Annotated in this window: 58 protein-coding genes (2 of these 58 running past the window's edge); 23 read left to right on the forward strand and 35 right to left on the reverse strand. The window is 69.9% G+C overall.

The window, feature by feature from the left end; genetic code table 11:
- Positions 1-653 carry the 3' portion of a LacI family DNA-binding transcriptional regulator gene (locus ACF1AJ_RS10355; RefSeq protein WP_309856391.1) on the forward strand. 382 nt of this gene lie to the left of the window's left edge, so the window shows 653 of its 1,035 coding nt (coding positions 383-1,035); the start codon falls outside the window, past its left edge; the stop codon is at positions 651-653.
- Positions 654-679: 26 nt separating this feature from the next.
- Positions 680-2,626, forward strand: a complete 1,947-nt coding sequence (locus ACF1AJ_RS10360) for a potassium transporter Kup (protein WP_391507233.1) — start codon at positions 680-682, stop codon at positions 2,624-2,626.
- 71 nt (positions 2,627-2,697) lie between these two features.
- On the opposite strand, the gene ACF1AJ_RS10365 is transcribed toward ACF1AJ_RS10360, so the two are convergent.
- Positions 2,698-3,567, reverse strand: a complete 870-nt coding sequence (locus ACF1AJ_RS10365) for an SDR family oxidoreductase (RefSeq protein WP_391507234.1) — start codon at positions 3,565-3,567, stop codon at positions 2,698-2,700.
- A 94-nt stretch (positions 3,568-3,661) separates the two neighbouring features.
- Here ACF1AJ_RS10365 and ACF1AJ_RS10370 point away from each other — a divergent pair, with 94 nt between their 5' ends.
- On the forward strand, positions 3,662-4,057 hold the full coding sequence (locus ACF1AJ_RS10370) for a helix-turn-helix domain-containing protein (RefSeq protein ID WP_089880576.1): 396 nt from the start codon (positions 3,662-3,664) through the stop codon (positions 4,055-4,057).
- Positions 4,058-4,078: 21 nt separating this feature from the next.
- Here the strand turns inward: ACF1AJ_RS10370 and ACF1AJ_RS10375 are convergent, their stop codons facing one another.
- On the reverse strand, positions 4,079-4,981 hold the full coding sequence (locus ACF1AJ_RS10375) for an alpha/beta hydrolase (protein WP_391507235.1): 903 nt from the start codon (positions 4,979-4,981) through the stop codon (positions 4,079-4,081).
- A 56-nt stretch (positions 4,982-5,037) separates the two neighbouring features.
- On the opposite strand from ACF1AJ_RS10375, the gene ACF1AJ_RS10380 reads away from it, so the two are divergent.
- From ACF1AJ_RS10380 to ACF1AJ_RS10395, 4 genes are all read left to right on the forward strand, one after another.
- Positions 5,038-5,508 (forward strand): MarR family winged helix-turn-helix transcriptional regulator, encoded by a 471-nt coding sequence (locus ACF1AJ_RS10380; protein WP_391507236.1) that lies wholly within the window; start codon positions 5,038-5,040, stop codon positions 5,506-5,508.
- Positions 5,509-5,537: 29 nt separating this feature from the next.
- The gene (locus ACF1AJ_RS10385) at positions 5,538-6,407 is read left to right on the forward strand and encodes a LysR family transcriptional regulator (protein WP_391507237.1); all 870 of its coding nucleotides are present in this window, start codon (positions 5,538-5,540) and stop codon (positions 6,405-6,407) included.
- Positions 6,408-6,498: 91 nt separating this feature from the next.
- Positions 6,499-7,200, forward strand: a complete 702-nt coding sequence (locus ACF1AJ_RS10390; RefSeq protein ID WP_391507238.1) for a type 1 glutamine amidotransferase domain-containing protein — start codon at positions 6,499-6,501, stop codon at positions 7,198-7,200.
- A gap of 101 nt (positions 7,201-7,301) precedes the next feature.
- Positions 7,302-8,288, forward strand: coding sequence for an aldo/keto reductase (locus ACF1AJ_RS10395; RefSeq protein ID WP_391507239.1), 987 nt, complete (start codon positions 7,302-7,304; stop codon positions 8,286-8,288).
- 58 nt (positions 8,289-8,346) lie between these two features.
- Here ACF1AJ_RS10395 and ACF1AJ_RS10400 read toward each other — a convergent pair whose 3' ends face one another.
- From ACF1AJ_RS10400 to ACF1AJ_RS10425, 6 genes are all read right to left on the reverse strand, one after another.
- Positions 8,347-8,730, reverse strand: coding sequence for a hypothetical protein (locus ACF1AJ_RS10400; RefSeq protein WP_391507240.1), 384 nt, complete (start codon positions 8,728-8,730; stop codon positions 8,347-8,349).
- A 4-nt stretch (positions 8,731-8,734) separates the two neighbouring features.
- Complete coding sequence (locus tag ACF1AJ_RS10405) at positions 8,735-9,394, reverse strand: hypothetical protein (protein WP_391507241.1); 660 nt, start codon at positions 9,392-9,394, stop codon at positions 8,735-8,737.
- Between the two features lie 62 nt (positions 9,395-9,456).
- Complete coding sequence (locus ACF1AJ_RS10410) at positions 9,457-9,849, reverse strand: hypothetical protein (RefSeq protein ID WP_391507242.1); 393 nt, start codon at positions 9,847-9,849, stop codon at positions 9,457-9,459.
- A gap of 133 nt (positions 9,850-9,982) precedes the next feature.
- On the reverse strand, positions 9,983-11,053 hold the full coding sequence (locus ACF1AJ_RS10415) for a LacI family DNA-binding transcriptional regulator (RefSeq protein ID WP_391507243.1): 1,071 nt from the start codon (positions 11,051-11,053) through the stop codon (positions 9,983-9,985).
- A gap of 83 nt (positions 11,054-11,136) precedes the next feature.
- On the reverse strand, positions 11,137-12,765 hold the full coding sequence (locus tag ACF1AJ_RS10420) for an amidohydrolase (RefSeq protein WP_391507244.1): 1,629 nt from the start codon (positions 12,763-12,765) through the stop codon (positions 11,137-11,139).
- Positions 12,762-14,192, reverse strand: a complete 1,431-nt coding sequence (locus ACF1AJ_RS10425; RefSeq protein ID WP_391507245.1) for a purine-cytosine permease family protein — start codon at positions 14,190-14,192, stop codon at positions 12,762-12,764. The genes ACF1AJ_RS10420 and ACF1AJ_RS10425 overlap by 4 nt, the downstream gene beginning before the upstream one ends.
- Before the next feature lie 85 nt (positions 14,193-14,277).
- On the opposite strand from ACF1AJ_RS10425, the gene ACF1AJ_RS10430 reads away from it, so the two are divergent.
- Positions 14,278-14,907 (forward strand): TetR/AcrR family transcriptional regulator, encoded by a 630-nt coding sequence (locus tag ACF1AJ_RS10430; protein WP_391507246.1) that lies wholly within the window; start codon positions 14,278-14,280, stop codon positions 14,905-14,907.
- A gap of 1 nt (position 14,908) precedes the next feature.
- On the opposite strand, the gene ACF1AJ_RS10435 is transcribed toward ACF1AJ_RS10430, so the two are convergent.
- The 7 genes from ACF1AJ_RS10435 to ACF1AJ_RS10465 form a co-directional block, all read right to left on the reverse strand.
- On the reverse strand, positions 14,909-16,906 hold the full coding sequence (locus ACF1AJ_RS10435; RefSeq protein WP_391507247.1) for a beta-galactosidase: 1,998 nt from the start codon (positions 16,904-16,906) through the stop codon (positions 14,909-14,911).
- Positions 16,903-17,844 (reverse strand): carbohydrate ABC transporter permease, encoded by a 942-nt coding sequence (locus ACF1AJ_RS10440; RefSeq protein ID WP_391507248.1) that lies wholly within the window; start codon positions 17,842-17,844, stop codon positions 16,903-16,905. Before ACF1AJ_RS10440 ends, ACF1AJ_RS10435 begins: the two co-directional genes overlap by 4 nt.
- Positions 17,837-18,787 carry a carbohydrate ABC transporter permease gene (locus ACF1AJ_RS10445; RefSeq protein WP_391507249.1) on the reverse strand — a complete coding sequence of 317 codons (951 nt, stop codon included), beginning with the start codon at positions 18,785-18,787 and terminating at the stop codon, positions 17,837-17,839. The genes ACF1AJ_RS10440 and ACF1AJ_RS10445 overlap by 8 nt, the downstream gene beginning before the upstream one ends.
- Before the next feature lie 70 nt (positions 18,788-18,857).
- A complete protein-coding gene (locus tag ACF1AJ_RS10450; protein WP_391507250.1) occupies positions 18,858-20,216 on the reverse strand; it encodes an ABC transporter substrate-binding protein in 1,359 nt (452 codons plus the stop codon).
- Between the two features lie 28 nt (positions 20,217-20,244).
- Positions 20,245-22,347, reverse strand: coding sequence for a beta-galactosidase (locus ACF1AJ_RS10455; RefSeq protein WP_391507251.1), 2,103 nt, complete (start codon positions 22,345-22,347; stop codon positions 20,245-20,247).
- A gap of 130 nt (positions 22,348-22,477) precedes the next feature.
- On the reverse strand, positions 22,478-23,476 hold the full coding sequence (locus tag ACF1AJ_RS10460) for a LacI family DNA-binding transcriptional regulator (protein ID WP_391507252.1): 999 nt from the start codon (positions 23,474-23,476) through the stop codon (positions 22,478-22,480).
- A 40-nt stretch (positions 23,477-23,516) separates the two neighbouring features.
- Positions 23,517-24,200 (reverse strand): SDR family NAD(P)-dependent oxidoreductase, encoded by a 684-nt coding sequence (locus ACF1AJ_RS10465; RefSeq protein WP_391507253.1) that lies wholly within the window; start codon positions 24,198-24,200, stop codon positions 23,517-23,519.
- Positions 24,201-24,302: 102 nt separating this feature from the next.
- Here ACF1AJ_RS10465 and ACF1AJ_RS10470 point away from each other — a divergent pair, with 102 nt between their 5' ends.
- Positions 24,303-25,142 carry a helix-turn-helix domain-containing protein gene (locus tag ACF1AJ_RS10470; protein ID WP_391507254.1) on the forward strand — a complete coding sequence of 280 codons (840 nt, stop codon included), beginning with the start codon at positions 24,303-24,305 and terminating at the stop codon, positions 25,140-25,142.
- Positions 25,143-25,342: 200 nt separating this feature from the next.
- Here ACF1AJ_RS10470 and ACF1AJ_RS10475 read toward each other — a convergent pair whose 3' ends face one another.
- The 10 genes from ACF1AJ_RS10475 to ACF1AJ_RS10520 all read right to left on the reverse strand — a co-directional run bounded on the left by ACF1AJ_RS10475 (position 25,343) and on the right by ACF1AJ_RS10520 (position 36,415).
- Entirely contained in the window at positions 25,343-26,098 is a 756-nt protein-coding gene (locus ACF1AJ_RS10475) for a phosphotransferase (RefSeq protein ID WP_391507255.1), read from the reverse strand.
- Positions 26,099-26,165: 67 nt separating this feature from the next.
- Entirely contained in the window at positions 26,166-26,615 is a 450-nt protein-coding gene (locus ACF1AJ_RS10480; RefSeq protein WP_391507256.1) for a hypothetical protein, read from the reverse strand.
- A 147-nt stretch (positions 26,616-26,762) separates the two neighbouring features.
- The gene (locus tag ACF1AJ_RS10485) at positions 26,763-28,700 is read right to left on the reverse strand and encodes a glycoside hydrolase family 127 protein (RefSeq protein ID WP_391507257.1); all 1,938 of its coding nucleotides are present in this window, start codon (positions 28,698-28,700) and stop codon (positions 26,763-26,765) included.
- The gene (locus ACF1AJ_RS10490; RefSeq protein WP_391507258.1) at positions 28,697-30,412 is read right to left on the reverse strand and encodes an amylo-alpha-1,6-glucosidase; all 1,716 of its coding nucleotides are present in this window, start codon (positions 30,410-30,412) and stop codon (positions 28,697-28,699) included. Before ACF1AJ_RS10490 ends, ACF1AJ_RS10485 begins: the two co-directional genes overlap by 4 nt.
- A gap of 2 nt (positions 30,413-30,414) precedes the next feature.
- A complete protein-coding gene (locus ACF1AJ_RS10495) occupies positions 30,415-31,233 on the reverse strand; it encodes a carbohydrate ABC transporter permease (protein ID WP_309856274.1) in 819 nt (272 codons plus the stop codon).
- A complete protein-coding gene (locus ACF1AJ_RS10500; protein ID WP_309856272.1) occupies positions 31,230-32,201 on the reverse strand; it encodes a sugar ABC transporter permease in 972 nt (323 codons plus the stop codon). Before ACF1AJ_RS10500 ends, ACF1AJ_RS10495 begins: the two co-directional genes overlap by 4 nt.
- 37 nt (positions 32,202-32,238) lie before the next feature.
- The gene (locus ACF1AJ_RS10505; RefSeq protein ID WP_391507259.1) at positions 32,239-33,489 is read right to left on the reverse strand and encodes an extracellular solute-binding protein; all 1,251 of its coding nucleotides are present in this window, start codon (positions 33,487-33,489) and stop codon (positions 32,239-32,241) included.
- 70 nt (positions 33,490-33,559) lie between these two features.
- The gene (locus tag ACF1AJ_RS10510) at positions 33,560-34,567 is read right to left on the reverse strand and encodes a LacI family DNA-binding transcriptional regulator (protein WP_018189608.1); all 1,008 of its coding nucleotides are present in this window, start codon (positions 34,565-34,567) and stop codon (positions 33,560-33,562) included.
- Between the two features lie 316 nt (positions 34,568-34,883).
- The gene (locus tag ACF1AJ_RS10515; RefSeq protein ID WP_391507260.1) at positions 34,884-35,897 is read right to left on the reverse strand and encodes a LacI family DNA-binding transcriptional regulator; all 1,014 of its coding nucleotides are present in this window, start codon (positions 35,895-35,897) and stop codon (positions 34,884-34,886) included.
- A gap of 77 nt (positions 35,898-35,974) precedes the next feature.
- Complete coding sequence (locus ACF1AJ_RS10520) at positions 35,975-36,415, reverse strand: MSMEG_6728 family protein (RefSeq protein WP_391507261.1); 441 nt, start codon at positions 36,413-36,415, stop codon at positions 35,975-35,977.
- Between the two features lie 126 nt (positions 36,416-36,541).
- Here ACF1AJ_RS10520 and ACF1AJ_RS10525 point away from each other — a divergent pair, with 126 nt between their 5' ends.
- Positions 36,542-37,366, forward strand: coding sequence for an alpha/beta hydrolase (locus tag ACF1AJ_RS10525; protein ID WP_309856260.1), 825 nt, complete (start codon positions 36,542-36,544; stop codon positions 37,364-37,366).
- A 55-nt stretch (positions 37,367-37,421) separates the two neighbouring features.
- Here the strand turns inward: ACF1AJ_RS10525 and ACF1AJ_RS10530 are convergent, their stop codons facing one another.
- Positions 37,422-38,165 (reverse strand): alpha/beta hydrolase, encoded by a 744-nt coding sequence (locus ACF1AJ_RS10530; protein ID WP_391507262.1) that lies wholly within the window; start codon positions 38,163-38,165, stop codon positions 37,422-37,424.
- 289 nt (positions 38,166-38,454) lie between these two features.
- Here ACF1AJ_RS10530 and ACF1AJ_RS10535 point away from each other — a divergent pair, with 289 nt between their 5' ends.
- Together ACF1AJ_RS10535 and ACF1AJ_RS10540 are read left to right on the forward strand one after the other, a co-directional pair.
- Positions 38,455-39,030, forward strand: coding sequence for a TetR/AcrR family transcriptional regulator (locus ACF1AJ_RS10535; protein ID WP_391507263.1), 576 nt, complete (start codon positions 38,455-38,457; stop codon positions 39,028-39,030).
- A gap of 72 nt (positions 39,031-39,102) precedes the next feature.
- Positions 39,103-40,038: an NADP-dependent oxidoreductase gene (locus tag ACF1AJ_RS10540; protein ID WP_391507264.1), complete on the forward strand. Its 936-nt coding sequence runs from the start codon at positions 39,103-39,105 to the stop codon at positions 40,036-40,038.
- A gap of 196 nt (positions 40,039-40,234) precedes the next feature.
- Here the strand turns inward: ACF1AJ_RS10540 and ACF1AJ_RS10545 are convergent, their stop codons facing one another.
- Positions 40,235-40,513 carry a helix-turn-helix domain-containing protein gene (locus tag ACF1AJ_RS10545; protein ID WP_391507466.1) on the reverse strand — a complete coding sequence of 93 codons (279 nt, stop codon included), beginning with the start codon at positions 40,511-40,513 and terminating at the stop codon, positions 40,235-40,237.
- 100 nt (positions 40,514-40,613) lie between these two features.
- On the opposite strand from ACF1AJ_RS10545, the gene ACF1AJ_RS10550 reads away from it, so the two are divergent.
- Positions 40,614-40,874: a hypothetical protein gene (locus ACF1AJ_RS10550; protein ID WP_391507265.1), complete on the forward strand. Its 261-nt coding sequence runs from the start codon at positions 40,614-40,616 to the stop codon at positions 40,872-40,874.
- Positions 40,875-40,897: 23 nt separating this feature from the next.
- On the opposite strand, the gene ACF1AJ_RS10555 is transcribed toward ACF1AJ_RS10550, so the two are convergent.
- From ACF1AJ_RS10555 to ACF1AJ_RS10575, 5 genes are all read right to left on the reverse strand, one after another.
- Entirely contained in the window at positions 40,898-41,278 is a 381-nt protein-coding gene (locus ACF1AJ_RS10555) for a VOC family protein (RefSeq protein WP_391507266.1), read from the reverse strand.
- A gap of 84 nt (positions 41,279-41,362) precedes the next feature.
- The gene (locus ACF1AJ_RS10560) at positions 41,363-42,058 is read right to left on the reverse strand and encodes a helix-turn-helix transcriptional regulator (protein ID WP_391507267.1); all 696 of its coding nucleotides are present in this window, start codon (positions 42,056-42,058) and stop codon (positions 41,363-41,365) included.
- Between the two features lie 112 nt (positions 42,059-42,170).
- Positions 42,171-42,683, reverse strand: coding sequence for a hypothetical protein (locus ACF1AJ_RS10565; protein WP_391507268.1), 513 nt, complete (start codon positions 42,681-42,683; stop codon positions 42,171-42,173).
- Positions 42,684-42,781: 98 nt separating this feature from the next.
- The gene (locus tag ACF1AJ_RS10570) at positions 42,782-43,579 is read right to left on the reverse strand and encodes a thioesterase family protein (RefSeq protein ID WP_391507269.1); all 798 of its coding nucleotides are present in this window, start codon (positions 43,577-43,579) and stop codon (positions 42,782-42,784) included.
- Positions 43,580-43,586: 7 nt separating this feature from the next.
- On the reverse strand, positions 43,587-44,174 hold the full coding sequence (locus ACF1AJ_RS10575; protein WP_391507270.1) for a TetR/AcrR family transcriptional regulator: 588 nt from the start codon (positions 44,172-44,174) through the stop codon (positions 43,587-43,589).
- Between the two features lie 84 nt (positions 44,175-44,258).
- Between ACF1AJ_RS10575 and ACF1AJ_RS10580 the strand changes: the two genes are divergently transcribed.
- The 3 genes from ACF1AJ_RS10580 (at position 44,259) to ACF1AJ_RS10590 (ending at position 46,793) form a co-directional block, all read left to right on the forward strand.
- Positions 44,259-45,218, forward strand: a complete 960-nt coding sequence (locus ACF1AJ_RS10580) for a zinc-binding dehydrogenase (RefSeq protein ID WP_391507271.1) — start codon at positions 44,259-44,261, stop codon at positions 45,216-45,218.
- A gap of 135 nt (positions 45,219-45,353) precedes the next feature.
- Positions 45,354-45,650: a DUF2277 domain-containing protein gene (locus ACF1AJ_RS10585; protein WP_018189579.1), complete on the forward strand. Its 297-nt coding sequence runs from the start codon at positions 45,354-45,356 to the stop codon at positions 45,648-45,650.
- A gap of 51 nt (positions 45,651-45,701) precedes the next feature.
- The gene (locus tag ACF1AJ_RS10590) at positions 45,702-46,793 is read left to right on the forward strand and encodes an epoxide hydrolase family protein (protein WP_391507272.1); all 1,092 of its coding nucleotides are present in this window, start codon (positions 45,702-45,704) and stop codon (positions 46,791-46,793) included.
- A gap of 7 nt (positions 46,794-46,800) precedes the next feature.
- Here the strand turns inward: ACF1AJ_RS10590 and ACF1AJ_RS10595 are convergent, their stop codons facing one another.
- Positions 46,801-47,667, reverse strand: coding sequence for a GyrI-like domain-containing protein (locus ACF1AJ_RS10595; RefSeq protein WP_391507273.1), 867 nt, complete (start codon positions 47,665-47,667; stop codon positions 46,801-46,803).
- Between the two features lie 160 nt (positions 47,668-47,827).
- Between ACF1AJ_RS10595 and ACF1AJ_RS10600 the strand changes: the two genes are divergently transcribed.
- From ACF1AJ_RS10600 to ACF1AJ_RS10615, 4 genes are read left to right on the forward strand one after another with little or no spacing between them, the layout of a single operon-like run.
- Positions 47,828-48,574 (forward strand): hypothetical protein, encoded by a 747-nt coding sequence (locus ACF1AJ_RS10600; protein ID WP_391507274.1) that lies wholly within the window; start codon positions 47,828-47,830, stop codon positions 48,572-48,574.
- A gap of 42 nt (positions 48,575-48,616) precedes the next feature.
- Positions 48,617-48,964: an ArsR/SmtB family transcription factor gene (locus ACF1AJ_RS10605; RefSeq protein ID WP_391507275.1), complete on the forward strand. Its 348-nt coding sequence runs from the start codon at positions 48,617-48,619 to the stop codon at positions 48,962-48,964.
- Between the two features lies 1 nt (position 48,965).
- Positions 48,966-49,610 (forward strand): dihydrofolate reductase family protein, encoded by a 645-nt coding sequence (locus ACF1AJ_RS10610; protein ID WP_391507276.1) that lies wholly within the window; start codon positions 48,966-48,968, stop codon positions 49,608-49,610.
- Between the two features lie 9 nt (positions 49,611-49,619).
- On the forward strand, positions 49,620-50,093 hold the full coding sequence (locus ACF1AJ_RS10615; RefSeq protein WP_391507277.1) for an SRPBCC domain-containing protein: 474 nt from the start codon (positions 49,620-49,622) through the stop codon (positions 50,091-50,093).
- Here the strand turns inward: ACF1AJ_RS10615 and ACF1AJ_RS10620 are convergent.
- Positions 50,090-51,601, reverse strand: coding sequence for a DHA2 family efflux MFS transporter permease subunit (locus tag ACF1AJ_RS10620; RefSeq protein WP_391507278.1), 1,512 nt, complete (start codon positions 51,599-51,601; stop codon positions 50,090-50,092). The two genes, ACF1AJ_RS10615 and ACF1AJ_RS10620, sit on opposite strands and share 4 nt — an antisense overlap.
- A gap of 63 nt (positions 51,602-51,664) precedes the next feature.
- On the opposite strand from ACF1AJ_RS10620, the gene ACF1AJ_RS10625 reads away from it, so the two are divergent.
- On the forward strand, positions 51,665-52,333 hold the full coding sequence (locus tag ACF1AJ_RS10625; RefSeq protein ID WP_391507279.1) for a winged helix-turn-helix transcriptional regulator: 669 nt from the start codon (positions 51,665-51,667) through the stop codon (positions 52,331-52,333).
- Here the strand turns inward: ACF1AJ_RS10625 and ACF1AJ_RS10630 are convergent.
- Positions 52,330-53,586 (reverse strand): ice-binding family protein, encoded by a 1,257-nt coding sequence (locus ACF1AJ_RS10630; protein WP_391507280.1) that lies wholly within the window; start codon positions 53,584-53,586, stop codon positions 52,330-52,332. The genes ACF1AJ_RS10625 and ACF1AJ_RS10630 overlap by 4 nt on opposite strands.
- Positions 53,587-53,792: 206 nt before the next feature.
- On the opposite strand from ACF1AJ_RS10630, the gene ACF1AJ_RS10635 reads away from it, so the two are divergent.
- Both ACF1AJ_RS10635 and ACF1AJ_RS10640 read left to right on the forward strand, forming a co-directional pair.
- Entirely contained in the window at positions 53,793-55,052 is a 1,260-nt protein-coding gene (locus tag ACF1AJ_RS10635; RefSeq protein WP_309856197.1) for an extracellular solute-binding protein, read from the forward strand.
- Positions 55,053-55,108: 56 nt separating this feature from the next.
- On the forward strand, positions 55,109-55,243 hold the 5' portion of the coding sequence (locus tag ACF1AJ_RS10640; RefSeq protein WP_391507281.1) for a carbohydrate ABC transporter permease. 816 nt of this gene lie beyond the right edge of the window; 135 of the gene's 951 nt are visible here — the first part of the coding sequence; the start codon lies at positions 55,109-55,111; its stop codon lies beyond the right edge, outside the window.

A 55,243-nucleotide genomic window follows, 5' to 3' on the forward strand; every position in this document is an offset into this window, starting at 1 on the left:
ATGGCGTGGTCGTGATCGCGCCGCAGCAGCGCGCCCACGAGGCTCTGCAGCGGGTGGCAGTGCGCGTGCCGTTCGTGAGCATGCACTGGAAGGACGACAGCGACGGCCGGGTGGCGGCCTTCGACCAGGAAGCCGGCGCGCGTCTGGCTACACGGCACCTGATCGAACTCGGGCACACGCGCATCCGGCACCTCGCGGGCCCGCAGGACTGGAACGAGGCGGAGGATCGCATGAACGGCTTCCTCGCCGAGCTCTCCGACCACGATCTGCCGGCGACCGCGCCGGTCCTGGGCGACTGGACGGCCGACCTGGGCTATGAGGTCGGTCTCAAGCTGCTCGACCATCCCGACTTCACCGCGGTGTTCGCCTCCAACGACCAGATGGCGCTCGGCCTCATGCACGCCGCCGCCGACCTCGGGCTCTCCATCCCGGGCGACCTCAGCATCGTCGGTTTCGACGACATCCCGGAGGCGAAGCACTTCGCGCCGCCGTTGACCACGATCCGGCAGGACTTCGCCTGGCTCGGGGCGCACGCGATCGACGTGTTGATCACCCAGCTCGAAGGAGGGGACCCGACGGCGATCGCGGCGGAGTACCCGATCCCCCAACTGGTGGTCCGGCAAAGCACCGCGCCGCCCCGCGTGCCCGGCTGACGCGGAATCGGCGTAGCGTAGCGGGAGTGCGAGAGTTCGTAGCGCCGCCGACGGCGCAGGCGGGTGCGCCCGCAGGTGCGCCCAATCATCCGCGCGCGCTGGCCGCCGCAGCGCTGGCGGCTCTGGGCGTCGTGTTCGGCGACATCGGCACCAGCCCGCTGTACGCATTGAAGACGGTGTTCCTCCTCGACGGAGGTGCCGTACGGCCGAATCAGGATGACGTCTTCGGCGTGATCTCGCTGATGTTCTGGAGCATCACGATCATCGTCTCGATCAAGTACCTGGGCATCCTGATGCGCGCCGACAACGACGGCGAAGGCGGCGTGATGGCACTGGCCGCCTTGGCGCAGCGGCTCTACGCGAGCCGGGCGGGCAAAGCCGGGATCCTGCTCGTGATCGGCATCGTCGGGGTCTCGCTGTTCTACGGCGACTCGATCATCACGCCGGCGATCTCGGTGCTGTCGGCCGTTGAAGGTCTGCACGTCACCATCCCCGCGATCTCGCACCTGGTCATCCCGATCGCCGCGGTGATCATCGTCGTGCTGTTCGCGGTGCAGCGGTACGGGACCGGCAAGGTCGGCGTGCTGTTCGGGCCGGTCATGGTGCTCTGGTTCATCGTGATGGCGGTGGCCGGCGTCGTGATGGTGGTGCAGTATCCGGCCGTCCTCCTCGGGCTGTCGCCCACCTACGCCGTCGTCTTCATCGTCTCCCACCCGACCATCTCGTTCATCGCCCTGGGGGCGGTGGTGCTCGTGATCACCGGCGCGGAAGCCCTCTACGCCGACATGGGCCATTTCGGCCGCTCCCCCATCCGCCGGGCCTGGTTCGTGCTCGTCTTCCCCGCGCTGACGCTCAACTACCTGGGACAGGCCGCGCTGATCCTGCACGACCCCGCCGCGCGAAGCAACCCGTTCTTCCTGCTCTTCCCCGAGTGGAGCAGGCTGCCCGTCGTCATCCTGGCCACGGCCGCCACCGTGATCGCGAGCCAGGCCGTCATCTCGGGCGCCTACTCGCTGTCGCGGCAGGCCGTCCAGCTCGGACTGCTGCCGCCGCTCACGATCCGGCAGACGTCGGAGCGCGAAGGCGGGCAGATCTACCTGCCGGCGGTCAACATCCTGCTGTTCCTCGGCGTGATGGCGGTCATGCTCGCCTTCGGGTCGTCCGACCGGCTGTCCACCGCGTACGGCATCTCGGTGACTGGAGCCCTGGTCGTCGACACCCTGCTGCTGCTCTTGGTCGCCCGGCCGTTGTGGAACTGGGCGCCCTGGAAGATCGTGCTCGCCGCCGTCGCGTTCGGCGGTCTCGAGCTCGCGTTCCTCGCCGGCAACCTCTCGAAGATCATCAACGGCGGGTGGGTGCCGCTGCTCATCGCGGCGGCCGTCATCCTGGTCATGACGACGTGGCGTCGCGGACGCCAGCTGGTGCAGCAGGACCGCAAGCGCAAGGAGGGGTCGCTCTCCGAGTTCATCGACAACCTGCGGGAGCAGAACCTGCCCCGGGTTCCCGGCGTCGCCGTCTTCCCGCACCCCAACAAGGACACGACCCCGCTTGCTCTGCGGGCGAACGTCAAGCACAACCACGTCCTGCATGAGCACGTGATCATCGTCTCGATCAGCACCGCGCAGGTGCCGCACGTGCCGACCTCGGAGGCGTTCACGTACGACGACCTCGGGTACGCCGACGACGGCATCGAGCACCTCAGCATCCGGTTCGGCTTCTCGGACAAGCCGGACATCCCCCGCGCGCTGCGTGCCGCCTGCCGGGCGGGGGCACTGCCCCTCGATCCCTCCGACTTCCCGCGTGCGTCGTACTTCATCTCGCGCGGCGCCATCCGCACCACGCGGACGAAGGGCATGGTGCCGTGGCGGCGGTCGCTGTTCGTGGCGCTGGCGCACAACGCCGCCGATCCTGCCGCCCGTTTCGGCCTGCCGCCGCTCCGGACGGTGACGATGGGCAGCGACGTCGAGATCTGAGCCGCGATTCGTGCCGAATGTGCGCTTCGCGCCCGCGAAAGCGCACATTCGGCAGGAATGTGCGGGCGGTGTTACGCCGCGGCCACGGAACGCGACTCGGCGAGACCCTGCGCCAGCGGCGTGGTCGGGTGGCCGATCAGGTCGGCCAGCGTGCTGCGGGCGTCGGCGAGCTCGCCGTCGCGGATGTTGCCGTCGAGCGCGACGACGAAGCCGGCCGTGCCCTCGTCGAGTCCCGCCTCCGTGAGGATGCGCGTGTGCTCCTCCGGCGAGACCGACCGGTAGACGACGTCGCGGCCCACCAGCTCACCGAGGACGGATGCCAGCTCGTTGAACGTCCACGCGGTGTCGCCGCTCAGCTCGTAGACCGCATCCTCGTGGCCGGGGGTCGTCAGCACGACGGCGGCGGCCTCGGCGTAGTCCTTGCGGGAGGCACTTGCCACCCGTCCGTCGCCGGCGCTGCCGACGATCTCTCCGGTCGCGGCCGCCTGGTCGATGAGGCCGGTGTAGTTCTCGGTGTACCAGTTGTTGCGGAGGATCGTCACGGGCAGCGACGACGCGGTGAGGAGCTCCTCGGTCACCTTGTGCTCCGGCGCCAGCACGAGCGCTCCATCCGTCGCGTGCGGTGCGCTCGTGTAGACGAGTCGGCCGACACCCGCGGCCTCGGCGGCCTCGATGGCGTTGCGGTGCTGCTGCACCCGCTTGCCCACCTCGGAACCGGAGACCAACAGGACGGCGTCCGCTCCGGCGAAGGCTTCCGTGAGCGTCTCGGGCTTCTCGAAGTCGATGACGGCGGTCTGGACGCCCAGCGCGGCGAGCGGAGCGAGCCGCTCGGCGGAACGGCCGGCCGCGCGGATGGCGGAGGCGGTGACGCCGCGGGCGAGGAGGGAGTCGACGGTGAGACGGCCGAGGTGGCCGGTGGCGCCGGTGACGACGATGGTCATGATGGGGTTCCTTTCGATCGGACATCGGAGGCAACCCCTCCCCTCGCCCATTACTTCCCTGTCGCAGGTACCCACTTTTTGGTAAGTTACTGACGTGGACACCAGTCTTGCGTCACTCAACGGCTTCGGCTTCACCGACGGGGTGCTCCCGTCGGCGTGCCCGACCCGGATCGTCCTCAACCACGTCACCAGCACCTGGGGTGTGCTGGTGCTCGTGGCGCTCTCGCAGAGCGACCTCCGCTGGGGCGAGCTGCGCCGCACGGTCCAGGGCATCAGCGAGAAGATGCTGGCGCAGACGCTCCGCACCCTGGAGGCCGACGGCTTCGTGCTCCGTACGGCTCAGCCGACCATCCCGCCGCGGGTGGACTACAGCCTCACCGCCCGCGGGCACGAGCTGACCGAGCACCTGCTGCCCCTGATGTCGTGGATCGCGGCGAACGCCGACGACATCCTCGCCGACGAGGAAGCCGAGCAGCCACAGCAGGCCTGATCCCGGCCGCTCTCGGTACCGTCAGCGGGCGCGCAGCCGCTGCGTGATGAACAACGCTGCCCGGTCGACGGCTTCGTCCGCCTCATCGAGCATCCCCACGAAGGCCGGGAACACGTGGGGGACGTCCGCGACCACATCGAGGATCACGTCGACGTCCGCCTCCCGCGCCCGGTCGGCGAGCCGCACGGAGTCGTCGAGCAGCAGCTCGTTGGTGCCGACCTGCAGCAGCATCGGCGGGAACCCGCTCAGGTCGCCGAGGACCGCCGGGGCGAGCAGCGGCTGATGCGGATCCTGACCGTCGAGGTAGAGCTCGCCGGTGCGACTCATCCCTTCGGCGGTGAAGAAGGGATCGGTCCCCTCCTTCGTCGTCATCGACTCGCCGGAGCGCGTGTGGTCGAGCCCTGGCGAGAAGGCGACGATGCCCGCGGGGACCGGGAGACCCGCATCCCGCGCCGCGAGGGTCGTCGTGACCGCCAGCCCTCCGCCCGCAGAGTCGCCGGCGAGCACGATCGACGCGGCGTCGGTGCCGTCGTCCAGCAGGGCCCGGTAGGCGGCCAGACAGTCGTCGATCGCGGCGGGGAAGGGGTGTTCGGGTGCGAGCCGGTAGTCGAGCGAGAGCGCCCGCACCCCGGTCCGCTCGACCAGATGCGCCGTCAGAGCCATCGCCGTCTCGGGCGAACCGAGCGAGAACGAGCCTCCGTGGAAGTAGAGGATCGTGCCGGGGCGCCGGTCGGTGGACGGCTCCACGAGAACCGCCGGTCGGCCGGCCACCTCGGTAGGGGTCTGGCGGACGGAGGAGGGGATGGGGAACTGGCTCATCAGCCGGGCGAAGCCCTCTCGCATGCTCTTGACCGAGACCGGTCCGTCCGGCTGCGGCGCCTCGCGCAGCTGCCGGTCGAGTGCTCGTCGCTGTTCCCTGCTCATGTTCTCTCCTCGTCTCCGATTACTTGCCGCGGCAAGTATCTCGTAGACTGTATGCCGTGGCAACTAAAAGTGCAACCGACGGCCTCGTCCGGCTGTTCGACGACCTGGTCCGGTGCGAGACGCGGCTGTACAACGCGATCGGCGAGACACTGCGCCGAGAGCACGGCATCGCCACCTCGCAATACGAGTTCCTCCGCTACTTCCGCGACCACCCCGGCTCCCGCATCGCGGATGTCGCCACGAACTTCGCCGCGGGGATCGGCGCGATCAGCAAAGGTGTCGACCGGCTCGAAGCCCGCGGCTGGGTCACCCGCCATCCGAATCCCGCAGACGGCCGCTCCTCCCTGGTCAGCCTCACACCCGCGGGCGCGGACCTCGTCGCCGAAGCCGAGAGCACGTTCCGCGAGCGCCTCGCCGAACTCGTGTCCCCCGTGGTGACGCCGTCGGACATCGATGCGATGGGCCCGCCCCTCGCGCGGCTGCGCACCGCGCTGGAGAGCAGCCGAGCCGGACTGCCCGTCGGCTAGGCGGCCCCGTCTCCCGCTAGGGTGACCCCGTGACCAGCCAGAGCCTCGACCACCTGCGCACGTTCGTGACGGTGTGGCGGACCGGCTCGCTGACGGGCGCCGCCGACCTGCTGGGCATTTCGCAGCCGACCGTCTCCGCGCACATCCATGCGCTGGAGCGGTCACTCGGGTACGCCGTGTTCACCCGAGGGCCGGCCGGCGTCTCGGCCACGCCCAAAGGCACCGAGTTGGCCCGCGAGGTGGCCGCGCATCTCGATGCGATCGAGGATGCCACCGCCGGTCCGGGCGCGCCCGCTCCGCTGCGCCGATCGGTGCACATCGGCGGCGCTGCCGACATCCTCTCGCTCCTCGTCCTGCCGCGCATCGCCGAGGCTCGGGACGAGGTTGATGCGACCCTGCGGTTCGTGTTCGGCCTCGCCGACGACCTGCTCGACCAGCTGGCCGCCCGATCCCTCGACATCGTCGTGAGCGCGGTGCCCCCGCGCCGCCGCGGCATCACCAGCGTTCCCGTGTACGACGAGGAGTTCGTGCTCGTGGCCGCGCCGCGCTGGACGGGCGCGATCCTCGACGAGGTGCCCGTGGTCGCCTACGCCGAGAACCTGCCGATCATCCGGCGCTACTGGCGCAGCGAGTTCGGGAAGCGGCCGGAACCCGCGACGATCGCGGCGATCATCCCGGATCTCCGTGGCATCCGCTCGGCCGTGCTCGCCGGCGCCGGCCTCTCCGTCCTCCCCCGCTACCTCGTGGAGGGCGATCTGGCCGAGGGCGCGCTGGTCGCCCTCCACTCCCCCGAGGTACCGCCGCTCAACACGCTGTACCTGGCGACGCGCGGTCGCGAATGGGAGCGGGATGCGCAGCTGGGCGCCGCGGCGGAGTTCCTCCGCCGCTGTCTGCGCTGACCGTCCCAAGATTTCCGATGCCCGGGTGCGGTCGCACCGATCGGGAGGGACCGCGGCGGGCCGCCACAATCGGGGAGTCGAAAGGACCCCCATGTCGAACATCCTGATGGTCGTGACCGCGGCCGACTCCCTGACCCTCGCGGACGGCTCCGCGCATGCCACCGGTTTCTGGGCCGAAGAGCTCGTCGTCGCACACCGCGACCTGACGGCTGCGGGGCACACGATCACCATCGCGACGCCCGGCGGCCGCATCCCGACCGTCGACCCCGGTTCGCTCACGGTCGAGATCGTCGGCGACGAGGCGAAGGTCGACGACTTCCGCGCCTACCTCTCCCGGATCGCCGACGACCTGGCGCATCCTCTCGCGCTCGACTCGGCGGTCGCCGCCGACTACGACGCGGTCGTGCTGCCGGGCGGCCACGGCCCGATGGCCGACTTGGCGTTCGATGCCGCGCTCGGCTCCCTGCTGACCGAGGCGGACGCGCGCGGGACGGTGATCGCGCCCTTCTGCCACGGACCCGCCGGCCTGCTCAGCGCCGTCGACGCCTCCGGCGCGTTCACCTTCGCCGGCCGTCGGCTGACGGTCTTCACGGACGAGGAGGAGCGCACCGGCGGTCTGGGCGAGAATACGCCCTGGTTCGTCGCGTCGACCCTGCGCGAGCGCGGTGTGCTCGTCGAGGACGGCGACGCGTGGACCTCGCACGTCGTGCGGGACGGCAATCTGATCAGCGGCCAGAACCCGCAGTCGAGCGAGGCGGTCGCGAAGGCGCTGGTGGAGGCGCTCGCCTCCTGACACGCGCATACGGACACGCGCATCCTGACGGCGCGGTACCGCGGGTGCAGCGCATCCGCGGTAGCGTTGCTCCGCACCCCCGCCGATCAGGAGCCTGCCGCATGACCTTCGTCGCCGATCCCGCCCGCTACGACTCGATGCCCTACCGGCGTGCCGGCCGCAGCGGGCTGCTGCTGCCCCCGCTGTCGCTGGGGCTCTGGCAGAACTTCGGGAGCACCCGATCCTTCGAGACGCAGCGCGCGATCGTGCTCCGGGCCTTCGATGCCGGGATCACGCACTTCGACCTGGCGAACAACTACGGCCCTCCCCCCGGCGCCGCCGAGGAGGTGTTCGGCCGCATCCTCGCCACCGATCTGAAGGCCCACCGGGACGAGATCGTCGTCTCCACCAAAGCCGGTTACCTGATGTGGCCCGGCCCGTACGGCGACCACGGATCGCGCAAGTACCTCCTGTCTTCCCTCGACCAGAGCCTCGCGCGCCTCGGCCTCGACTATGTGGACGTCTTCTACCACCACCGGCCCGACCTCGAGACGCCGCTCGAGGAGTCGATGGGCGCCCTCACCACTGCCGTCGAGCGGGGCAAAGCGCTCTACCCCGCGATCTCGAACTACGGCGCAGAACGCACCACGGATGCGGCCGCCCTGCTGGCCGGCTCCGGCACGCCGCTGCTGCTGCACCAGCCGCGCTACTCCCTCTTCGACCGCTCGCCCGAAGACGGCGTGCTGCATGCGGTGGAGCAGGCGGGCGCCGCGGCCATCGTGTTCTCGCCGCTCGCCCAGGGCTTGCTGACCGACCGCTACCTGGGCGGAGTGCCGGAGGGATCGCGCGCGGTCACCAGTGCGTTCCTCCACGAGTCCGACCTCACCGAGGACGTGCTCACCCGGGTGCGGGCCCTCAACGACATCGCCGCCGGGCGCGGCCAGACGCTCGCCCAGCTCGCGCTGCAGTGGGTGCTCCGCAACCCGGTCGTCGTCTCGGCGATCATCGGTGCGAGCAGCGTCCAGCAGCTGGAGCAGAACCTCGGCGCGCTCGACGGGCCGGAGTTGACCGAGGACGTGCTCGCCGCGATCGACGCGGCGCTGGGCTGAGGAAGCGGCGGCCGAGCAACCGGTCTGACCTGAGCGAGAAGGCGCCGAGCGCAACAGACTAGTCGGCTGGGAGATCCGAGAGCATGGCAGAAAACCACTCGGTTGTCATCGAGATTTCTTCATCATCGCCGTTCGGCTCAAGTACGCAGAGCCAGGCCCTCACGAGTCGACCCTCGCGGGTTGTCACATCCGTGCCGGGAGGATACTTCTTGAGAAACGACCAGGCGAGCTCCTTGGCCGCCATCAGCTGAGCGGGGTCGCCACCTGGCCCATACCAGTATCGGTGGGCCACCTCCCGGACGGGGACGACTTCTGCGGGTACCGGAAGCTGTTCGAGTCGGGCAGTGAGCACCCGCATCAACCCGATCCACAGGGACGAATGGTGTCGTGACGCAATGGTGTGCGCTTCCGCGACCAAGTCCTCGGGTTCCACTTCGCCCACTGTCCTACTCAAGCGGATTCGGCACCCGTCGTAGCCGCATTCCGGTCGTGAGCCCGTCTTCGGGAATGGAGGGATCAGCCCACTGGGCGCCCGCGTTCAGCCACCGTGCCCGAAAGCGCAGCACGCCCTCCGCCGTCGCGTCTTGGTAGCCATACTCCACGCCACAGCACGGACAGGATTCCCACAACGGATCCACGCCGCTGTCGCCCCAGGGAGGTTCTGGGGGTTCGTATCCACAGACTCGACAATAAGCATTCTCGTTCTCTTCGCCCGGCTGCCACGAGCCGAGGAGCGAGCGAAGGGCGAAGCCGAGCGTGCGGGCCTGAACGCGCATCTCGCCCCAGTCGCCCTCGAGGTCATAATGCTCACCCGAGCGTGTCAGGGAATCGATATTGCCATAGTCGATTTCACCCGCTGCATCCACGGCTGGAGGTCTCATCGCACTCCATTCGACGCCGCTGACATCCCCGAAGGTGAGGGTGGCTGGTCGATAGCAGTGCGCCTCCCCCGGCTCCGGTGGGCGGTATTCGGGGTGGTGGCGCAGAAGAACTGCCTCCAGCTGGAACTCAACCCGTTCTGGCGTGACTTCGATGGAAAGCACCCAGCTGTCTTCGAGGTAGATCGCCTCCAGTCCAGGAAGCCTGCTGTACGGTTCGTTGTTCATGGCAAATCCCATTCGATCGGCACGTGGTTTCCGGCTTGCGATGGACAAACACCCTCCGAAACCTATGCGATGTCCCCACGCGGCCACTCCTCTTTGCCCGGCTGCCACGATTCGAGGAGCGAGCGAAGGCTGTCGGCTGCGCGTGACGCATTTCTTCTCACGTGGCGCCATTCCGGCGCCACGACGAGTGAATACGCGGTCCAGAGCCCTCGCTTGCCTGGAGAGCTCATCCGATTCAGGAGATCGTCTATCTCGTGCAACTGAGCCGCCAAGGAATCCGGGTAGAGGGGGAAGTTCGCGGTGGCTGGAGCAAAGGCTGCATCGAAGTCCAGGGCGAGCTCGTCGACCGAGACGTCGCCGAGTTGCTTGAGCCGACGACGTTGCTGACGCGCCGATCCGGACAGATGCTCCAGCTCCTCGAGAAGCCGCCGCCCGCGACGCAATTGGTGTTCCATCGAATCGTCCCCCCGCATCACCATTCTGACCTACGGCGCGCCTGCTATCGCCGGCTGCTCGCTCGCGCGGGCTGCACTCTCAGCGGGAAAGCCAGCAAGCTGACGGCAGTGAGCAGCACGGCCGACTATTTACTCACGCCTCGGCGGGCACCGGCGCCTCGTCGGGAGCAGCAGCGTCCGCGAAGGTCGGCGCCGGCGGCGTCGACTCGCGCTGGATGACGCGGAACGGCACCGCGATCTCCTCCGGCTCCAGGGTGTCCGCGTCCTCCTCGATCCGCCGGATGAGCAGGTCGACAGCGCGGCGCGCGATGTCGTCGCGTCCGGGGTCGATGGTGGAGAGGGTCGGCATCGAGTAGTGCGTCTCGTCGATGTCGTCGAAGCCGATCAGGGCGACGTCCTCCGGCACGCGATAGCCCGCCTCCTGCAGCACGCGGAGGGCACCGAGCGCGAGGGTGTCGTTGAAGGCGACCACGGCGTCGAATTCCAGGCCCGTCTCCAGGAAGGCGCGCATGGCGCGCGCGCCGTCGGCACGGTGCCAGGTGCCGGCGGGCACGACGAAGCGCTCGTCGTACGCGACGCCCGCGGCCTCCAACGCCTCGCGGTAGCCCGCGAGCCGCAGCCCGGCGGAGCCGATCACCTCGCCGGGGTGCGCACCGAGCGCGAGCACCCGGCGGCGGCCGCCGGCCAGGACGAGCTCGGTGGCGGCGCGGGAGCCCTCGACGTTCTGCATCGTCACGTGGTCTTTGGGACCGTTGAAGATCCGTTCGCCCAGGAGCACCATGGGCGTGCTGACTTCGGCGATGGCCTCCCGGTCCGACTCGTCCAGACCGAGCACGCTGTAGAGGATGCCGTCGACCATGCGGCCGCTGCGGTTGCGCAGCACGGACAGCTCGCTGGCGCGGTCATTGCCGAACTGCTCGATCAGCACCGACAGCCCGCGCTCGCGTGCCGCCCGCATCACCGAGTCCGCGAGCTCGGCGAAGTACGCGTTCCGCAGCTCCGGGATGATGAGGCTGATGACGTTGGTGCGACCGGACCGCAGACTGCGTGCCGACAGGTTGGGCGTGTAGTCGAGCTCCGCGATGGCCGCGAGGACGCGCTGGCGCGTGCTGTCCCGCACGTACGGATAGTCGTTGATCACGTTCGAGACCGTCTTGATCGACACCCCGGCGAGCCGGCTCACGTCGTGCAGCGTCGCTGCCATTCGTCCTCCTGGTGGGCTATCGTCCCACTCTACAACGTTGGATATCCGGAGGGCGATGGCCTCGGCGGCCTCGGTTCGAGGGCCTAGCCCGAGTACACGGTCCGTCCGGCGACGAAGGTCTGGACGACCCGGGCGCTCAGCAGCGACGAGGGGTCCTCCGCGAACACATCCGCGTCGAGCACGATGACGTCCGCTGCGTGGCCCGGCGCGATCCGCCCGCGCCAGGAGCCGTCTCCGACGGAGGCGGCGGCATCCCGCGTGGCGTGCGCGATGGCTCGCCCGAGAGGCAGGGCGTACTGCGGCTGCACCGCGGTCACCGAGGGCACCAGGGCGGACGCGCGCGTCGCGGCGACGTACATGTTGGCCAGCGCGTCATGAGGGGCCGTCGGCGAGTCCGTCGAGAACGCGAGAAGCGCTCCGGCATCTTCGTATTCCGGCCACGGGAAGGCGCGTTCGACCCGGTCGTCGCCGAGCATCTGCATCCAGTTGTCGAAAATCGCCGGGTCGGCATGGACCGGCTGCATCGACGCCGTGACGCCGAGGCGCGCCATCCGCTCGGCCGTCCCAGGTGCGGCGTACTCGAGGTGCTCGATGCGGTGACGCCGCGGCAGCTCGCCGTTCTCGGCGACGGCGCGCTCCAACGCGTCCAGGGCGATCTGGCTCGCGTAGTCGCCGATCGCGTGCTGCGCGATCTGCAGACCGGCAGCATCGGCGGCGACCACGACGGGCGTCAGTCGCTCCAGCGGCCAGATCGGATCGGCGTTCGAGCCGTTCGCGTACGGCTGGCGCATCGCCGCGGTGCAGGCGTCGATCACGCCGTCCAGGATGAGCTTGATCCCGATCACACGCAGCCAGGGAGTGGATGGTTCGGCAGCCAGGCGCGCGGCCTCCTCCACCTGAGCGAGGTTCTGCTCGCCGTCGCCCGTGTTCGTCACCAGCCAATGCGCGGAGATGCGGATCGGCAGCTCCCCTCCGCGGCGGTCCTGCGCACGCCGGAGGGCCTCCAGCCCGTAGGCGTCCATCGCCATGTCGACGGCGCCGGTCACCCCGGCGGCGGCGTAGGCGGCGAGGGTCCGCTCCACCTGGGCGTCCCGGTCGGCGTCGGTGGCCGCGGCGTCCCGCTGCGCCCAGGCGTACTGGGTCGCGGCGGTCTCGAGCAGCAGCCCGGTCGGCTCGCCGTCGGCGTCGCGCACGATTTCGCCGCCGATCGGATCGGGCGACTCGCGTGTGATGCCGAGTTCGGCCAGCGCCGCCGTGTTGAGCCAGCAGGAGTGGTAGTCGTTGGCATCCAGGTAGACCGGGATGTCGGACACCGCCTCGTCGATCATGGCGGCGGTGGGAGCTCCGCCGGGCACCGCGTCGAACAGCCAGCCGCGTCCGCGGAGCACCGTCGCGCCGGGGTCAGCCGCCCGCGCCTCGCGCAGCAGCGATTGGATGCCGTCGAGGTCGCGGGCCCCGGTCAGGTACACCTGGGCGAGGGCGGCGCCCATCATCAGCAGGTGGGTGTGCGCATCCGTGAACCCGGGCAGGACGAGCCGGCCGCCGAGGTCGACGACACGGTCGGCCGGCGGGGTGGCGTCGCCATCATTCCCGACCCAGGCGATCCGGTCGCCGGTGACGGTGAAGGCGTCCGCCCAAGCGGCGCGCGGGTCCGCGTCCGCGGTGAAGACGCGGGCGTTGCGGTACAGGATGGTCTCGGCGGGGCCGGTCACAGCCGTCCCTCCTTCCCGAGCCGGGTGCGGCTCAACAGGGCGTACACGGTGGCGGCGACGATCATTCCGAGCGGCACCGAGAGGTCGATGGAGCCGATCGACGCGGCGATCGGGCCGGTCCACACGTCGGTGGACAGGCAGATGGCGGTGACGAAGCCGCCGAGGACGAGGGCGGCGACACCGGGGATGCTCCACCCGCCCGTGAACCAGAACGGCGCACCGCGGCGGGTGTCGAACAGGTCGACGCTGTCATACACGTAGCGGCGCCGAAGCACGTCGACGACGAAGATCGCCATGGCGGGGCCGGACACGATGACGAGGAACTGCAGCATGAGGTTGGCGGCCTGGAGCAGGCTCGACGAGAGCACCAGGTAGATGGTCAGTGCCGTCCCGACCACGCCGACGATGATGGCGGCCGGGATGCGCTTGAGCCGGAATCCGATGGCCTGCAGGGCCATGCTCGAGGTGTAGGTGGTCATCGCGTTCAGCGCGATCGTGTTGAGGACCACCCCGATGACGAGCACCGGCCCGAGCCACTCCGGCAGCAGGTCGAAGAGGGCGACGTCGATGCCGGCGTCGAACGCGCTCGCCTTCAGCCCGGTGGCGAGCAGCACTCCGACGCTGGTGAACACGATGAACGGCAGCGCGCCGCCCAGCGCGGTCGCGGCAGCGATGTTCGCGGGCCGGGTCGCGCGCGGCAGGTAGCGCGCGATGTCGGGGCTGTTGATGAACGACAGCGGGGTGGACGCGAGGATCGTGAAGCCGATCGAGACGGCCGACCACAGTTCCACTCCCCCGAGCGGCTCGGGCGCGGTGTACTGCCAGTCGACGGTCGGGAGGATGAAGCCCGACACCGCGATGAAGATGACGAACAGCACGATCGCGAGGATCGGGTAGATCCGGAGGATCAGCCCGTGACCGAAGATCGCTACCAGGATGGTCACCGCCGACACCACGATCGTGACGCCGATCGGCACCCACACGGGGTCGTCCAGTCCGACCCGGCGGAGCAGGTCAGCACCCATGAAGGAGGACGCGAGCCAGGTCAGCGAGAGGAACACGGCGCCGATGAACCAGCCGACGAAGGCGACGAAGAGCTTGTTGCCGAGGATGCCGTACATCGCGCGCGTCACGACCGAACCGGACGTTCCGGCGGCCGGCCCGCTCGCCGCGATGAGGCCGGGGAAGACCCAGAGCAGGGACGCGGCGACGATGACCGCGATCGCCTGCCAGATCTCGAGCCCGAGCAGGATGAGGGTCGCGCCGATGGTGAAGTTCAGGATGCTGACGCCGGGGGCGGCCCACACGAAGAAGAGGTCCCGTGCCCGGCCGTGCCGCTCGGCGTCGCCGATGACCTCGATGCCGCGCGTCTCGGGTTGCGTGGAGGCGTCGACGAACTGCTCCTCGCGGGCTTGCGTTCCGGACATGGGTGCCTCTTTCCTGACCGAGCATCGTTGCTGTTGGTCATGTGCCCAATAAGCTGTTGGTCAGTCATTCAATAGCATGGGACCCATGGAGTCAAGCGCATCCCCTCCCCGCTCCCGGAAAGCGCCGGAGGAGCGTCGGGAGGAGATCCTGTCCGAGGCGGCATCCATCGCCCTCGACGAGGGACTGGAGCGCATCACCCTGCGTGCCGTCGCCACCCGCCTCGGCGTCCGTCCCGGCCTCATCTCCCACTACTTCCCGGCGGCGGAGGACCTCGTCGACGAGGCGTTCGTGCGGGCGGCGACGATCGAACGCGAGCGGTTCTTCCCCGACGCCGGATCGCCGCTGGAACGGCTGGCGCACTTCGTCCACCACATCGAGACGGGCGCCTCCCTGCCCCTCGCCCGCCTGTGGCTCAACGCCCGCCACCTGTCGCGCTTCGTCCCGAGCCTCGAGACCACCCTGCAACAGCAGGACGCGCTCGACCGCGCCCGCCTGCGCGCGATCATCGAGGACGGCATCGCGTCCGGCGACTTCGCCGCCGTCGACCCGGAAGCGGCGAGCATCCGCATCCTCATCGCGGTCGACGGCGGCGGCTCGTACGTGAACAGCACCGACGACCTCACCCACCCGGCGCACGTGCACTTCGTCGCCGACGTGACCGAGTGGACGCTCGGCCTCGCCCCGGGAACGCTCGGAGCCGTCACGAAGAGCTGACTCACTCCCCTCGGATGAGCGCCACCCCCTGCGGCTCCAGTCGCAGACCGGCCGCCGACCCTCCCGTGAGGATGTCCGTGCCGGGCAGGTCGAGCGCCACCGGCTCCTGACCGTGATTGATCGCGGCGAGGAACGCCCCGCGGCGGACGAGCTCCACGCCGGGGATGCGCGGGAGCCGCTCCACCCCGGCCTCGGTGAGCATCGACTCGAGCAGCAGTCCGAGCGGTTCGGCGTCGAGCCGGGTGGCGACGTACCAGGCCTGCCCGGAACCGCGGGCGTGGCGGGTCAGCGCCGGATGGCCGTCCAGCGCTCCGCCGTCGAAGACCGCCTCCACATCGGCCGATTCGACGCGCACGTACTCCGACCAGAGCGACGCAGAAGCCCGGCCGCCGATGCGGTCGCCCCGGACACCGACGGCGGGCGGCTCGCCACCGCCCAGCGCGGCGAGGTCCGGCGCGGCGGGCGGGGCGAACTCCTCCACCCAGAGCCCGAGCGTCTCGCGCAGCGCTCCGAGGTATCCGCCGGTGCGCACGTGGAGGTCGGGGTCGAGGATGCCGGTGAGGTAACCGACGACGAGGGATCCGCCGCCCGCCGCGTACGCGTCGAGCGTCTCCAGCTGGGCGTCGCTCGCGACGAACAGCGACGGGACGACGACCATCCGATATCCGGACAGGTCACCCGCGGCCTGGACGAAGTCCACCGTCACGCCCGCCGTCGACAGGGCGATGTGCCAGCCCAGGACGTCGGCGAGGTACGAGATCGCGGTCGGCGACGCCTTCTGCTCGATCGCCCACCAGGAGTCCCAGTCGAAGACGATCGCGACCGGGGCGGGGACGGGTCGCCCGAGCAGGCCGTCGACCGACGACAGTGTCGCCAGTTCGGCACCGAGCTGCTCGACCTCGCGGAAGACGCGGGTGTCCGTGCCGCCGTGGGGCAGCATCCCGGCGTGGAACTTCTCCGCGCCCGCGACCGCCTGCCGCCACTGGAAGAACAGGATGCCGTCGGCCCCGCGCGCGATGCTCTGGTACGACCAGGCGCGCATCTGCCCGGGCAGCTTCGCGGCGTTCCGCTCGCGCCAGTTCACCGCGCCCGGCGACTGCTCCATCAGCAGCCAGGGCGCGCCACCGCCGAGGGAGCGCATCAGGTCGCGCTGCATCGCGCCGTAGGCCGGGGCGAGCGGATCGGCGGGGTCGGGGTACGAGTCGTCGGAGACGATGTCGACCTCCCGCGCCCACGTCCAGTAATCGGCTGGCTTGAAGAAGCCCATGAAGTTGGTCGTGATCGGCACGTCCGACCGGGCGCGGATGATGGCCGCCTCGGCCCGGAAGCAGGCCAGCAGCTCGTCCGAGCTGAAACGGTCGAAGTCGAGCACCTGGGTCGGGTTCTTGAAGGTCGGTGCGGCGCGCGGCGGGAGGATCTCGTCGAAGCCGGCGTAGTGCTGCGACCAGAAGGCCGTTCCCCACGCGTCGTTGAGCGCCTCGATCGTGCCGTACTTCTCCTCCAGCCAGACCCGGAACGCCGCGGCCGACGCGTCGCAGTAGCAGTGACTGACGTGGCAGCCGTACTCGTTGTTGACGTGCCACAGCGAGAGCGCGGGATGGTCGGCGTAGCGTTCGACGATCCGCTCCACCAGCCGCGCGGCGTAGCGGCGGTACACCGGCGAGCTCGGGCAGTACGCCTGCCTGCTCCCCGACGAGAGCGTGACGCCGTCGACGGTCACCGGCAGCATCTCGGGATGCTTCAGCGCCAACCACGGCGGAGGCGACGCCGTGGCCGTGGCCAGGTCGACACGCACTCCGCCCGCGTGCAGCAGGTCGAGCACCTCATCCAGCCAGGCGAAGTCGAACTCGCCGTCCCTCGGTTCGATGCGCGCCCACGAGAAGATGCCGACCGACGCGAGGTTCACGCCCGCCCGGTTCATCAGGCGCACGTCCTCGCGCCACACCTCCTCCGGCCACTGCTCGGGGTTGTAATCGCCGCCGTACCAGAATCCACTCACTCTTTGACACTCCCGCTCGCTAGTCCGGTCGTCCAGTATCGCTGCAGGAACAGGAACGCGATGACCAGAGGGATGATCGACACGAGCGAACCCGTGATGACGACGGAGAACAGCGCCTGCGATCCCCCGCCCGCCGCGCTCGTCGCCTGCTGCTGGGCGAGCCCCACCGTCAACGGGTAGAGCTCGGAGCTGTTCAGCATGATCAGCGGCAGGAAGTAGTTGTTCCAGGTGCCGACCAGCGCGAACAGGAACACCGTGACGATGCCCGGTCCGAGGAGGCGGAGACCGACCTGCCAGAAGATGCGGAACTCGCCCGCGCCATCCACCCGGCCGGCCTCGATCATGGAGTCGGGGATGGCGTCCGCCGCGTACACCCGCATGAGGAACACGCCGAACGGGCTGACCAGCGACGGCACGATGACCGCGGCCGGGGTGTTCGTGATGCCGATCTGGCTGAACATCAGGTAGGTCGGGAGGGCCAGAGCGGTCAGCGGGATCATGATCGCGCCGAGCACAACGCTGAACATCAGCACGGATCCTGGGAAACGGTACTTCGCGAAGGCGTACCCGGCCATCGTCGCGAGCAGCGAGGCGCCGACCGCGCTCACCAGCGCGTAGACGAGCGTGTTGATCGCCCAGTGCAGGTAGATGCCGTTCTGCGCCGTGAACACCGCGCCGATATTGGTGAACAGCTCGAAGGTGCGCCCGAAGGCGAAGCCGAACGTGGTGAACAGGTCGGCGTTGCTCTTCGTCGATGCAATGAACAACCAGACGATCGGGAGCACGAAGTACAAAGCGCAGATCCAGAGCATCACGGTGAGCAGGGTGCTGCGCTGCGTCTCCCGGTTGTAGGCCCGTGCGCCGCGGCGCGCGGTCCGGCGACGCGGCGACGCATCGTCGACGGTGGGCAGCGGGCTGCCGGTGGCGGTCTCAGTCATTGCGGGCCTCCTTCCGCTGCGTCGAGAGCTGGACGACGTACGACACGACCGCGATCACCAGACCGAGCAGGAAGGCGATGGCGGCGGCGTAGTTGACGTCCTGGTTCGTGAACGCCAGGTTGTACGCGTAGTAGTTGGGCGTGTAGCCGTTGTCGATGACATTCGGCGCGAGCGCGTGCAGCAGGCTCGGCTCGTTGAACAGCTGGAACGTTCCGATGATCGAGAAGATCACCGTCAGGATGATCGCGGGCCGGATGCCGGGGATCTTGATGCTCCACGCCACCCGCCACTGGCTGGCGCCGTCGATCTCCGCCGCCTCGAACAGCTCCGTCGGGATCGAGCGGAGCGCCGCGTACATGATGATCATGTTGTAGCCGACGAAGGCCCACGTGACGATGTTCATCATCGAGCCGAGCATGTTCTGATCGCTCAGCAGGTCGGGGGCACCGAGGCCGACCGCACGGAACAGCTGGGCGATCGGGCCGAAGTCGTTGCCGTACAGGTAGCCCCACATCAGCGTCGCGACCACGCCGGGGACGGCGAACGGCAGGAAGATCAGGAGCCGGAGGGCGACCGATCCGCGCACGCGTCCGCTGTCGAGTGCAAGGGCGAAGAATAGCGACAGCGCCAGCATGATCGGCACCTGGATGACGAGGAAGAGCGCCATGCGCCCGACACCCGCGAGGAAGTCCGGGTCGGTGAACGCCCGGACGTAGTTGGCGAAGCCGGCGAAGGTCTGACCGCCGATCAGCTGCGTCGTGAAGAGGCTGAGGTAGCCGGAGTAGAACAGCGGCAGCAGCAGCATGACGATGAAGACGATCATGAAGGGCGCCACGAACAGGTAGGCGGCGATGTTCAGCCGCCGCTGGTTCGCGTTCCTCCGCGGACGCTTCTCCGTGTGCTCGCGCGTGCGCACCCGGCCGGGTGCGACGGACTGGGTCATGGTGAACTCCCTTGTTCGAGCCGAGGGTGCGGGCCGGCGGTGGATGCGCATCCACCGCCGGCCCGGAGCCCTACTTGTTGACGGAGAAGCCCTGCTGGGTCCCGTAGCTGACGAGCGCCTTCTGCCAGGCGTCGAGCCCGGCGGAGAGATCGCCCTTCGCGGCGAGCGCTTTGCCCATCGTCTCGGTGTAGCTCGAGTAGGCGTAGTCCATGTAGGGCAGCCAGTCGAACTTGGTGTCGACGGTGGTGGAGATGTTCGCGAACAGCTTGTTGACCTCCTGGCCGCCGTAGAACTCGGCCTTCTGGTCGACGAACGCCGGATCCTTCAGCGTGGAGTTCAGCGTCGGGAACAGGAACTGCTTGTTGGCGAACATCAGCGTCGACTCCGGGTCGTTGTTGATGAACTTGGCCAGCTCGTACGCCGCGATCGGGTTCTTCGTGGTCTTCAGGACCGCGTCGGAGGATCCGCCCCAGTTGCCCGAGGCCGGCTTCGCTCCCGGCGTCTGCGGCAGCTCGGCGGCACGCCACAACCCGGAGGTCTTGGCCGCCGTCCCCTGGAGGAACACCGGAGCCCACGCCGCGGTCAGCCAGCCGGCGTACTTGCCGTTGGCGAGACCCTGGTACCAGCTGTCGGTGAAGTCGGGATCGGTGGAGACATATCCCTTCTGGATGAGGTCCTGCCAATACGAGGCCACCTTCTTGGCCTCGTCGCTGTTGACGTCGACCGTGACGCCCTTCTTCCCGTCGTAGCCGAACGGCTTCACGCCGGCCTGCCAGAGGAGGCCGAGCATCTGACCGGCCTGGCTGGACGCGAGGTTCGACATGTAGACGCCGGTCTTCTCCTTCACGGCCGCGGCGTCGGTCGCGTACTGCTCCCATGTGGTCGGCGGCGTCGTGACGCCGGCCTTGTCGAGGATGTCCTTGCGGTACAGGTTGCCCATCGGGCCCGAGTCCTGCGGCACGGCGTAGACGCCGTTGTTCTGCTTCACCTGGTTCCACACCCACGGCACGTACTGGTCGCCGAGGTCGTTCGCGCCGTACGGCGCGAGGTTCAGGAGGCTGTCGGTGACGGTGAACGACGAGATGTACTGGAATTCGATCTGCGCGACGTCCGGGGCGCCCTTGCCCGCCTTCAGTGCGGTGCGCAGCTTCTGGTAGTGCGGCGCTCCCTGGCCGACGTTCTCGACCTTGACCTTGATCGCGGGGTACTTCTTCTCGAAGAGCGCGACCTCGTTCTTGATGTCGGGCACCCACGTCCAGAAGGTGAGCGTGGTCGGCGTCTTCATCGCCTTGTCGATGTCGGACTGCGAGACCGGCTTGGTGGTGTCGGCCGTCCCGCCCCCACCCCCGGTGCAGCCGGTCAGCGCGAGGGCGACGGCCAGAAGGCCGGTGCCCAGCGCCACTGCTGTTCTCGGTGCTTTCTTCCTCATGAGCGTTCTCTTTCTCTTGGTGTTCCGGTCACGCCTGTGAACCGGCGACCTCGAACACGGCGACGCCGCGCGGTTCGAGGGTGAAACGGGAGCCGGCGGCGAACCGCTCCCCGGTGTCCAGGTGGATGCTGTCCGCCGGCATGGTGACGACGTGCTCGGCGGCGGACCAGTTGTGCACGAAGGCGATGTCGTGGTCGCCGGCGCGCCCGGTGTTGACGGTGACCGGCGAAGCGGTCTGCCAGCGCGCGGCGGCGGTCTCGGGCACGAGCCAGCGGGCGAGGCTGCGCGCAAGCTCCCGGTTGGGGACCGTTCCGACATAGGTCACGCGGCCCGCGCCGAACGGCGTGGTCGTGATGGCGGCGTCCGCCCCGAGGTCGGTGGGCTCGTACGACACGAGCGTGGTGGCCGCCTCCACGGTGAGCACGTCGACCCAGGCCGTCCCCTGCGCGCCCGGCTCGAGGTCGAACCCCTCATCGGCAGGGGTGACCGCCAGCGGCTCGGTGAGGTTGCTGTACTCGTCGTACCAGACGCCGGCTGCGTCGTGCAGCCGGTCGGGTGCGACGGCCCGCCGGGCGCGGGCGAGCTCGTCGCCGTATCCGGTCCGGATGCCCAGCACGAGGTGGCCGCCCGCTTCGGCATAGGCGCGGAGCGCATCCAGGGTCGCGTCGTCGGCGACGTACTCGGCTGCCGCGACGAGGATCGGATGCTCGGCGACGAGTTCGGCCGCGGACCGCTGCACGAACTGCCGCGTGTGCTGCACCCGCACCTGCGCGCCGACCTCACTGAAGCCGCGGTAGAAGGCGTCGGCGATGCGGCCGTAGGAGGCGCTGTCCGGTCCTCCGTCGTCCGTCGCGAGCGGCGGATACGTCTCGAACGACCACTTGGTGTCGGTGGAGTGCAGCATGAGCACGTCCGCATCCGGGATGAAGCCGTCGAGGGAATCGCCCAGCCGCCCCAGGCTCGCACCCAGGTCTGCCACCTCGCGGTAGATGCGGCCGGGAACCTGGCTGTGCGGGAGGACCCCGCCCCAGTACGTCTCCACCCCGAAGTGCAGGGTGTGCCAGTGCCAGTACTCGATCATCCGGGCGCCGCGGCTGATCAGGGCGTACGCGGCCTGCTTGATCTGACCGGGGAACGGCGGCTGGTTCTGCCACGGTCCGCCGATCGACTGGGCGTTGGTCTCGGTGACGAGGAACCGCTCTTGCGCCGACGAGAAGGCGCGGTCGCCCCACTGGAACAGCGCCCACGGACCCGTGTGCCACCATTCCGCGCGGCGCGGGAGGTCGACGTCGGCCGAGAGGCCGTCCTGCATCAGGTAGTAGGGGTTCCCGGCCGTGATGTCGAGGGAGGCGACGAGCTCGTCGTCGGAGATCTGCGGGCGCGAGTAGGAGATGCAGGTGGTGACGAACTGGTCGTCCCTGGCGTACTCGCGCACGATCGCGGCCTGCCACGCGATGAGGTCGGTGGCCTGCTCGCCCTGGAACCGGCGCCACTCCAGCTGGTACTGCGGCATGAGGTTCCCGCCCGGGCGCCACAGCTCCGACCACTCGGCGATGCGGTGCGACCAGTAGACGAGCCCCCACTCGTCGTTGAGGCGCTCGACGGTGCCGTAGCGCCTTCGGAGCCACGAGACGAACGCCTGGAAGGTCGTCTCGTTGTGCGGGAGGTTGTTGCCCGGCTCGTTGTCGACCTGGTAGCCGATCACGGCCGGGTGGTCGGCGTAGCGGGCGACGACCTTCCGGATGATGCGTTCGGCGTACCAGCGGTAAACGGTCGACGACTGGTCCATCTCCTGGCGGGCTCCCCAGCCGATGGCGTGCCCGTGCCCGTCGATCGCCGCGATCTCCGGGTGCAGGGTCTGCAGCCACGGCGGGATGGCGTAGGTCGGCGTCCCGAGGATGACCGCGATGCCGCGCGCGTGGGCTCCGTCGAGCACCGGCTGCAGCCAGTCGAGGTCGAACTCGCCGTTCCGCGGCTCCCAGGTGGACCACACCGACTCGCCGACCCGGATGACGGTGAACCCCGCCTCCGACATCAGGTCGAGGTCGCGATCGAGCGTCCCCTCCTGCTGGTACTCGGCGTAGTAGGCGGCTCCGAAGAGCACACCGGGGAACGGGGGGTTCTGCGTCATCGTCGACCTTCCGCGTCGTTGCGTGTTGTCGACAACATTGCGTGGCATCCACGCCGATGTTGTCGACAACATTGATGCTGGTGATGCTACACAGACCCGCCGTCAGGACACAACCACCGAGACCGGATGGTTACTTTCCGGTCGTCCGCACCGCCGCCGTCGATCCCCGCTGCACCAGCTCCGGGAGCCGGTAACCCGGCACGTCGGCCTCGTCGCCGCCCTCGATCTTCGCGATCAGCACATTCATCAGGTAGGCGCCCTCCCCCTCGAAGTCGAGGCGGATGGTCGAAAGCGACGGCAGGTGGAAGCGTGACTCGGGGGCGTCGTCCATCCCGATCACGCTCACGTCCTCCGGCACCCGGAGGCCGCGCTCGGCGAGCCCGAAGATCAGTCCGATCGCCATGCTGTCGTTGGCGAGCGCGACCGCGGTCACGCCATCCGGGAGCAGACCAGCCGCGCGGTACCCGGACTCCGCCGACCAGTCGCCTTCGTACTCCCACGCGATGTCGAGCCCGCGTTCGGCCGCGACGGCCAGGAAGCCGCTGCGCCGCTCGCCGGCGGCGATCCACACGCCCGGCCCGTTGACGAAGGCGACGCGGCGATGGCCGAGATCGGCGAGATGCGCCGCCGCGAGGCGACCGGGATGCGCGCGCGGGTTGGCGCCGGAAGAGGAGAGTCCCTCCCCCGAGTCGATCGAGATCGGGACGTCGAGCCCCCGGTTCGCGACGGCCTCCCGCACCACGTCCGTCTGCGCCGTCGCGAAGACCCCGGCGATCTGGTGCTCCATCACCACGTCCAGGGCGGCGTCGACCGAGTGGGCGTCCTCCCCGTCCATGGATGCGATGTCGAGCACGTAGCCGCGGCTCCGCGCCGCGGTCGTCGCCCCAGCGATGATGCGCCCTGGGCCGGACAGCTCCATGCGGTGCGCGAGGATGCCGATCCGGTTGGACTGCCGCGACCGCAGCCAGCGCGCAGCGCCGTTCGGCCGGTAGTTCAGTTCGTCGATCGCGGCCTGGACCTTCTCGCGCGTCGCAGGCCGGATCCCCTCGAAGCCGTTGAGGAACCGGGTGACCGTCTGGTGCGAGACCCCCGCGTGGCGTGCCACATCGTAGATGGTGGCGCGTTTCATGGAATGAAGTGTAGCCACACCGCGCGGGGGCGCCGTCCGGTCAGTACTCGATGCGCCCGGTGCGGTTGTGGAACTCGCCGGTCGGGCCGTCCGGGCCGATGGTCGCCAGCATCACCGTGGCGTCCGTGCCCTCCTGGACGGTCTGGTGCCCGCTGTACCCGTTGAACTCCGTGGCGGTGTAGCCGGGATCGCTCGCGTTGACGCGGAAGCCGGGCAGGCCCTTGGCGTACTGCACGGTCAGGGCGATGACCGCCGCCTTGGACGCCGCGTAGGCGATGCCGAGGACCGGGTGCTCGTCGTGCCCGGGCGTCGACAGCCAGCGCGGCCAGCCCACGCCCGAGGCGACGTTCACAATGACCGGCGCCGCCGAGCGGCGGAGCAGCGGGAGGCAGGCCTGGGTGACCCGGGCGACGCCGACGACGTTCGTGTCGAGCGTCTGCCGCATCGCCTCGATGTCGAGGTCGTCGGCGCCCTGCCGACGGCCGCCCAGCACGCCGGCGTTGTTGACCAGCACATCCAGTTCGGGCAGGGAGGCGATCGCCGCATCCACGCTTCCCTGGTCGGTGACATCGAGGGCGAGGGGGATGGCACCCAGCGCCCGCGCCTCCTCCCCCGTCGCGATGTCGCGCATCCCGGCGTAGACCGTGTGCCCGGCCTCGATGAGTCGGCGGGCGGTCTCGAGTCCGAGGCTGCGGTTGGCTCCTGTGATCAGTGTCGTCGTCATGACCTCGATCCTGCGCGTCGGCCGCCGGGATGCCCAGGCACCGTCCTTCGGGGGTACCGGCAGTACCAGGATCGCGCGCGCGACCGGACGTACGATGAGCCCATGAGCGAGTTCGCGGCGGTGCTGCGGTCGTGGCGCGACCGCGTCGACCCGGCCGAGGTCGGGCTGCCGGCCGGCCCGGGCCGAAGGACCCCGGGGCTGCGCCGGGAGGAGCTCGCCGCCCTCGCCGGGGTGAGCGTCGACTACATCGTGCGCCTGGAGCAGGGCCGCGCGACGAATCCGTCGCCGCAGCTCCTCAGCGCGCTCGCCCGCGCTCTGCGGCTCTCCGCCGAGGAACGCGACCACCTGTTCCGCGTGGCCGGTGCGGCGTCGTCGCCGGCGGGCAGCATCCCGAGGCATCTCACGCCCGGCGTGCAGCGCATCCTCGACCGGATCGGGGATGTGCCCCTCGCGGTGTTCACGGCGTCGTGGGATTTCCTCGTCTGGAACCCGTTGTGGGCGGCGCTGCTCAAGGATCCGTCGGAGGTCACGGGACTCGACCGCAACCTGGTGTGGCGGCACTTCACCCACGGGCATTCCGGCGTCGAGTTCGACGACGTGCACGCGGAGGAGTTCTCCGCCGACCTGGTCGCAGAGCTCCGCCAGGCGCACGGCCGCTACCCGGCCGACCGCGACCTCGACCGTCTGATCGCCCGGCTACGGGCCGCATCCCCGGACTTCGAGCGCCGCTGGGCCACCGCACGCGTGGCCGCGCACCGTTCCAGCCGCAAGACGATGACCGAGACGATCGTCGGGCCGATCACCGTCGACTGCGACGTGCTCACCGTGCCCGACGGAGACCTGCGCATCGTCGTCTACACCGCGGTGCCTGGCAGCGAGGACGCGGCCAAGCTCGACCTGCTGCGCGTCGCCGGCGTGGAGCGGTTCGCCCCCGCTCGCTGACCCCGCGCCCTGACCGGCCCGCTCCCCCACCCCCCGCGCGGCGAAGGCGCAGATTCGGCACGAATGTGCGCTTTGCGGCGCTGAAAGCGCACATTCGGCACGAATCTCGCGCCCCGCTCCCGTGGGAGATTTCGGCGCGCGCGGCCGGAATCTCCATCCCCACCGCGGTGGGTCGGAGATTCGGGGCACTTTTACCGACGCTAGCGAGCGGCCTCGAGGGCGCGCGCCCACACCTCGCGGTGCGCGGCGACATACCGGGTCACCGCCTGCCAGTGCGCTCCGTGCCCGGTCTGGAACATCGACGCCCACGGCTCCCGCCCCGCCAGGCTCGACGAGTGGAGCAGGTCGTGCATCGCCTGAGTCCGGCGCCCCATCTCGCTCGGGAGGCGGTCGCGCAGCTCTTCGTCGGCGCCGTACCCGTCGACGAAGGCCGCCAAGGCCTCCGCTGCCTCTTCGGCCGCGCGACCCGGGTCGTTCAGCGTGAACGCCTGCGCCGCGTAGGCCAGATCCCAGAGGCGGGTGCTGGGGGCGGAGGCGTCCCAGTCGATGAACACCCAGCGCTCTCCGACGATCAGGTTCCAGGGCGCCAGGTCGTTGTGGCAGACGAGGTCGGCCGCGGGCGCGGGGATGGCCGTGTCCCAGACCGCGTCCGGCGGCGGGACGAACCCGGCACTCGCGTTGTGGATGGAGCGGACCATCGCCCCGACCCGACGCAACCCGGACAGGGAGAGCGGGTCCGCATCCATTGCCAGACGCCCGGGCACGAACTCCTGGACCTGACGACCCTCCTCGTCGCGGCCAAGCGGCGCCGGCGTATCCACACCGGCCTCGCGCAGGTGCTCCACGAACGACACGACGCTCGGCGTCGCCGCCGTCCACGGCTTGCGGACGGTGTCGCCGATGCGCACGACAGTGCCCCCGGCGTTTCCTCCAGCAAGCGCCTCTTCCTCATCCACAGGGAGAGGCTAGTCGCGGTGGGGAAACCGCAGCGAACGCCCCCGAGGTGGTGACGCCCGCCGCACTTCACGCCGAGGCGCGTTGCCATCCGCCTGCTTCCGCCGCGGCGGACGGGGGGGCCGCGTCAAGCAGCCGCCGGGTGCGTCCGCCGTCGGATTGCAGCAGGCCCAGGCGGCCGGGGATGCAGGAGATCAGCGCGCCCTCCTGCGAGAGGTAGACGCGGTGCAGGGCGGACGTGAGCGTCGTGATCTCGTCCTCCACGAGTCCGTCCTTGACCAGCACGCAGGCGTCCGGTGCTCCGCGGGCGACGAGGAGCGCGTACACGTCGCCCTCCGGCAACGCACTGACGTCGAGAGCGCTGCCGTCCTTCAGCGTCACGCGCCCGGTCAGGCGGCCCCGGAACTCCCTCCGGCCGCGGGTGGTCACGCGGCCGGCGAGCAGCAGCACCCAGGACTGTGCAAAGAACTCATGCACCGCCGCAGCGATGTGCGCCTCGACGACTCGCACGATCGACACCCTTCCGCTCTCACGAACCGCGTGTGCTCTCGCAGTGCATTCGGAGAGGAGGCGCGATCGGATGCACCCGGTCCGGAGAAACTCAGGAACCCGGAAGGAAAGGGACTCGGCTGCCGGCCCCGATGACTCGCCGGCAGCCGAGCGTCGTCAGCCTGCGGCGGGGATCCACACCCGCATCAGGCTCGGTCCGCGGTTCGCCCAGTGGGCGTAGGGAACCAGGTCGGCAGTGACGGGCCGACCGAATGGGACGGGCGCGCCGGCATCGAGCCGACGGTACGGCCACGAACCGTCGCCACTCTCCGACTGCTGCCCCTCCTCCACGACGAGTCGCACGGATGCGCCGTCGGCGGTCGGCGTCGGAGCGGCACCCGTGTCGATCCGCACGCGATCGAACGCTGCGGCGTCGGGGAGATCGACCGACTCGAGGCACAGGACGAGCGGCCCGCGCTCGACCGCCACCGTCCCGCGCACCGCGTCGACCGCGTCGGGTGCGACGGTGAACCGCGGGGAGGTGTCGAGGTCGAGCACCAGCTCGTCGCCCGGAGCGAAGGCGCGGCGCAGACGCAGGGTGTCGCCGTCGACCGGGAGGGGTTCGCCGTTCAGGGTCGCGCGCGCCCGGCCGCGGGACCAGGCGGGGATGCGCAGGCTCAGGGTGAAGTCCGACGCTTCGGCCACCGAGACCACCACTCGACCGTCGAAGGGGTAGCCGGTGCGCACGGCGAGCGAGACGTGTCTGCCGTCCGGGAGGGCCGTGTCCACATCCAGATCCGCGTACTGGTGGAATTGAACGCCGTCGTCGTCGGCCGTCGCGAAGTATGCGCCCACGCTCGCGAGCGTGCGGGCGACGTTCGTCGGGCAGCAGGACACCTCGAACCAGGGCGCCCGGAGGTTCGCCTCTGCGCGCTCGCTCAGCTCGTCGTCGTGCGTCTCCGACGCCAGCTCGCGCTGGTGCAGGGTGTTGGCGTAGTAGAACGCGCGGCCGTCCTCGCGCGGAGAGACGAGCACCGCGTTGAGGAGGGTCCGCTCGATGAGGTCGGCATGTGCGGGGTCGGCGGTCTGCAGGAGCAGCCGCCAGCTGACCATGACGGAGCCGATCGCGGCACAGGTCTCGGCGTAGGCGCGATCCGGCGGCAGTTCGTCGTCTGCGCCGAACTCCTCGTTCTGGTGGTGCGAGCCGATGCCGCCCGTGAGATAGGTGCGGTGCGCGACCGTTCGCCGCCACTGGTTCTTCACCGCGGCGAGCAGGCCGTCGTCGCCGGTCTCGACGGCGACGTCGGCCGCACCAGCCGTGAAGTACGCCGCACGGACCGCATGCCCGCGCAGCACTCTCGCGTCGCGCACCGGCACGTCGTCCAGGAAGTAGTCGCTGCCCTGGAACAGAGTCGTGGCGAGGGTCCTCCGGCCGCGCCGCTCCACGAAGATGCGCGCCAGCTCGATGTAGCGCTGCTCGCCGAGGGCACGGCCCAGCTCGACCAGCGCCGGCTCGATCTCCGGGTGACCGCAGATCGCATCCCGGCCGCCCTCGCCGAACTCGCGCTCGATGTGGTCGGCCAGCCGCCGGGCGGTCCGGACGAGCACGTCGTCGGGATGCCCGCTCCTGGCGCGCGCGACGGCCGCCTGGAAGAGGTGGCCGAAGCAGTACAGCTCGTGCCCCCACTCCAGGTCGCTGTACCGCGGACGCTGACCGGGACGGCCGAAAGCGGTGTGCAGGTAGCCGTCGGGCTCCTGCGCGGCGGCGACCCGGGCCACGAGGGCCGAGTAGCGCTCCTCGAGCGCGGCATCGGGACGACGGCCGAGCTCCCAGGCCATCGCCTCCAGCAGCTTGTAGACCTCCGAGTCGACGAACTCGATCCCGTCATGGTGCTCGGCGACCGCGCCCGCCGCGGCACGGTCGAAGTTGCCGATCCACCCGATCCGCTCCATCCACGTCTCGCAGTGGTCGAGGATGACGGTCGCGTTCAGCTGCTGCTTGTCGGCCCAGAACCCGCCCGATATGCGCACCTCGTCCGGCCCGAGCGGTCGGAGGAGGTTGCGGGAGGGGACCACCGGTCCCCCCGTGAGCAGGGCAGTCGAGGTGAGGGTCATCGTTCTCCCGAAGATCGGTGGGCGGCGAGCAGCAGGTAGACCGCGGCCGTCCAGGTGTAGGCGCGGTCGCGCAGGCCGTCGCCGGTCAGCGCGTCGAAATTCTCGGCGAATCCGGAGCGCTCGCAGGCGGCGAGGAACGCGTCCGCGACCCGGTCCGCCAGCTCGCCGTGCCCGGCGCGACGAAGACCGTCGACGATGAGGTGGGTGCTCGGCGCCCAGACCGGTCCGCGCCAGTAGCCGTCGGCGGTGTAGTGCGGCGAGCCGGGCAGCTCGGTCGCCGGTCCCCACGGTGTGAGGTGGGCCTCGACGGCGGCGGCGAGCGCGGACGCGATGTCGGCGGGAAGGCGGTCTCCGAGCACGATCGGCAGCGTGCCGAGCAGACTCGTGGAGGTGGACGGCCGCCCCGAGGCCACCGACCGGGCGACGAAGTGGCCGCCCGCCCACAGCTGGTCGAACAGCGCCCGCTCGATCGCGATGCGCTCCTCCTCCCACTCGGCCGCGGACTCTCCGAGCTCGACCGCGAGACGGCCCAGCTCATGCAGCTGCAGGATGAGGAACGCGGCGAGGTCGGGCGACTCGACCACCCGATCCCGGTCAAAGAGCGTGGAGTTGTCCCACCCGCTGTCGTTGCCGTGCTGGTAGTACGGGAGCGCGTGGCCGGGTGCGCGGCGGCTGTCGAGCCAGAACCGCGTCCACGCCGAGAGCCTCCGATACACCAGGCGCAGCGCGCCGTCGTCGAAGGGTGCGGAGACGCGCTCGCGCAGGAGCCGGAACGCCCAGCCGTGGATGGGCGGCTTCACGAAGTTGTAGAGCACCTCGGAGTGCGTGACCGAGTCCGGCAGCGCTCCGCCCGCATCCTGATGGTCGAAGGGCAGGAGGAACTGGTCGAGGGCGGCCTCTGCGTCGAGCGGTGCGAGCGCGAGGGCGTTGAAGCAGTGGTCCCACGACCACACCTTGTCCATCCAGTGCTTCGACATGAGCACCGCTTCCCGACCGACGAAGCCGCCGGGCTCGACGGTGGCCGACCAGAGCACGTACGCGGCCTTCACCGCGGTGGGCGTCGCCTCCGTCCCGGCCAGCAGCCCGGAGCAGTATGCGGCGAACTCTGCCCGGCGGTGCCGCACCAGGTCGTCGAAGGATGCCGTGGCGTCGAGTGGACGGAGGCCCGCCTCGGTCTGCTCCAGCCGGACCTCCCACGGGTCGTCCGCACCGAACGCGACCTCCCGGGGTCCGCTGCCGAGCAGCCCGTCGCCGACGACCTGCGCCGAACCGGTCAGGACAGTGAAGCGGTAGCGCCGGCCGGTCTCGTAGCTGGTCAGCGTGATGGCGCCGTCGACCGGGTCGGTGAACAGGTAACCGCCCGTGAACGGGGTCAGCTCGTCGGAGGCGGCGAACCGCATCCCGAGCCCCCGGCCGCGGAAGCGTACGGCTCCGGGATGCTCGAACACGGCCTCCACGAGCCCGTCGCCCGCGGTCCAGGCGACGCGGGAGGCGGTGGCCTCGACACGGGCCGCGGTGGCGGCGGGCGCTACCGGCGTGAGCCGGAGCACGGCGTGCATCCCGGTGACATGGCTGACGAGATGGAGGTCGTCCGAGACCTGGTGCGTGCCGATCACCGGAGAGATGTCGAGCCAGCTGCCCCGGAGGGAGAACGGGATCTCGGCCAGGTCGACGGCGACGTCGGTCGACGCGATGGTGCTGAGGTTCGTCACGGTCAGTCCTTCACGGCCCCGGCGGTGACACCGGCGGCGACGTAGCGTTGCGCGAGCACGAGCAGCACGGCGGCGGGCACCGACGCGACCACGGCGGTCGCCATGATGGCGTTCCACTCCTGGTTGTTGTTGCCGATGTACTTGTAGATGCCGAGTGTGATCGTCTGCAGCGCGCCGCCGCTGTTCAGCGTCGACGAGAAGACGAAGTCGGACCACGCCCAGAGGAACGCGAACAGCGACACCGTGACGATGGAGTTACGGCTCACCGGCAGAACGATCGAGCGGAACGTGCGCCACGTGCTGGCGCCGTCGATCTTCGCGGCGTTCATCAGTTCGTCGGGGATGCCGGACATGAAGGCGCTGAAGATCAGCACGCCGAACGGCACGGCCAGCGTCGAGTCCGCGATGATCAGGCCCCACAGCGTGTTCAGGATGCCGAGATTGAGGTAGATCGCGTAGAACCCCATCGCCATGATGATCCCCGGGATCATCTGCGCGATGAGCAGCAGGAAGTTGAGCACGCCGCGGCCCCGCGGACGCAGCTTCGCCAGCGAGTACGCAGCCGGAGCCGAGATCGCGACCGTGAGGATCACGGTGCCGAGACCGACCAGCAGGCTCGTGCCGAGGTACGGCAGCTGCTGGTCGAGCACGGCCTGGTAGCCCTCGAACGTGGCGTGGATGGGGAACAGGTCCGGCGGGCTCTTCCGCATCAGGCTCGTCGGGGTCAGCGAGACGTTGATCATCCAGTAGACGGGGAAGAGCATCACCAGCGTCAGCACGACGCCGACGACGGTCTTCCACCAGGGCCGCTTGCCGTTCATGCGAGGTCCTGCTTCCTCTGGGTGCGGATGTACACGAAGCCGAAGACGAGCGCGAGGATGATCAGCATGTTGCCGACCGCCGCCGCCGGGCTGAAGTCCGGCAGGGTCGAGGCGAACCCGAGTTGGTACGACCAGGTCGCGAACGTCGTGGAGGCCGTTCCGGGGCCGCCGCGCGTCATGATCCAGATGATGTCGAACACCTTGAGCGTGTAGATCAGCCCGAGCAGCAGGGTGATCGCCGACACCGGCCGGAGCAGTGGGAAGGTCACGCGCCAGAAGCGCTGCCAGCCGTTGGCCCCGTCGATCGACGCCGCCTCGTACAGCTCCTGCGGGATGTTCTGCAGGCCCGAGTAGAGGATGACCAGGTTGAAGGGGATGCCGATCCAGATGTTCGCGATGATGACGCTGGTCAGCGCCCAGTCCGGCGAGGTCAGCCAGTTGATCCCGGGCAGGCCGAACGCCTCGAGCGCCGCGTTGACGACGCCGGAGTCGCTGTTCAGCATCCACGACCAGGTGGAGGCGGAGACGATCAGCGGGAGCAGCCACGGCACCAGGAAGAGGGCGCGCAGCGTCGCGGAGAGGCGGAAGTTCTGGTGGAAGAACACCGCCAGCGCCAGCCCGATCGTGAACTGGAACGCGATCGAGACCAGGGTGAAGACGGCGGTGTGCCAGAACGCCGGCCCGAAGGTCGGATCCTGCAGCACCTTGATGTAGTTGTCGAAGCCGACGAACGGGGCGTCGCCCATCACAAACGACCGGACGGTGTAGTCGCGGACGCTGAGCTCGACGTTGCGGTAGAGCGGCCACGCGTAGAACACGACCAGGTAGATCACGACGGGGGCGAGGAACGCCCACGCCGTCCACGAGCCGCGCCTGCGCCGGCGCCGGGGCGCGGGTGGGACGGCGGCTCGCACCGTCCCACCCGCGTCCGTGGCCGTGCCGCGCGACGCTGTCTGAGTTGTCGTCATCGGTGTTTCCTCAGTTGCGTTGCTGGTCGTGCTCGGGCTACTTGGTGGCTGCGGCCGCTGCCGTCTGGGCCGCCTTCAGGGCGTCCGCGGGCGACTGCGCTCCGCTGAGGGCGTTCTGGACCGCGGTCCAGAGCTCCTTGGAGATCTTCGGGTACTTCGTTCCGAGGTTGTCGCTGGTGCGGCCCTTCGCCGCGGCGACGGCGTCGACCCAGGGCTGCAGCTCCGGGTTCGCGGCGACCTGCTCCTTCTGCGCCGCCTCCGTGGGGGCGATGTAGGAGAGCGTGGTGTCAGTCTTCACGAAGCTCTTGGTGCTGGTGAGGCACTCGGCGATCTTCTTCGAGGTGGCGTAGCGGGCGGTGTCCTTCTGGACGGGCAGCGTCATGAACTCGCCGCCGGTCGGAGCGGGAGCCGCTCCCCCATCCATCGCCGGGATGCTAAGGATGCCGTAGTCGATCCCGGCCTTCTTCACGTTGCCCAGCTGCCAGGTGCCGTTCTCACCGAAAGCGAAGTCACCGGTGGCGAACTCCTGCCACGACGTCGTCTGCGTGTTGTTGATCACCGAGTTGGGGGCGTAGCCCTTCTTGACCCAGTCGGTCCACAGCGTCAGCGCCTTCTCGGCCTTGTCCGAATCCAGCTTCTTCAGGTCGGCGCCGGAGCCCCAGAACCAGGGGAGGAACTGGAAGCTGCCCTCCTCCGTCCCGATCGCCGAGAAGGTGATGCCCTTCTTGCCGGCGGCGGTGACCTTGGCGAGAGCGTCGGTGAGCGTCGACCAGTCCTTGATCGAGCTCGCGTCCACACCGGCAGCCGAGAGCACGGCCTTGTTGTAGTAGAGCGCCAGGGTGTTGGCCCCGATCGGCACGCCGTACGTCTTCCCGTCCAGCTGACCGGCGGCCAGGATGTTCTTCTGGATGTCGGACGTGTCGAGCTTGTTCTCGGACGTCGTGGTCAGGATGCCGGCCTCGGCCAGCGTCGAGACGACCGGGTTGTCGACGAGCAGCAGGTCGGGGGAGCTGCCCTGCTGCCCGGCGAGCAGCGCCTTGTTGGTCAGGTCGCTGGTGTCGTAGCCGGTGCGCTTCACCGTCACTCCGGCCTCCGTTCCGCACTGCTCGACGAGCTTCGTCCAGTCGGCCGATGCGTCGAACTGCGGGTACGGGTCCCAGAACGTGTAGGTTCCTCCGGCGCTTCCGCTCGAGCCGGAGCCCGAGCCCGAGCAGGCGGCGACGCCGGCGACGACCGCCGCGGCGACGACCGCTGCGCCGAGCAGGCGCGAGGTCTTCTTGGTGATCACAGTATTCCTCCTTGAATCGTGCACTGGGGCGAGTCCGGCCGGGGGTGCTGAGCGTGCTGCGTGGGGCGGTTCATCGGGTGCTCCCACGGTCGGTTATTTCGGGGGCGACGAATCTCGTCACCGCCGGACCGGCGAGATCGGGAGAGGTGATCCGCCGGACGAGCTGCCGGACCGCGGAGCGGCCCAGCTCATCGGGTGAGCTCTCGACCGCCGTGTAGGGCAGCGAGAACGCTCGGCCGAAGTCTTTCGCGTAGAGGCTGACGACCGAGAGGTCGTCGGGCGTGCTGACGCCGCGCGCGGTGAGCACCGAGGGCAGCGCCGCGATCGTGGCGTCGTTGTGGACGATAAGTGCGGTCGCGGTGGGCCGGGCGTCGAGCATGGCGTTGATGCTCCGGCCGATCTCGGGCTGCCGCGCCTCGCCGTAGTACGGGTGCATCTGCAGGCCGTAACGGGCGGCGCGCTCGAGGGCCGCATCCCGGAACCGCCAGCCGTAGGCGCCGCCGCGCTCGAAGACGTGGAGCGGGGGCGACACGACGATGATCTCGCGGTGGCCGCGCGCGTAGAGGTGGTCGACCAGCATGCGGGCGGACTCGCCGAAGTCGAGGTCGAAGACGTCGAGGCCCTCGGTGTGCTTCGGGAGGCCGACCAGGGCTCCGGGCTGCGCGGCGTCACGGAGGGTAGCCAGGCGCGGGTCCTCGTGGACGACGTCGAGCAGCACGACGCCGTCGACCATCCCGGAGCTGGTGACCCGGCGCAGCGCGGCGACGCTGTCGAGTTCGGTGACGAGCAGGATGTCGTAGCCGAGCTCGCGGGCCGTGTCGGACACCGGGAGGATGTACTCGAGCATGGCGGGGGCGAACTCGTCGGCATGGAACTGCGTGAGCAAGCCGATGACCATCGTCTGCGAGGTGGCGAGCGCGCGGGCGCCCGCATTGACGATGAAGCCGAGGTTCGTGATCGCCTCGTCGATGCGGCGGCGGGTGTCCGGGGAGATAGAGCGCTTGCCGGAGAGGGCGTACGAGACGGTGCTCGTGGAGACGCCGGCTGCACGTGCCACGTCGGTGATGGTGACGGCCATCGCGCCCCTCCTTCGCTCCATCGGGAAGACCCCGGCCCGACTGCTGTCGAACCGCTTCGATGAAGATAGCGCGCTCGGGCGTGCTGCACAAGTCGAACCGCTTCGCTACCGCACGATTCGCCGCGCAAACCCCTTGAATCCGCCTCCCAACCCGCCGTCTCACCCCCTCTCTGGGGCCGATCCGCCACGCTTCCGAACCGCTTCGACACTCGTCGCCGCCCACGGGGGCGGGGATTCGGCACGAATGTGCGGAAAGAGGCGCGCGAAACGCACATTCGGCACGAATGTGCGCGGCGGGAGAGGGACAGGATGCGGCTCAGAGCGCGCGCGTACTGCCCCGGTCGACGAACCCCGGCTCGATCAGCCGCACCTGCGGCGCCTCAGCGCCCTCGGGATCGGCGATGCGCTCCACGAGGCGGGACACCGCCCACTCCCCCAGAAGCTCCGGACGCGTGTCGACGGAGGTGTAGGGCAGCGAGAACGCCGTCCCGAACTCGGCCGAGAACATGCCGACGACGGAGAGGTCGTCCGGCACCGAGATCCCGCGCTCGTGCAGCAGCGACGGCAGAGCGGCAATGGTGGCGTCGTTGTGGACGACGAGAGCGGTCGCGGACGGATAGCGGTCGAGCGCGGCCGTGACGGCCTGCCCGAGAGCCGGCTGGCGCGACTCGCCCTCCACGATGTGCAGCTGCATGCCGTGGCGCGCGGCCCGCTCCGCCGCCGCATCACTGAACCGCCAGGCGTACGAGCCGCCGCGCTCCGACACGTGCCGTGGCGGGGTGACGAGCACGACCTCCCTGTGCCCGAGGCCGTGCAGATGATCGAGCGCGTTCCGTGCCGCCTCGCCGAAGTCGAGGTCCACAGCGTCGAAGCCCTCGGCGTTCTTCGCATAGCCGATGAGTGCGGCGGGCTGACGCGTCTGCCGCAGCGGTTCCAGGCGCGGGTCGTCGTAGGTGACGTCGAGGAGGACCACACCGTCCACCATCGCCGACGACGTCGTGCGACGGATGGCCGCATCCACGTCCGGGTCGGTCACCATGAGCAGGTCGAACCCGTGATTGCGGGCCGTCGTCGACACCGGCAGCACGTACTGCAGCATCGCGGGCGCGAACTCGTCCTCCTGGAACTGCAGGAACAGCCCGAGCACGTTCGTCTGCGAGAGGGCTAGCGCGCGGGCGCCGGCGTTGGGCGTGAAATCGAGCTCGACGATGGCCCGCTGGATGCGCTCCCGCGTCTCCTCGGAGATGGCGCGCTTGCCCGACAGCGCGTACGACACCGTGCTCGGGGTCACCCCCGCGACCCGTGCCACATCCCGGATCGTCGCCGCCATCGCCCCTCCAGCCGTTCGCCGTGTCAATTCTCACACGGCGAGGGGAATCGAACCGATTCGAAGCCGGTCGCGTCGGCTCACTCCCGCGTCGGACCCGGCCAGACGTAGGGCAGGTCGTCCGGCACCCCCGGAAAGAGCGGCCCATAGAACTCGGCGTCCTTGCGGACGAGGTTGGACTGATGGCTGCGGTGGAACTCCGGGTCGCCGATCCACGGCGGCAGCTCCAGGTCCTCCTGCGAGAGCGCCTCGACCTCCGGCGCGAACGCCAGCACCTGCGGCCGCACGGTGTCGGCGTGCCCCAGCTCGATCCACGCGTCCGTCGACTCGAGCGCGTACTTCGTCAGAGCGGGGAGGTATCCGCGCCACATCTTCGCGACGGGATGGTGGCGCCAGCCGTACCCGGGCACAGTGATCGCACGCAGCACCTGCAGCGCCTCGACGCGCTGCTTCCCCATACGTGCGCGGTCGAGCACGCGGACGCTCCGGGCGAAGGATGGATAGGGCAGGAAGGTCTGCACGCCCGCAACGGTACCCGCATGACACCCCTGGCGATCCGTCCCGTTCGGCAGCTAGGTTGAGAGAGCGCCGACCGTTCCGCAGCACCGTTCCCACAGCACCCCGCTTCGCCACTCCCGGAGGGAACCATGGGCACTGTCACCACGTCAGATGGCATCGAGATCTACTACAAGGACTGGGGAACCGGTCAACCCATCGTCTTCAGCCACGGCTGGCCGCTCTCGGCCGACGACTGGGACACGCAGCTGCTGTTCTTCTTGCAGCACGGCTACCGCGTCGTGGCCCATGACCGCCGCGGGCACGGGCGTTCCACGCAGACCGGCGACGGGCACGACATGGACCACTACGCCGCCGACCTGCGCGCCGTGGTCGAGGCGCTCGACCTGCACGACGCCATCCACGTCGGCCACTCGACCGGTGGAGGCGAGGTCGCGCACTACATCGCCACCTACGGCGAGGACCGGGTCGCCCGGGCGGTGCTGATCAGCGCCGTTCCGCCGATCATGGTGCAGACCGAGAACAACCCCGGCGGTCTGCCGAAGAGCGTCTTCGACGACCTGCAGGCGCAGCTCGCCAAGAACCGGTCGGAGTTCTACCGAGCCCTGCCGTCGGGCCCGTTCTACGGCTTCAACCGCCCCGGGGTGGAGTCGTCCGAGGCGATCATCGAGAACTGGTGGCGCCAGGGCATGATGGGCGGCGCGAAGGCGCACTACGACGGGATCGTCGCGTTCTCGCAGACGGACTTCACCGAGGATCTCAAGAAGATCTCGGTGCCGGTGCTCGTCATGCACGGCGAGGACGACCAGATCGTGCCGTACGCCGACTCCGGCCCCCTGTCGGCGAAGCTCGTCCAGAACGGCACGCTGAAGTCGTACCCGGGCTTCCCGCACGGGATGCCGACCACGCAGGCGGAGACGATCAACGCCGACCTGCTGGAGTGGCTCCAGTCGTAGCGACCGCCGACGAGACGGACCGGGCCACCCGCCGTGCGACGGGTGGCCCGTTTCGTCAGCGCAGGTGCCGGGCGAAGAACCGTGCCGCGTCCTCGCCCGCGAACGCGGGAACACCGCGGTGGCCGCCGAGGTTCGCCTGCAACGTCTTCTCCGCCGAGCCGAACGCGTCGAAGAGGTCGAGGGCTGCTTGCCGATCATTGCCCTCGTCGTCCCACTGCAGAAGCACGTGCAGCGGGATGGTGACCTGCCGCGCTTCCTCCTGGATGACGGACGGGATGTAGCTGCCGGCGAAGAGTCCGGCCGCGACCACTCGTGGCTCGGTGAGCGCCAGCCGGACGCCGATCGAGATGAAGCCGCCGGAGTACCCGACCGGACCGCCGATCTCCGGCAGCGCGAGCGCCGCATCCACCGCCGACCGCCATTCCGGGACCGCCCCCTCGACGAGCGGGAGGACGAGCCGGTCGACGAGGTCGGGACCGACCGGCTCCCCGGCCGCCAGCGTGCGCCGGAGTTCGGCGCGCGCCTCCTCCGTCACCGCCGACGGCGCGCGGTCACCCGTTCCGGGCAGTTCGATGGTGAGCGAGGCGAAGCCGTCGGCTGCGGCTCGTCGCGCCCGCCCGGCCAGACGCGGGTACATCTGCTCGAGACCGCCGGGGTGCCCCAGCAGGATCAGCGGGACGGGTGCAGAGGGCGATGCGGAGGCGGGCGTCCACAGGATGCCCGGGATTCCGCCGAGGGTGAAGCGGCGCTCGGTGGCGCCGGCGGCGAGGTGTGGTGCTGAAGTGAAGTCGAAGTGCATGGTCGTGCCTTTCGTGGAGTGCCTGAAGGGCGCTCCCGGACGACCTATCGCCCGACCGTGTCCTCAGAGAAGAGCACCCACGTCGTTTCGCTCATGGGTATCACCTCCTCGATCTGCTGCACGGACGCCGAAAGCGTAGCAGGCGCCTGCCTGGCAGGGTGGGTCCTGAGTTGACACAACACGCCGTAAGCCTGTGCGAACGGACGGCGTGTTGGGACAACTCAACGGATTGGGAGGCGGCGGGCATCTATCGTGGGGCGACGACGTCGAGTGGATCCGAGGGCAGGTCATGGCGGGCAGCGAGCCGAAAAAGCTGAGAAGGGATGCGGCGGAGAACGCCGACCGTCTGATCGCGGCGGCCATCCGCTCCGGGCTCGCCGAGGGCAGATTCGTCCCGCTCGAGAGGATCGCGGCCGACGCCGGTGTCGGAATCGGCACGCTGTACCGCCGCTACCCGAACCGGGAGGCGCTGCTGGAGGCGATGGCCGTGCGCGCCTACCGCCTGATCCTCGCCGAAGCGGAGGACGCGCTCGCGTCCGGCGAGACGGGCCTGGATGCGATCGCCCGCTTCCTGCGGCAGTCGTTCGAGCACCGCGAGCAGCTGGTGCTCCCCCTCCACGGCGGACCGATGACCGAGGGGACGGAGTCCGCCGAGCTGCGCGGCCGGATGCAGAAGACGATGGCCGCCATCGTCGCGCGCGGGCACGCGGACGGCACCGTCCGGCCGGAGGTCGACGCCGGCACGGTGGTTCGTTTCGGAGCGATGCTCGCGCAGCCGATGCCTAATGTCCCCGACTGGCCGCGGGCCGCCGAGGAGCAGCGGGCGATCTTCTTGCGCGGGATCTCTTCCACTACTCGGGAATAAACGGATGATTTCCTCCGCTTGATGGGAGTGCGACGCCGAGGACGGGTGCCGCGACCATGCTGAGAGGAAGACATGACCATGAAGGCAATCCGTTTCCACGAGACCGGCGGACCGGACGTGCTCCGCTACGAGGATGCCGAACTCCCCGTCCCCGGCGCGGGCGAGGTGCGGCTCCGCGTGGCCGGCTCGGGGTTCAATCCCGCGGACAACGGCATCCGCGCGGGCAGCCTGCCCATCCCGATCACGCTGCCGCACATCCCCGGCTACGACGTCTCGGGCACGGTCGATGCGCTGGGCGCGGGCGTCGAGGGTCTCGCCGTCGGCGACGAGGTCGTCGGGTTCCTGCCGATGACCGCCGACGGCTCGGCGGCCGAGTACGCCATCGCCCCCGCCGAGGTGCTCGCCCGGGCGCCGCACTCCATCCCACTGGCCGACGCGGCCGGGCTCCCCTCGGTCGCCCTGACCGCGTGGCAGGCGCTGTTCGACGACGCGGGACTCGAGTCCGGCGGGCGCATCCTCATCACGGGCGCGGGCGGCACCGTTGGCGGCTACGCCGTGCAGCTCGCCAAGCGCGCCGGCGCGTACGTCATCGCGACGGCGAGCCCGCGCAGCAGCTCGGCCGTCCGCGAGGCAGGGGCGGATGAGGTCATCGACCACACCACGCATTCGGTGCTCGACGCGGTCGCCGAACCGGTCGACGTCCTCCTCAACCTGGCGCCGCTGGAGCCCGACGAGTTCGCCGCCCTCGTGGCCCGCGTGCGCGACGGCGGCGTGGTGGTCAGCACGACCGCATGGATGCCCGCCCCCGACGACGCGGAGCGGAATGTCCGCAGCGTGGTCGTCTTCGTGCGGAGCGACGCGGCGCAGCTCGCCGAGCTCGTCTCGCTCGTGGACAGCGGCGACCTCCGGGTCGACGTCGCCCAGCGGGTGCCGCTCGCGGAGCTCCGCAGCATCCACGAGCAGGCCGCCGCGGGCACACTGCGCGGCAAGGTGGTCGCCCTCCCGTAGGCGCCCGGCGGCCTCGGGGTGGCCGCAGGGTGGGCGGCGGATCGTCGCGTCAGATGGCTCCACCGTTGACGTAGATGATCTGGCCGTTCACCCAGCGGCCGCGGCGCACAAGAGAGGCGGACCGCCCTAGCGGGCGGGCTTGTCAGCGGGCGGTGTCGATGCCGCCCCTCGCGAGCGGGCCCGGAGATGGATCCGCTCACCACTCGAACCCGTCGTGGGTGCGCAGTGCGGGCTCCCGCTCGGTGGCCGGGATGACGATCTTGAACGCTTGCGGCTCACTGTGCGGCTGCGAGAGGCGGGTGAGCTCGCGGCCGTCCGCGTGGGTCGCCTTCCGCTGCAGGCGCGGGTCGGCGATCGTCGGGGCGTTGACGATGTCGTCCAGCGAGATCGCAAGTGCGGCGACGACCGGCAGCAGCAGTTCCAGACTGGGCTTGCGCTGGCCGGATTCCAGCCGCGAGAGGGTGCTCTTGGAGATTCAGCCTGTTGCTGTTTCGGCAACGAATCACGGTCGCGCGTTGCCCGTGCTGACATCGTGGTCCTCGACCGCACGACCCGAATCGAGAGGATCCCAGCCCATGTCTCAGCCCGCGACAGCACCGACACGCATCCAGCCTTCGGCACCACCGCCGTCCATTCACGTCAGGGCGCTGATCACCTGGATCGCCATCTTCCCGCTGGTCACGCTCGGCTTCTACGCCATCGCGCCGTTCGCCGAGGACTGGCACCCGATCCTGCGCGCATTCGTCCTTACCCTCATCGTCGTGCCGACGGCCGTCTACCTGGTCGTCCCCCGGCTGATGCGGCTTCACGGAAAGGTGCGCGGCCGCCGTCGGTGACGGAGCGTCGCCACGTGCCTCGCTCAGGGAGCGGGCTGCGGGCGCGAGAACAGGTTGACGAGCGTGCCGTCCGGGTCGCGGAACAGCGTTGAGCGGTTGCCCCACGGCATCGTCGTCGGCTCCAGCACGACGTCGGTGAGCGCATCCCGCAGCCGGTCGAACTCGCGGTCGACGTCGTCGACCGCGAACTCGACGATAGCGGCCCCGCCGCTGGACGGCCGAGGAGCGTCATCGCCGAGCATGGCGACCGTCGCGACGTCGGCGATGGCGAGGGCCACGGCCCCCTCCCGGAACTCTGCGAAGACCGGGGCGGGACGCGACGCCGTCTTCCCGGTGACGAGTTCGTAGAACCGCACGAGACGGTCGACGTCGTGCGTAATGATCCTGATCGAGCTGAAAGCCATGATGAACCTCTCCGCTCGGGCCGTTCGCCCGTGCAGAACCATGGTCACGCGCGCCGGCGACAACATCCTGTCGGTGTTTCCGGATCAGGGCTGGAACACCGGATGCAGGTCTCCGTACGGGATGTCGAGGTCGGCGGCCGTGAGCTCGCGCCGTGGCGGCCGCTCCCCTGTCGGCTCGGCGGCGACGATCCGATCGCCGCGGAAAGCCCGGATGGCGCCGCGCGTACGGCACCATGCGATCAGGTACCAGGTCCCGTCGCGGCCGACGTATCCCTGCGGCTCGACCTCGCGTTCCGTCAGGGCGCCCGCACGATCGCGGTAGCGGAGGCGCAGCACCGTCCCGGCCCGGAGGGCGTCCGAGAACCCGTCGGGCGCAGGCGCGGGCGGGTCGCCCTGGAGCAGGTGCACGCGCGCCGCCAGGGCCCGCGTCTCCTCTGCCCTGCTGCCGTCCATCACTGCGAGCACCTTCCCGAGTGCCGCCCCCGCTTCCGCGCCGAACGGGCTGGAGGCGAGCATCCCGAGCCCGATGGTGACGGCGAGCGCCTCCTCGACCGTCAGGCCCAGCGGAGGGAGCGTGTGCGCGGTGTCGAGGCAGTAGCCGCCGGTCCGGCCGGGCTCCGCCCAAATGGGGACGCCGGCCTGCTGCAGCGACGACAGGTCGCGCTCGATGGTGCGGGTGCTGACCTCGAACCGCTCAGCCAGCCGCCTGGCGCTGAGCGGTCGCGGCGCGACGGCGCGGAGCGCTTCCACGATGGCGTACAGCCGGTCGGTGCGGTTCATCCGTCGACTCTAGCGACCGCCGCACGAGCGGCGCCGTGACGTGCTGCGAACGGCGAAGGGCCCGGCGGGAGCGTGTGAGCGCGTCCCGCCGGGCCCTTCGGAGCAGCGGCGGTCAGGCCCGCGGCAGCTTGCGCGCCTTGACCTCGCGGAAGTAGTCGTTCGCGGGCTTCAGGAAGATCAGGATGGTGGCGATGACGCCGACCACGAAGCGGGCGGCGCCGGTGCCGAAGCCGCCGAGGATGTCGAACAGCGACAGCACGGTCACGACGAGCAGCACGATGCGCGCCCAGTTCGCACCGCGGCGCATGAAGTACGCGAAGAGCACGTAGGCGGCGATGAAGAGGATGCCGATGATGACCGTGAGCGTAACGGAGACCGCTACGCCGGCGTCCACGGCGCCGTCCGGCACCTGCTGCCCCTGCGCGGCGAGCTGACGTTGGATCGCCTCCTTCAGCGAACCGACCGTGGCCAGCGAGACGATGAGCGAGATGAGGCTCAGAGCGGCGCCGACGATGTACAGCCAGAACGCGGTGTTCACCTGCTGCGGAGGGGTGACCGGGCCGCCCGCGGACGGGGCAGGCGACGATGAGGCGGGATAACTCGGGGGCAGGTTGGAATCACTCACGGGTGGGTCTCCTTGTGAAACTGGTGGATGCGAACGGCCGCTGGGCCATTGCATTTGAGCGCCGCTCACGTTATCCCTTCGCGGCACCGATGGCAATGTCAGGGGCGCTGCGCGCGCCCGGCCAACGGCCGGACGGTGAGGATCTGCTCCGCCCGTCCGACCGGGCCGGAGACATCGTGGAGCACCGTGCTGGTGAGGCCCTGGCCCCTCGATCCGAAGGTGACCGTCGTGTCGAGTCCGACCCACTCCCCTGCGGGTTGCGCGAACAGGTGGATGGTCAGGTCGAGGTTGGGGAACATCCACTCGGTCGGATGCCGGCGCACGGCGATTCCGTTCGCCGTGTCGACCAGCGCGATGAAGGCGGCGTGCGGGCTGGCCTCCTCACCGGCGACGATCGCCCGATCGGTGCGCAGCCACGCGGTGGCCCGCCCTGGACGCGGGTCCTCGGCCGCCCGCATCTCAAGGGAGGCCACGTAGCCGCCGGGCCAGGTCTCCGTCATCGGCCAGCGCCGCTCGGGACCGGGAAGGGCGAGCGGCTCCGATTCGCCTCCCGCCACGTCGCTGGTATCGCCGTCGACGGTGTACCAGGCCCGCGCGAGCACGGCGGTACGGCCCGCGATGACGACGGTCGCCTCCACCAGTTCGATGGTCCGGCCGGGACGAATGGTCTCTACAGCGATGTCGCACACGTCGGCCGCGAGGAACCCGAGGATGTCGAAGCTCACCCGCGCGAGCGAGAGCGGAGGCGCGTCGCGGTCGGCACGATGGCGGTCCATCGCGTGCACGATGAGGCCGCCGAGTGGGCTGAAGTGGATCTCGCCATCGTTCCAGGCTCCCCCCGCATCGACGGTCGGACGGAATCGGGTGTCGTCGATGCGCTGGAAGTAGGAGTCCATGCCCCGATTATTTCGCCCCGCCGATCGACCTGGCGCGGTCGGTCCGGAAGGCGTCGATAGCGAGACCCGCGAAACGGCGTGCCGCCGCGTCCCGGCGCGAGGGCGACATGGATCCCAGGCCGCGGCCGGCGAGCAGCACCAGCACGAGATCGTCGACCACGAAGTCCGGGCGCAGCCGACCCTGTGCCTTCGCCCGCGTCGCGAGACCGTCCAGCATCCCGAGCAGCTCACGGCGGTGCTGCGCGAAGGCTGCGGAGCCGGTCGCGAGCGACAGGAAGGCGTCGGCGAAACCCCGGTTCCGCACATTGAGCGCGGTCAGGCGCTCGATGACCGACGTGAAGCCGTGCCACGGATCGGGATCGGCGCAGCCCTCCTCGACGACCGCCCGGCATGTCTGCATCTCGACCTGGAACGCCTCGTCGATGAGCGACTGCTTCGTGGGGAACCGGCGGTACAGCGTCGCCGGGCCGACCTCGGCGTGGCGGGCGACCTCCCGCATCCCGACGTCGAGTCCGCGCTCGGAGAAGAGGGTGCGCGCCGCCGACAGGATGCGGTCGCGATTGTCCTGCGCATCCGAGCGGAGGATCTGAGTCACTCGTCCTCCCGACGGTCTCACTTCGATCAAGTGGACGGGGGCGTCCACTACCGTGCGAGGGTACCGCAACGAGAAGGAGAAGACGTGCGAGCGATTGCGATTCAGGAATACGGCGACCCGAGCGGAATGGCGGTCGTCGACGCGCCCGAGCCGGAGGCCGGCGCCGGACAGCTGCTGATCGAGACGGAGGCGATCGGGGTCGGAGGCGTCGACGCGGTGATCCGGCGCGGGACGCTCGGTTCGAGCTACCCGCAGGGCATGATCCCGGGCAGCGAGGTCGCCGGTACGGTCGCCCGGGTCGGCGACGGCGTCGACCCTTCCTGGGTCGGTCGGCGCGTCTGGGCGTTCACGGGGCGATCGGGCGGCTACAGCGAGCGCGCCGTCGCCCTGGTGGAGGACGTCACCCCGCTCCCCGACGACCTGTCTGCGGTGGATGCGGTGACGATCGGCAGCGCAGCACCCGTCGCGCGTTTCGCGCTCGCCCGCGCGCCCTTCGCGCCCGGCGACTCGGTGCTCATCCGCGGTGGCAGCGGCAGCATCGGAATCGCCGCGGTGGAGCTGGCAGCACGCGGGGGCGCTTCCGCGGTGGCCGTGACGACCTCGTCCGCCGAGAGGGGCCGTCGGCTTGCGGCTCTGGGGGCGACGGACGTGCTCGACCGGTCCGGCCACGGGCCCGACGGGGCTTCCCGTCCGTTCGACGTGATCGTCGACATCGTCGGAGGCGACGGCATGCCCGCGTTCATCGACCGCCTCGCGCCCAACGGCCGTCTCGTCCTCGTCGGCGCGGTCGCGGGCTTCCCGCCGGCCGACTTCGGGGCGCGCCTCCTCCAGGGCTTCCAGGCCTCGCGCTCCGTCGCCGCCTTCAGCCTCGACTCCATCCCTCCGCTCGCGCGCTCCGCCGCACGCGCCGAGCTGTTCGAGGCCGCCACCCGCAGGGAGCTGCACCCGGTGGTGCACAAGGTCATGCCGCTCGAACGCGCGGGGCACGCCCACCGCCTCATGGATGAGGGCGCCGTCTTCGGCCGCATCGTCCTCACCCCGTGACCCCTCGCCGTCGCCTCCTCCCCCCACCGTCGAGTCCGCACAGACTTACCGCTTTCGGCACCCCGAGCGTGCAAAGATCGCGGACTCGACGGTGGGCGGTTGGGAGGAGGGCTGTGGGCGGTATATCGTCGCGGCATGTGCCGGAACATCCGTTGCCTTCACAACTTCGAACCGCCAACGACCGACGATGAGGTGCGGGAGGCCGCCCTCCAGTTCGTCCGCAAAGTCAGCGGCTCGACGCATCCCTCCCGGGCCAACACCGCGGCGTTCGAGCAGGCCATCGACGAGATCGCCGAGGCGACCAGACGGATGCTCGACCAGCTGGTGACGAACGCGCCGCCGAAGAGCCGCGAGCTGGAGGCCGCGAAGGGCCGACAACGCCACGAGAAGCGCATGGAGCGCGAGGTGAGGATCCGGACGGCGTCGGCATGAGGGCACCGGCGTGAAAGCGACGACGCGCAGCGCGGCTGCGGAGGAGGAGAGATGAAGCGTCACGTGCTCGAGCCGGTACCGGAGGAGGCGGTCGCCGATCTGCGTTCGCGCCTCGAGCGGTTCCGGAGGGTGCCGCTGGCGCAGCGCGACGGCCTCGGAGGCGTCGACCCCGCGGTGCTGAGCGACCTGCTGCGGTACTGGGCGGACGACTACGACTGGCGCGAGCACGAGCGCCGGATCGCCTCGTGGCCGTGGGTGCAGACCGAGGACACCGCCGTGCCCATCCGCGCGATCGTCCGCCCGGCAGACCGCGAAGATGCGCCCGTCGTCCTCCTCCTGCACGGCTGGCCGGACTCCGTGCTGCGATTCGAGCGCATCCTGCCCCTGCTCGATGACGTGACGCTCGTGCTCCCCGCTCTGCCCGGGTATCCGTTCGCCGCACCCGTGGATGTGGGCGGGATGTCGTCGGTCGAGATGGCGGACGCCGTCGCCGACGCCATGGCCGAGTTCGGGTTCGACCGGTATGTGATCTCGGCGGGCGACGTGGGATGCGATGTCGGGGAGGCCATCGCCGGCCGCCACGGCTCCCACGTCAGCGCCCTGCATCTGACCGATCTCTCGCAATACCACTTCCTGGTCGGGCTCCCCGACGACCTCGACGAGACCGAGCGCGCTTACGTGGAGCGGGGACGCGACTGGCAGCAGCGCGAGGGCGGGTACATGCACGAGCAGTCCACCCGCCCGCGCACGCTCGCGGTGGGACTCGGCGACTCCCCCGCGGGGATGGCCGCGTGGATTCTGGAGAAACTCATCGACTGGACCGACTCCGGCGGCGACCTGCGCCGGGCGTTCACCCCCGACGAGGCCTTGACCTGGATCTCGGCATACTGGTACACCGGCGCGGTCGGCACTTCCTTCACTCCGTACGCGGCTGCGGCTCCGAAAGACTGGCCGAGGATCGAGATCCCGACGGTCATGACGGTGTTTCCGCGCGACCTCGTCAATGCCCCGCGGCAGTTCGTCGAGCGGTTCTTCTCCGTCGTCGACTGGCTGGAGTTCCCGCACGGCGGTCACTTCGCCGCCTGGGAGCAGCCGGCCGACTACGTCGAGGGGGTGCGTCGGGCACTCGGCGCCCTCCGCTGATCCGCTGTCAGGCGCGCTCCACCGGCAGCCACAACTCGCAGGTCGCCGTGGTGAAGTCCGCCGATCGGTCGAGGACCGCGACGATCGACGGACCCCGCCGCAGACGCCACGGGTTGGAGGGGAACCATTCGCTCGCTGTCGCGGCCCACGCCGACTGGAGCGCCGCAGGGTAGTCCCCGTCGACGCGGAACACCGCCCAGGTCCCGGCCGGAACTTCGATGACGTCCAGATCGTCCGGTGTCGGCGAGTCCACCGCTCGTGCGACACCGTGGAGATAGGTGAGCGCGGTGCCCTCGGTGTAATCGGGGTCGACGTCGGCGCTGACCTGGAGCAGACCTGCGGGCTCGGTGTCGCTGAGGCCCGCGAGGCGAGCATGCTCGTCCGGCTCGATGGATGCGATGAGGGCGTGGATGTGCGGGTTGACGCCTTCGTGGATGAGCGGCACGCGAGCTGCGTGGCCCACGAGCCGGAAGGCCGGTCGGTCGGTGATACGGGTGTCCATCGGGGTGTTCCCTTCTACGGTCAGGCGGAACCTGAGCTGCGGTTGCGTGCGAAGGGGGCCGCCATCACGTCTCACGGTGACGGGACTCGCGCCGTGCACCGACCGGAACGCCCGGTTGAACGCCTCCGTCGAGCCGTAGCCGTGACGCACAGCGACGTCGAGCAGGTCGTCATCTCCGAGCAGGTCGGCGACGGCTACGGTCATGCGACGACGACGCACATACTCTGACAGGGGCATCCCGGCCAGCGACGAGAACATACGACGGACGTGGTATTCCGTGGTGCCGAGGTCACGGGCGACCCCAGCGAGGTCGAGGTCGTCGGCGAGGTGGTCTTCGATCACCTCGACCACCCGGTTGAGAATCGCGATCACGGTCCCTCCTTCGCCTTTCAGCCTGGTCGGCCGTGGGACGCCGCACCCGACTATCGCGGTCCGAAACGATCGGTGCCGGGTCGGCCTGGTGTACCCGCTCGGCCGAGCTCATCCCGGAGGCTGACGCCCCGCGGCGGGTCACCGCATTAGCCTCGAGCCTATGCTTCGCCGCGCCGCCGCCGTCCTGGCCATCGTCTGCGCCGCCGCCCTCGTGTCCGGGTGCTCGATGATCGAGGGGCTGGCGCAGGACGCGACCGGCCGCGACACCGCTTCGCCCGAGGAGGCCTGCCTGCCGCGCGGCGCCGAGCCGGATCCGTCCCCGACGCCGGCTCCGACGCTCGATCCGCAGGTCGCCGGAGAGGTCCGGGACGCCGTGACCGCCGTCCGAAAGCTCGCGGGCGTCGACACGGTGCGCGAGAGCACGTCGAACTCACGAACCGCCTCGGACGAGCCGGACCGTCCGGACTGCCGGGTCGTCTCCAACCACTTCTCGAGCCGGGTCGACGTCGTGATGGAGGCGGCGGCGACACCCGCTCAGGCGGCGGCGGTGCCGACGACGATGGCGCAGCACCTCGCGTGGACGGGCGTGAGCCTCTCCCTGACGGTGCCGGCCGGGCCCGGACACATCGAGACGACGGTCCACTACAGCCGGACCTTCGACCAGACCATCCCGATCGAGACCTCCACCGACGTCGCCGAGAGTCTCGCCCGGCTGGCGGCGACGCCGCATGTCACCTCGCTGGAGGCGTCCATCCCGTACACGTTGCGCGTCGACTACGGCTCGCTGACGGTGTTCGTCGATGGCGCAGACCCCGCCACGCTGGATGCCGTCCGCGCGGTCATCGACACCACGGTGTTCGCCGACACCACCCTGCACGGTTCGTTCAGCAACGGCGCCAAACCCTGAGAAGGGTTGACGAACGACTCCGACATCGGTACACTTAGGCACATGCCTAAGTATCACGGTGAGCTCGACGCTGTGCTCCGCGCTCTCGCGGACCCCACGCGGCGAGCCGTCGTGGAGCGGCTGGCGGCGTCACCGGCGGTGGTGAGCGAGCTCGCCGAACCGTTCCCGATGGCGCTGCCGTCGTTCATGCAACACCTGAACGTGCTCGAGAACGCCGGAGTGATCACCTCCGAGAAGCATGGGCGCGTCCGCACCGTGAGCCTGCGGCCGGGCGCCCTCGACATCCTGCACCTCTGGCTCGGCGAGCAGCGCACGCCCGCCGAGCACCAGGCCGACCGCCTCGGCATCCACCTCGCCCGCGCCTCGGCGCCTACCTCGAAGGACACCTGACATGACCCGCGTCCGCATGAACCTCTTCGCCTCGCTCGACGGCTACACGCCGTCCGACGCGTCTCCCGACAACCCGATGGGCGAGGACTGGGGCCGTCTCACGGCCGCCTGGGCATCGACCCGGACGTTCCACGAGCGCATCTTCGGCGACACGAGCGGGGCCGGCACGACCGGGGTCGACGACCGGGTCGGCCGCGAGTTCTTCGACGGCGTCGGCGCCGAGATCCTGGGCGCCGGGATGTTCGGCCTCCACTCGTTCCCCGACGACCCGGAGTGGAAGGGATGGTGGGGAGACAGGCCGCCCTTCGGCACCCCGGTCTTCGTGCTCACGAGCACGGCGCCGCGCCCTGCGATCGAGATGGACGGCGGCACCACGTTCCACTTCCGGAACGCCTCCCCGGAGGAGGTGCTCGCCGAGGCGACCGAGGCCGCGGGCGGCCAGGACGTCCGGGTGGGCGGCGGCTACCGCACCGCCCGCGCTTTCCTGCGGGCCGGACTGGTCGACGAGCTCCACCTCATGATCACGCCGATCTTCCTGGGCCGCGGCAATCGCCTGTTCGACGACCTGACCGGCATGGACCGGACGCACACCGTGACCAGCGAGGTCGCCGAGAGCGGCACCATCCACGTCACCCTCACCCGCTAGGACGCTGCCATGACGATCGAACGCCGCCTCGCCCGCGCCGGATTCACGCTCACCCGCGACTACCCCGCCCCGCCCGAGCGCGTCTGGGACGCCTTCGCCGACGAGCAGCAGAAGCTGAGCTGGTGGGGAGCCGGCGACGCCATGGAGCCGCGCGAGTGGTCCTTCGACTTCCGCGTCGGCGGAAGGGACGTCGCCGAGGGGAAATTCCACAACGGTCCCGTGTCGCGGTACGAAGCGACCTACACCGACATCGTCGAGCACGTCCGCATCGTCACCACCTACGACATGTGGATCGACGGGGAGCACATGTCGACCTCCGTGGCGTCGCTGGAATTCGAGCCGACCGAGCAGGGCACCCGCTTCACCCATGTCGAGCACGGCGTCTTCTTCGACCGGTTCTGGGCTGACGGCCCCGGACGCGAGAGCGGCACCCGGGGCCTGCTCACGGCCCTGGGCGCCTACCTCGAACGCTCGGTCGGTTAGGCCTCCGCGACCTCCAGCTCAGACGACGGCTGCGGCACCGCGGCGGGCTTCCGGACGAAGAGTGCCAGCACGATCACCCCGAGCGACAGGATGCCACCGGCGAGGAATGCGAGGTGCGAGCCCTGCGCAGCCGCAGCGGCGGTCGGCAGGTCCGGGTCCGCGCCTCCGGTCGAGGCGACGCCGGTCGCGTAGAGCGCGACGAAGATGGCTGTGCCCGCCGCACCGGCGACCTGCTGCAGCGTGGCGATGGTGGCGCTGCCGTGCGAGTACAGCCGTGGCGGCAGCGACCCCAGCGACGAGCTGAACGCCGGCGTGAACAGGAAGGCGAGGGACAGCATCAGGACGATGTGCGCACCGAGCAGCACGACCCACGAGGAGCCCTCGCCGAGACCGAGCGCCAGTGTCCAGAGGGCGACGGCGAGTCCGATCGACCCGGGGATCACGAGCGGACGCGGCCCGAACCGGTCGTACAGCCGGCCGACCGTCGGGCCGGCCAGCCCCATCAGCAGGCCGCCGGGGAGCAGGATCGCACCGACCCAGAGGGGCTCGAGGCCGAGGGTGTACCGGGCGAACTGGGGCAGCACGATGAAGGCGCCGAAGAGGGACACCATCGCGGCGGTCATCATCGAGACGGACACCGCGAAGTCGCGGGAGAGGAAGGTGCGCAGGTCGAGCAGCGCCGAGTCCGTGCGCTGCAGCACCAGCTGCCGCCAGACGAAGAACGCCAGCGTGATCAGGCCGACGACGATGGGGATCCACGGCTGGACAGCCGCCGAGCCGACCGCCGCGGCGCCGATCTGACTGAGGCCGAACACGAGCGCCGAGAAGGCCAGGGCCGAGAGGATGACCGACGGCGAGTCCAGGCGCACCTTCCGCGTCTCCGACACGTTCGGCACCCGTCGCGCGCCGATGGCGAGCATGACGAGCCCGATCGGCAGCATCACCCAGAACAGCCCCTGCCACGGCAGCACCTGGATGAGCGCCCCCGACACGATCGGACCGATCGCCGGAGCGACGGACATGACGATCGAGACACGTCCCATGACCCGGCCGCGCTGCTCTTCCGCGACGATCGTCATCACGGTGGTCATCATGAGCGGCATCATGATCGCGGTACCGACCGCCTGGACGACCCGCCCGACCACGAGCGTCTCGAACACCGGAGACAGGGCCGCGATGAGGGTTCCGATCACGAAGCTCGACATCGCGACGATGAAGACGGGCCGGGTGTTGAGCCGCTGCATCAGCCAGCCCGTGACGGGGATGACGACGGCCATCGTCAGCGCGAACGCGGTCGTGAGCCACTGGCCCTGGGTTGCGTCGATGTGGAGGGACTCCTGGATGCGCGGGAGCGCGACACCCATCATCGTCTCGTTGAGGAAGACGACGAAGACGGCGGCGAGGAGCAGGGCGAGCGCGGTGCGGTTGCGTGCTGCGGTGGCGACCGGGGTCGGCTCACTGGCGAGCTCTGCGCGGTCGATGGTGTCGGTCATGGCGTTCTCCTTCATCGGATGTACTTCAAAAAATAAAGCACACTGCAAATAATGAAGTCAAGTGCTACAGTGAGATTCATGACGAACCAGCACTACGGGCAGTTCTGCGGTCTCGCACGCGCCGCCGAGATCGTCGGGCAGCGATGGACCCTGCTGATCCTGCGCGACCTCAGCGTCGGCCCGCAGCGCTACTCCGACCTGGTCTCCGGCCTCCCCGGCATCCCCACGAACACCCTCGCCTCCCGGCTGAAGGAGCTCGAGGAGGAGGGCATCGTCGAACGACTGGCTCCGTCGAGCGGCGAGCGGGCGGTCGTCTACCGGCTCACCCCGCGCGGCGAGGAGCTCGGCCCGGCGATGGATGCGCTGTCACGCTGGGGAGCCGGCGGGATGCGGACTCCGCGCGACGGCGAAATCGTGACGACCGCATCCATCGCCGCCGCGCTGAAGGTCGCCGCGGGCGACGGGATCGTCCCGGAGGACTGGGACGCCGCCTACACCGTCCGCGTCGGCGAGGTGGAGACGCACCTGATCATGCGCGACGGCGTCATCACCGTCGGCCCGGGCGCGGCCGAGGCGCCGGACCTCGTCATCACCGCGGGGCCGCAGATCCGCGACCTCCTCGCGGGAGAGCTGGATGCGGACACCGCGATCGCGACCGGCGCGGTGAAGCTGGAGGGCGACGCCTCGCTGTTCGCGCGCTTCGCCGACACGCTCCACGTGCCGTACAGCCCGAACGTGCCCGCCTAGAGCCTGCCGCGCACCGAGCGGGACACCGCGAACCGACGCACCACGAGCCCCAGGGCGACAAGCGCGAGGGCAGCCGCGAACGGAAGGACGAGGTCGCTCCCGCTGTCTGCGAGCGATGCGGTCGCGCCTTCCGAGCCGGTCGCCAGCACCCCCTCCGCCCCGGCGAGAACTGCCACCGGCGCCGTCACAAAGGTATACGTCGCCGACGCGTCGGGGCCCTGCCCATTGGACGCGGTGATGGTCACGGTCGACGAACCCGGCGTGGTCGGCGTGCCGGAGATGACTCCGGTGGTGCTGTTCAGGGTGAGACCGGCCGGGAGGGCTCCGGCGGTCACGGTGAACGTCGGTGACGGGGTACCGGAGGCGGTCACCGTGAACGCGTACGGCGTCCCGGCGACCGGGGCGGTCGGTGTTCCGGAGGTGATGGACGGGCTCGATGTCGTGACGGGTGTGCCCGGCGGCGGGCATCCCGTCGGGGCCGTCACGGTGTTGGTGTCGAGGGTGACCGCCGCGTTGCTCGCCAGCAGGCGGCCCACGATCGTCGCACCGGTCGTCGCGGTGATGGACTGGTCGGCCAGCACGGTCCCGATGAACTGCGCGGCCGTGCCCAGGGTCGCCGACGATCCGACCCTCCAGAAGACGTTGCAGGCGGTCGCGCCGCCGGTCATCGTGATGTGCGTCGCCGATCCGATGGTCAGCGTGCTCGCCGCCTGGAAGACCCAGACCGAGGTCGCACTGCCGGCGAGGGTCAGCGCTCCGTTGTCCGCGAGCGACAACGCGCCCCCGGAGTAGACGCCGGGCGTCAGCGACAACCCGTTGAGCTCGCCGATGCCGGACGTCGTCGGCGTGAGGCCGCCGGCGGTGTTGAAGGCCGTCGTCACGTCGCTCTGCGCTTGAGCTGCGACGGCGTCCGTCTGGTGCAGGGTTCCGGTGAGCGTGCCGTCGGGAGCGCCCCCGAACCCGGTGATCGACGAGCCGGGAGACACGCCGACATCGCCGTCGACGACGGTCGGCCCGGTGTTCGTCACCTCACTCGCTCCGAGCACGCCGAAGGGCGCGGCAGTCCCAATGTCCACCGGCCCGTCGAGGGTGGTGTCCGCGTGCGCCGCAGCCGGGCCGAAGCACAGGCCGAGCAGCGCGAGAAGAGCTGCCGCCGTCGCGCCCACGCCGATGCGCGCCCCGACAGAAAGTGAAGAAGAAATGGATGTCGAATCGGCCACGAAGGCCCCCGCCCGAGTGAGGGGTCCTGGCATGCGACGAGATTCGCCGTCCATACCCCTTGCCGCGGAGTCTGGCACAGATCGGGGCCTCGTGCCGGTTCCGGCCGAACGGGGGGTAAGCGACTTTCGGCTTGACGCCTGCTTCGCCGCCTGCTTATACTCCCATTTACAACGTTGATTACATCGTTGTAAACCCGATCCGATCGACGATGAGCGGTCGGTCCCATGAGAGGCATTCAATGAAGAAACTGCTTGCGACGCTGGCCGTCGCGGCCGGCGCTTCTCTCGCGCTGGCCGGCTGCTCCACCTCCCCCGGCTCCGGTGACTCCGGCCCCGTCACCCTCACCTTCTGGCACGGCTACACCGAGGCAGACGGCAAGGTGCTCGACGCGATCGTCGACGACTTCAACAAGTCGCAGGACAAGATCACGATCAAGACCACGACGAAGACGTGGGCGGTCATCGGCGACACCCTTCTCCCCGCGCTCTCCGCCAAGAAGGGGCCGGACATCGTCGCGATGCCGGCCGAGACCCTCCCGGTGTACGCGTCGAAGGGCGCCTTCGCCAAGCTCGACGACTTCTACGACAGCAGCGCGACGAAGAGTGCTTCTCTGCGGCCCGCAGCGGTCGAGATGGAGAAGGTCGACGACTCCTACTACGGCATCCCCACCGGCTTCGTCCCGCTCTCGGTCATCTACAACAAGGCGCTCTTCGAGAAGGCCGGCATCACCGAGTTCCCGAAGACATGGGACGAGTGGGTGGCCGACGCCAAGAAGCTCACCGTCGACGAGAACGGCGACGGCACCCCCGAGCAGTACGGCCTGGCCCTTCCGGACCACGCGACCGTGGGCAACGGCGTCTGGGCGAGCCTGTTCTACGGCAACGGCGGGAAGATCGTCGACGGCTCGAAGTCGGTCCTCGACTCCTCCGAGAACGCCGAGACCCTCTCGTACTGGGCGAAGGCCGTCACCGCCGACAAGATCTCGCCGACCGGGCTCGACGGCGTCGCCTCCGACAAGCTGTTCTCGTCCGGCAAGGCCGCGATGGAGATCGGCGGACCGTGGATGGCAGGCGTCGCCACCGAGAACAAGATCGACTACGGCATCGCCGGCATCCCCGCCGGGCCGAAGGGCGCCGCAGCTTCGGCGATCGGTATCTCTGCCGCCGTCACCGCGCAGGCCGATGCCGCCAAGAAGGCCGCGGCGGAGAAGTTCTTCGCCTACTTCTTCACCAAGAAGGTCGCCACGAAGTGGTCGCTCGGCTCCGGCTGGCCGCCGCTGCGCACCGACATCCCCTCGTCCGACGTCTCGTCGAACCCGGTCGTGGCCTCGCTCACCGATCTGGTCGGGGACGCGCGCCCGCTGCTCCCCGGCGTCGCGAACAGTACGGATGTGCTCTCGGCGGTCGACGAAGCGACGCAGAAGGCCCTCGCCGGCGGCGACCCGTCTGCGCTGCTGAAGTCCGCATCCACCCAGGTGCAGCAGGCACTCGGCAAGTGATCCACCCGGTGGACCGCCGCACCCCGGCGGTCCACCACCCTCCTTCGAAAGCGATCATGACCACACTCACCCGCTCCCGCACGGGCCGACGGCCGTACCGTCCGCCCGCCCCGCTCGGCGGCCGGCCCCGTTCGGCAGGCCGTCGCGGACCGATGGCCCTGCTCTTCATGCTCCCGGCCGTGGTCATCCTC

The organism is Leifsonia sp. NPDC014704, assembly GCF_043083605.1.
In the GTDB taxonomy this organism is placed as follows: Bacteria; Actinomycetota; Actinomycetes; order Actinomycetales; family Microbacteriaceae; genus Leifsonia.

Bases quoted from the DNA above. Each gene is read 5' to 3' on its own strand.
- ACF1AJ_RS10365 (WP_391507234.1), bottom strand. From the start codon at position 3,567: ATGACCATCGTCGTCACCGGCGCCACCGGCCACCTCGGCCGTCTCACC.
- ACF1AJ_RS10375 (WP_391507235.1), bottom strand. From the start codon at position 4,981: ATGAGCAGGGAACAGCGACGAGCACTCGACCGGCAGCTGCGCGAGGCG.
- ACF1AJ_RS10390 (WP_391507238.1), top strand. From the start codon at position 6,499: ATGTCGAACATCCTGATGGTCGTGACCGCGGCCGACTCCCTGACCCTC.
- ACF1AJ_RS10395 (WP_391507239.1), top strand. From the start codon at position 7,302: ATGACCTTCGTCGCCGATCCCGCCCGCTACGACTCGATGCCCTACCGG.
- ACF1AJ_RS10405 (WP_391507241.1), bottom strand. From the start codon at position 9,394: ATGAACAACGAACCGTACAGCAGGCTTCCTGGACTGGAGGCGATCTAC.
- ACF1AJ_RS10410 (WP_391507242.1), bottom strand. From the start codon at position 9,849: ATGGAACACCAATTGCGTCGCGGGCGGCGGCTTCTCGAGGAGCTGGAG.
- ACF1AJ_RS10415 (WP_391507243.1), bottom strand. From the start codon at position 11,053: ATGGCAGCGACGCTGCACGACGTGAGCCGGCTCGCCGGGGTGTCGATC.
- ACF1AJ_RS10425 (WP_391507245.1), bottom strand. From the start codon at position 14,192: ATGTCCGGAACGCAAGCCCGCGAGGAGCAGTTCGTCGACGCCTCCACG.
- ACF1AJ_RS10430 (WP_391507246.1), top strand. From the start codon at position 14,278: ATGGAGTCAAGCGCATCCCCTCCCCGCTCCCGGAAAGCGCCGGAGGAG.
- ACF1AJ_RS10440 (WP_391507248.1), bottom strand. From the start codon at position 17,844: ATGACTGAGACCGCCACCGGCAGCCCGCTGCCCACCGTCGACGATGCG.
- ACF1AJ_RS10445 (WP_391507249.1), bottom strand. From the start codon at position 18,787: ATGACCCAGTCCGTCGCACCCGGCCGGGTGCGCACGCGCGAGCACACG.
- ACF1AJ_RS10450 (WP_391507250.1), bottom strand. From the start codon at position 20,216: ATGAGGAAGAAAGCACCGAGAACAGCAGTGGCGCTGGGCACCGGCCTT.
- ACF1AJ_RS10455 (WP_391507251.1), bottom strand. From the start codon at position 22,347: ATGACGCAGAACCCCCCGTTCCCCGGTGTGCTCTTCGGAGCCGCCTAC.
- ACF1AJ_RS10460 (WP_391507252.1), bottom strand. From the start codon at position 23,476: ATGAAACGCGCCACCATCTACGATGTGGCACGCCACGCGGGGGTCTCG.
- ACF1AJ_RS10465 (WP_391507253.1), bottom strand. From the start codon at position 24,200: ATGACGACGACACTGATCACAGGAGCCAACCGCAGCCTCGGACTCGAG.
- ACF1AJ_RS10470 (WP_391507254.1), top strand. From the start codon at position 24,303: ATGAGCGAGTTCGCGGCGGTGCTGCGGTCGTGGCGCGACCGCGTCGAC.
- ACF1AJ_RS10485 (WP_391507257.1), bottom strand. From the start codon at position 28,700: ATGACCCTCACCTCGACTGCCCTGCTCACGGGGGGACCGGTGGTCCCC.
- ACF1AJ_RS10495 (WP_309856274.1), bottom strand. From the start codon at position 31,233: ATGAACGGCAAGCGGCCCTGGTGGAAGACCGTCGTCGGCGTCGTGCTG.
- ACF1AJ_RS10500 (WP_309856272.1), bottom strand. From the start codon at position 32,201: ATGACGACAACTCAGACAGCGTCGCGCGGCACGGCCACGGACGCGGGT.
- ACF1AJ_RS10510 (WP_018189608.1), bottom strand. From the start codon at position 34,567: ATGGCCGTCACCATCACCGACGTGGCACGTGCAGCCGGCGTCTCCACG.
- ACF1AJ_RS10515 (WP_391507260.1), bottom strand. From the start codon at position 35,897: ATGGCGGCGACGATCCGGGATGTGGCACGGGTCGCGGGGGTGACCCCG.
- ACF1AJ_RS10525 (WP_309856260.1), top strand. From the start codon at position 36,542: ATGGGCACTGTCACCACGTCAGATGGCATCGAGATCTACTACAAGGAC.
- ACF1AJ_RS10530 (WP_391507262.1), bottom strand. From the start codon at position 38,165: ATGCACTTCGACTTCACTTCAGCACCACACCTCGCCGCCGGCGCCACC.
- ACF1AJ_RS10535 (WP_391507263.1), top strand. From the start codon at position 38,455: ATGGCGGGCAGCGAGCCGAAAAAGCTGAGAAGGGATGCGGCGGAGAAC.
- ACF1AJ_RS10540 (WP_391507264.1), top strand. From the start codon at position 39,103: ATGACCATGAAGGCAATCCGTTTCCACGAGACCGGCGGACCGGACGTG.
- ACF1AJ_RS10550 (WP_391507265.1), top strand. From the start codon at position 40,614: ATGTCTCAGCCCGCGACAGCACCGACACGCATCCAGCCTTCGGCACCA.
- ACF1AJ_RS10555 (WP_391507266.1), bottom strand. From the start codon at position 41,278: ATGGCTTTCAGCTCGATCAGGATCATTACGCACGACGTCGACCGTCTC.
- ACF1AJ_RS10560 (WP_391507267.1), bottom strand. From the start codon at position 42,058: ATGAACCGCACCGACCGGCTGTACGCCATCGTGGAAGCGCTCCGCGCC.
- ACF1AJ_RS10570 (WP_391507269.1), bottom strand. From the start codon at position 43,579: ATGGACTCCTACTTCCAGCGCATCGACGACACCCGATTCCGTCCGACC.
- ACF1AJ_RS10585 (WP_018189579.1), top strand. From the start codon at position 45,354: ATGTGCCGGAACATCCGTTGCCTTCACAACTTCGAACCGCCAACGACC.
- ACF1AJ_RS10590 (WP_391507272.1), top strand. From the start codon at position 45,702: ATGAAGCGTCACGTGCTCGAGCCGGTACCGGAGGAGGCGGTCGCCGAT.
- ACF1AJ_RS10600 (WP_391507274.1), top strand. From the start codon at position 47,828: ATGCTTCGCCGCGCCGCCGCCGTCCTGGCCATCGTCTGCGCCGCCGCC.
- ACF1AJ_RS10605 (WP_391507275.1), top strand. From the start codon at position 48,617: ATGCCTAAGTATCACGGTGAGCTCGACGCTGTGCTCCGCGCTCTCGCG.
- ACF1AJ_RS10610 (WP_391507276.1), top strand. From the start codon at position 48,966: ATGACCCGCGTCCGCATGAACCTCTTCGCCTCGCTCGACGGCTACACG.
- ACF1AJ_RS10615 (WP_391507277.1), top strand. From the start codon at position 49,620: ATGACGATCGAACGCCGCCTCGCCCGCGCCGGATTCACGCTCACCCGC.
- ACF1AJ_RS10620 (WP_391507278.1), bottom strand. From the start codon at position 51,601: ATGAAGGAGAACGCCATGACCGACACCATCGACCGCGCAGAGCTCGCC.
- ACF1AJ_RS10625 (WP_391507279.1), top strand. From the start codon at position 51,665: ATGACGAACCAGCACTACGGGCAGTTCTGCGGTCTCGCACGCGCCGCC.
- ACF1AJ_RS10630 (WP_391507280.1), bottom strand. From the start codon at position 53,586: ATGCCAGGACCCCTCACTCGGGCGGGGGCCTTCGTGGCCGATTCGACA.
- ACF1AJ_RS10635 (WP_309856197.1), top strand. From the start codon at position 53,793: ATGAAGAAACTGCTTGCGACGCTGGCCGTCGCGGCCGGCGCTTCTCTC.